The organism is Pseudoclavibacter terrae (assembly GCF_008831075.1).
GTDB lineage: Bacteria > Actinomycetota > Actinomycetes > Actinomycetales > Microbacteriaceae > Pseudoclavibacter > Pseudoclavibacter terrae.
The window spans coordinates 563,389-619,492 of sequence record NZ_WBJX01000002.1 but is presented as its reverse complement, the minus strand read 5'-3'; the positions used below and the strand labels follow the sequence as shown (position 1 = coordinate 619,492).

Annotated in this window: 52 protein-coding genes, 4 tRNA genes and 1 pseudogene (2 of these 57 running past the window's edge); 31 read left to right on the top strand and 26 right to left on the bottom strand. The window is 67.7% G+C overall.

What is annotated here, in order from left to right; translation table 11 throughout:
• Positions 1–1,674: the 5' portion of a DNA gyrase/topoisomerase IV subunit A gene (locus F8O03_RS09115; RefSeq protein ID WP_151423557.1), read on the bottom strand. Its footprint begins 873 nt before the window's first position; only the first 1,674 of its 2,547 coding nucleotides appear in the window; its start codon is at positions 1,672–1,674; its stop codon lies off the left edge, out of view.
• 53 nt (positions 1,675–1,727) lie between these two features.
• Here F8O03_RS09115 and F8O03_RS09110 point away from each other — a divergent pair, with 53 nt between their 5' ends.
• The gene (locus tag F8O03_RS09110; RefSeq protein ID WP_151423556.1) at positions 1,728–2,876 is read left to right on the top strand and encodes an alkaline phosphatase family protein; all 1,149 of its coding nucleotides are present in this window, start codon (positions 1,728–1,730) and stop codon (positions 2,874–2,876) included.
• A 27-nt stretch (positions 2,877–2,903) separates the two neighbouring features.
• Here the strand turns inward: F8O03_RS09110 and sepH are convergent, their stop codons facing one another.
• A complete protein-coding gene (gene sepH / locus F8O03_RS09105) occupies positions 2,904–4,010 on the bottom strand; it encodes a septation protein SepH (protein ID WP_167516527.1) in 1,107 nt (368 codons plus the stop codon).
• Between the two features lie 214 nt (positions 4,011–4,224).
• Between sepH and F8O03_RS09100 the strand changes: the two genes are divergently transcribed.
• Complete coding sequence (locus tag F8O03_RS09100) at positions 4,225–4,521, top strand: DUF4193 domain-containing protein (RefSeq protein WP_104253327.1); 297 nt, start codon at positions 4,225–4,227, stop codon at positions 4,519–4,521.
• Between the two features lie 84 nt (positions 4,522–4,605).
• Here F8O03_RS09100 and F8O03_RS09095 read toward each other — a convergent pair whose 3' ends face one another.
• On the bottom strand, positions 4,606–5,070 hold the full coding sequence (locus F8O03_RS09095; protein WP_151423554.1) for a DUF3093 domain-containing protein: 465 nt from the start codon (positions 5,068–5,070) through the stop codon (positions 4,606–4,608).
• Positions 5,071–5,157: 87 nt separating this feature from the next.
• Here F8O03_RS09095 and dut point away from each other — a divergent pair, with 87 nt between their 5' ends.
• The 5 genes from dut to F8O03_RS09070 all read left to right on the top strand — a co-directional run bounded on the left by dut (position 5,158) and on the right by F8O03_RS09070 (position 11,343).
• Entirely contained in the window at positions 5,158–5,607 is a 450-nt protein-coding gene (gene dut, locus F8O03_RS09090) for a dUTP diphosphatase (protein WP_151423653.1), read from the top strand.
• Positions 5,594–6,349: a DUF3710 domain-containing protein gene (locus F8O03_RS09085; protein ID WP_151423553.1), complete on the top strand. Its 756-nt coding sequence runs from the start codon at positions 5,594–5,596 to the stop codon at positions 6,347–6,349. Before dut ends, F8O03_RS09085 begins: the two co-directional genes overlap by 14 nt.
• Complete coding sequence (locus tag F8O03_RS09080; protein WP_151423552.1) at positions 6,346–7,095, top strand: DUF3159 domain-containing protein; 750 nt, start codon at positions 6,346–6,348, stop codon at positions 7,093–7,095. Before F8O03_RS09085 ends, F8O03_RS09080 begins: the two co-directional genes overlap by 4 nt.
• Before the next feature lie 119 nt (positions 7,096–7,214).
• Positions 7,215–10,031 (top strand): aconitate hydratase AcnA, encoded by a 2,817-nt coding sequence (gene acnA, locus F8O03_RS09075; protein ID WP_151423551.1) that lies wholly within the window; start codon positions 7,215–7,217, stop codon positions 10,029–10,031.
• 160 nt (positions 10,032–10,191) lie between these two features.
• Positions 10,192–11,343 carry a glycerol dehydrogenase gene (locus F8O03_RS09070; RefSeq protein WP_151423550.1) on the top strand — a complete coding sequence of 384 codons (1,152 nt, stop codon included), beginning with the start codon at positions 10,192–10,194 and terminating at the stop codon, positions 11,341–11,343.
• A 69-nt stretch (positions 11,344–11,412) separates the two neighbouring features.
• Here F8O03_RS09070 and F8O03_RS09065 read toward each other — a convergent pair whose 3' ends face one another.
• The 4 genes from F8O03_RS09065 to F8O03_RS09050 all read right to left on the bottom strand — a co-directional run bounded on the left by F8O03_RS09065 (position 11,413) and on the right by F8O03_RS09050 (position 16,683).
• The gene (locus tag F8O03_RS09065; protein WP_151423549.1) at positions 11,413–13,554 is read right to left on the bottom strand and encodes a 3-hydroxyacyl-CoA dehydrogenase NAD-binding domain-containing protein; all 2,142 of its coding nucleotides are present in this window, start codon (positions 13,552–13,554) and stop codon (positions 11,413–11,415) included.
• A gap of 5 nt (positions 13,555–13,559) precedes the next feature.
• Positions 13,560–14,786 carry a thiolase family protein gene (locus F8O03_RS09060; RefSeq protein ID WP_280115572.1) on the bottom strand — a complete coding sequence of 409 codons (1,227 nt, stop codon included), beginning with the start codon at positions 14,784–14,786 and terminating at the stop codon, positions 13,560–13,562.
• 75 nt (positions 14,787–14,861) lie between these two features.
• On the bottom strand, positions 14,862–16,046 hold the full coding sequence (locus tag F8O03_RS09055) for a ribonuclease D (protein WP_244296103.1): 1,185 nt from the start codon (positions 16,044–16,046) through the stop codon (positions 14,862–14,864).
• A gap of 31 nt (positions 16,047–16,077) precedes the next feature.
• The gene (locus F8O03_RS09050; RefSeq protein WP_104253318.1) at positions 16,078–16,683 is read right to left on the bottom strand and encodes a DUF3000 domain-containing protein; all 606 of its coding nucleotides are present in this window, start codon (positions 16,681–16,683) and stop codon (positions 16,078–16,080) included.
• A gap of 105 nt (positions 16,684–16,788) precedes the next feature.
• Between F8O03_RS09050 and F8O03_RS09045 the strand changes: the two genes are divergently transcribed.
• Entirely contained in the window at positions 16,789–17,970 is a 1,182-nt protein-coding gene (locus F8O03_RS09045; RefSeq protein ID WP_151423546.1) for an alpha/beta hydrolase family protein, read from the top strand.
• A 15-nt stretch (positions 17,971–17,985) separates the two neighbouring features.
• Here F8O03_RS09045 and F8O03_RS09040 read toward each other — a convergent pair whose 3' ends face one another.
• Positions 17,986–18,429 (bottom strand): SufE family protein, encoded by a 444-nt coding sequence (locus F8O03_RS09040; protein WP_151423545.1) that lies wholly within the window; start codon positions 18,427–18,429, stop codon positions 17,986–17,988.
• A 167-nt stretch (positions 18,430–18,596) separates the two neighbouring features.
• Here F8O03_RS09040 and zapE point away from each other — a divergent pair, with 167 nt between their 5' ends.
• From zapE to F8O03_RS09020, 4 genes are all read left to right on the top strand, one after another.
• Positions 18,597–19,583 (top strand): cell division protein ZapE, encoded by a 987-nt coding sequence (gene zapE / locus F8O03_RS09035; RefSeq protein WP_151423650.1) that lies wholly within the window; start codon positions 18,597–18,599, stop codon positions 19,581–19,583.
• Positions 19,584–19,774: 191 nt separating this feature from the next.
• Positions 19,775–21,007, top strand: a complete 1,233-nt coding sequence (locus tag F8O03_RS09030) for an ammonium transporter (protein WP_104253315.1) — start codon at positions 19,775–19,777, stop codon at positions 21,005–21,007.
• Between the two features lie 110 nt (positions 21,008–21,117).
• A complete protein-coding gene (locus F8O03_RS09025; protein WP_151423544.1) occupies positions 21,118–21,618 on the top strand; it encodes a DUF456 domain-containing protein in 501 nt (166 codons plus the stop codon).
• Positions 21,619–21,728: 110 nt separating this feature from the next.
• The gene (locus F8O03_RS09020; protein ID WP_151423543.1) at positions 21,729–22,607 is read left to right on the top strand and encodes a superantigen-like protein SSL4; all 879 of its coding nucleotides are present in this window, start codon (positions 21,729–21,731) and stop codon (positions 22,605–22,607) included.
• Positions 22,608–22,713: 106 nt separating this feature from the next.
• Here the strand turns inward: F8O03_RS09020 and F8O03_RS09015 are convergent, their stop codons facing one another.
• Both F8O03_RS09015 and ku read right to left on the bottom strand, forming a co-directional pair.
• Entirely contained in the window at positions 22,714–25,572 is a 2,859-nt protein-coding gene (locus F8O03_RS09015) for an ExeM/NucH family extracellular endonuclease (protein ID WP_167516526.1), read from the bottom strand.
• A gap of 106 nt (positions 25,573–25,678) precedes the next feature.
• On the bottom strand, positions 25,679–26,737 hold the full coding sequence (gene ku, locus F8O03_RS09010; protein ID WP_151423541.1) for a non-homologous end joining protein Ku: 1,059 nt from the start codon (positions 26,735–26,737) through the stop codon (positions 25,679–25,681).
• Between the two features lie 93 nt (positions 26,738–26,830).
• On the opposite strand from ku, the gene F8O03_RS09005 reads away from it, so the two are divergent.
• Positions 26,831–29,227 carry an ATP-dependent DNA ligase gene (locus F8O03_RS09005; RefSeq protein WP_151423540.1) on the top strand — a complete coding sequence of 799 codons (2,397 nt, stop codon included), beginning with the start codon at positions 26,831–26,833 and terminating at the stop codon, positions 29,225–29,227.
• Positions 29,228–29,309: 82 nt separating this feature from the next.
• Here F8O03_RS09005 and F8O03_RS09000 read toward each other — a convergent pair whose 3' ends face one another.
• Positions 29,310–29,513: a hypothetical protein gene (locus F8O03_RS09000; RefSeq protein ID WP_151423539.1), complete on the bottom strand. Its 204-nt coding sequence runs from the start codon at positions 29,511–29,513 to the stop codon at positions 29,310–29,312.
• Positions 29,514–29,719: 206 nt separating this feature from the next.
• Here F8O03_RS09000 and F8O03_RS08995 point away from each other — a divergent pair, with 206 nt between their 5' ends.
• Both F8O03_RS08995 and F8O03_RS08990 read left to right on the top strand, forming a co-directional pair.
• The gene (locus tag F8O03_RS08995; protein WP_151423538.1) at positions 29,720–30,214 is read left to right on the top strand and encodes a hypothetical protein; all 495 of its coding nucleotides are present in this window, start codon (positions 29,720–29,722) and stop codon (positions 30,212–30,214) included.
• Between the two features lie 83 nt (positions 30,215–30,297).
• The gene (locus tag F8O03_RS08990; RefSeq protein WP_104253308.1) at positions 30,298–30,516 is read left to right on the top strand and encodes a DUF3263 domain-containing protein; all 219 of its coding nucleotides are present in this window, start codon (positions 30,298–30,300) and stop codon (positions 30,514–30,516) included.
• Between the two features lie 18 nt (positions 30,517–30,534).
• On the opposite strand, the gene F8O03_RS08985 is transcribed toward F8O03_RS08990, so the two are convergent.
• The 3 genes from F8O03_RS08985 to F8O03_RS08975 form a co-directional block, all read right to left on the bottom strand.
• A complete protein-coding gene (locus tag F8O03_RS08985) occupies positions 30,535–31,425 on the bottom strand; it encodes a DUF5996 family protein (protein ID WP_151423537.1) in 891 nt (296 codons plus the stop codon).
• Positions 31,426–31,533: 108 nt separating this feature from the next.
• Positions 31,534–31,842 carry a hypothetical protein gene (locus F8O03_RS08980; RefSeq protein WP_151423536.1) on the bottom strand — a complete coding sequence of 103 codons (309 nt, stop codon included), beginning with the start codon at positions 31,840–31,842 and terminating at the stop codon, positions 31,534–31,536.
• A gap of 92 nt (positions 31,843–31,934) precedes the next feature.
• Entirely contained in the window at positions 31,935–32,270 is a 336-nt protein-coding gene (locus tag F8O03_RS08975) for a DUF7882 family protein (protein ID WP_146079137.1), read from the bottom strand.
• A 274-nt stretch (positions 32,271–32,544) separates the two neighbouring features.
• Between F8O03_RS08975 and F8O03_RS08970 the strand changes: the two genes are divergently transcribed.
• A complete protein-coding gene (locus tag F8O03_RS08970) occupies positions 32,545–34,011 on the top strand; it encodes an amino acid permease (RefSeq protein ID WP_151423535.1) in 1,467 nt (488 codons plus the stop codon).
• 82 nt (positions 34,012–34,093) lie between these two features.
• Positions 34,094–34,369, top strand: coding sequence for a hypothetical protein (locus F8O03_RS08965; protein ID WP_151423534.1), 276 nt, complete (start codon positions 34,094–34,096; stop codon positions 34,367–34,369).
• 22 nt (positions 34,370–34,391) lie between these two features.
• On the opposite strand, the gene F8O03_RS08960 is transcribed toward F8O03_RS08965, so the two are convergent.
• From F8O03_RS08960 to F8O03_RS18645, 4 genes and pseudogenes are all read right to left on the bottom strand, one after another.
• A complete protein-coding gene (locus tag F8O03_RS08960) occupies positions 34,392–35,810 on the bottom strand; it encodes a TY-Chap domain-containing protein (RefSeq protein ID WP_151423533.1) in 1,419 nt (472 codons plus the stop codon).
• Between the two features lie 42 nt (positions 35,811–35,852).
• The gene (locus F8O03_RS08955; RefSeq protein WP_244296101.1) at positions 35,853–36,398 is read right to left on the bottom strand and encodes a hypothetical protein; all 546 of its coding nucleotides are present in this window, start codon (positions 36,396–36,398) and stop codon (positions 35,853–35,855) included.
• Positions 36,399–36,535: 137 nt separating this feature from the next.
• Entirely contained in the window at positions 36,536–37,369 is an 834-nt protein-coding gene (locus F8O03_RS08950) for a hypothetical protein (RefSeq protein WP_151423531.1), read from the bottom strand.
• A 228-nt stretch (positions 37,370–37,597) separates the two neighbouring features.
• A pseudogene (locus F8O03_RS18645) lies at positions 37,598–37,759 on the bottom strand (variant leucine-rich repeat-containing protein); the annotation flags it as partial.
• 140 nt (positions 37,760–37,899) lie between these two features.
• On the opposite strand from F8O03_RS18645, the gene F8O03_RS08945 reads away from it, so the two are divergent.
• Positions 37,900–38,424, top strand: coding sequence for a hypothetical protein (locus tag F8O03_RS08945; protein ID WP_151423530.1), 525 nt, complete (start codon positions 37,900–37,902; stop codon positions 38,422–38,424).
• A 162-nt stretch (positions 38,425–38,586) separates the two neighbouring features.
• Here F8O03_RS08945 and F8O03_RS08940 read toward each other — a convergent pair whose 3' ends face one another.
• Both F8O03_RS08940 and F8O03_RS08935 read right to left on the bottom strand, forming a co-directional pair.
• Positions 38,587–39,207, bottom strand: coding sequence for a hypothetical protein (locus F8O03_RS08940; protein ID WP_151423529.1), 621 nt, complete (start codon positions 39,205–39,207; stop codon positions 38,587–38,589).
• A 177-nt stretch (positions 39,208–39,384) separates the two neighbouring features.
• A tRNA-Val gene (locus F8O03_RS08935) sits at positions 39,385–39,457 on the bottom strand.
• A gap of 330 nt (positions 39,458–39,787) precedes the next feature.
• Here F8O03_RS08935 and F8O03_RS08930 point away from each other — a divergent pair.
• The 4 genes from F8O03_RS08930 (at position 39,788) to F8O03_RS08915 (ending at position 41,057) form a co-directional block, all read left to right on the top strand.
• Positions 39,788–39,859 (top strand) — tRNA-Gly (locus tag F8O03_RS08930).
• A gap of 64 nt (positions 39,860–39,923) precedes the next feature.
• A tRNA-Cys gene (locus tag F8O03_RS08925) sits at positions 39,924–39,994 on the top strand.
• A 6-nt stretch (positions 39,995–40,000) separates the two neighbouring features.
• Positions 40,001–40,075 (top strand) — tRNA-Val (locus F8O03_RS08920).
• A 76-nt stretch (positions 40,076–40,151) separates the two neighbouring features.
• On the top strand, positions 40,152–41,057 hold the full coding sequence (locus tag F8O03_RS08915) for a class I SAM-dependent methyltransferase (RefSeq protein WP_151423528.1): 906 nt from the start codon (positions 40,152–40,154) through the stop codon (positions 41,055–41,057).
• A gap of 51 nt (positions 41,058–41,108) precedes the next feature.
• Here F8O03_RS08915 and F8O03_RS08910 read toward each other — a convergent pair whose 3' ends face one another.
• The 6 genes from F8O03_RS08910 to F8O03_RS08885 form a co-directional block, all read right to left on the bottom strand.
• Complete coding sequence (locus F8O03_RS08910; RefSeq protein ID WP_151423527.1) at positions 41,109–42,770, bottom strand: alpha-amylase family protein; 1,662 nt, start codon at positions 42,768–42,770, stop codon at positions 41,109–41,111.
• A complete protein-coding gene (locus F8O03_RS08905) occupies positions 42,767–43,741 on the bottom strand; it encodes an LLM class flavin-dependent oxidoreductase (RefSeq protein ID WP_151423526.1) in 975 nt (324 codons plus the stop codon). The genes F8O03_RS08910 and F8O03_RS08905 overlap by 4 nt, the downstream gene beginning before the upstream one ends.
• Positions 43,742–43,807: 66 nt before the next feature.
• Positions 43,808–44,437 carry an NUDIX hydrolase gene (locus F8O03_RS08900; RefSeq protein ID WP_151423525.1) on the bottom strand — a complete coding sequence of 210 codons (630 nt, stop codon included), beginning with the start codon at positions 44,435–44,437 and terminating at the stop codon, positions 43,808–43,810.
• Positions 44,434–45,915 (bottom strand): nicotinate phosphoribosyltransferase, encoded by a 1,482-nt coding sequence (locus F8O03_RS08895; protein WP_244296099.1) that lies wholly within the window; start codon positions 45,913–45,915, stop codon positions 44,434–44,436. The genes F8O03_RS08900 and F8O03_RS08895 overlap by 4 nt, the downstream gene beginning before the upstream one ends.
• Before the next feature lie 45 nt (positions 45,916–45,960).
• Entirely contained in the window at positions 45,961–46,803 is an 843-nt protein-coding gene (locus F8O03_RS08890) for a ribose-phosphate diphosphokinase (protein ID WP_151423523.1), read from the bottom strand.
• 121 nt (positions 46,804–46,924) lie between these two features.
• Positions 46,925–47,935, bottom strand: coding sequence for a fatty acid desaturase family protein (locus tag F8O03_RS08885; RefSeq protein WP_244296097.1), 1,011 nt, complete (start codon positions 47,933–47,935; stop codon positions 46,925–46,927).
• Positions 47,936–48,264: 329 nt separating this feature from the next.
• Here F8O03_RS08885 and F8O03_RS08880 point away from each other — a divergent pair, with 329 nt between their 5' ends.
• The 9 genes from F8O03_RS08880 to ruvA form a co-directional block, all read left to right on the top strand.
• Entirely contained in the window at positions 48,265–48,681 is a 417-nt protein-coding gene (locus F8O03_RS08880; protein ID WP_151423522.1) for a hypothetical protein, read from the top strand.
• 198 nt (positions 48,682–48,879) lie between these two features.
• Complete coding sequence (thrS, locus tag F8O03_RS08875) at positions 48,880–50,802, top strand: threonine--tRNA ligase (RefSeq protein WP_151423647.1); 1,923 nt, start codon at positions 48,880–48,882, stop codon at positions 50,800–50,802.
• Positions 50,799–51,371 (top strand): HIT family protein, encoded by a 573-nt coding sequence (locus tag F8O03_RS08870; RefSeq protein ID WP_151423521.1) that lies wholly within the window; start codon positions 50,799–50,801, stop codon positions 51,369–51,371. The genes thrS and F8O03_RS08870 overlap by 4 nt, the downstream gene beginning before the upstream one ends.
• A gap of 119 nt (positions 51,372–51,490) precedes the next feature.
• Positions 51,491–52,408: a pyridoxal 5'-phosphate synthase lyase subunit PdxS gene (gene pdxS, locus F8O03_RS08865; RefSeq protein WP_151423520.1), complete on the top strand. Its 918-nt coding sequence runs from the start codon at positions 51,491–51,493 to the stop codon at positions 52,406–52,408.
• A gap of 7 nt (positions 52,409–52,415) precedes the next feature.
• Positions 52,416–53,012 carry a pyridoxal 5'-phosphate synthase glutaminase subunit PdxT gene (pdxT, locus tag F8O03_RS08860; RefSeq protein WP_151423519.1) on the top strand — a complete coding sequence of 199 codons (597 nt, stop codon included), beginning with the start codon at positions 52,416–52,418 and terminating at the stop codon, positions 53,010–53,012.
• A 45-nt stretch (positions 53,013–53,057) separates the two neighbouring features.
• On the top strand, positions 53,058–54,362 hold the full coding sequence (locus F8O03_RS08855) for a M18 family aminopeptidase (protein ID WP_151423518.1): 1,305 nt from the start codon (positions 53,058–53,060) through the stop codon (positions 54,360–54,362).
• A 168-nt stretch (positions 54,363–54,530) separates the two neighbouring features.
• Complete coding sequence (locus tag F8O03_RS08850; protein WP_104311984.1) at positions 54,531–55,295, top strand: YebC/PmpR family DNA-binding transcriptional regulator; 765 nt, start codon at positions 54,531–54,533, stop codon at positions 55,293–55,295.
• A gap of 5 nt (positions 55,296–55,300) precedes the next feature.
• Positions 55,301–55,930: a crossover junction endodeoxyribonuclease RuvC gene (gene ruvC, locus F8O03_RS08845; RefSeq protein WP_151423517.1), complete on the top strand. Its 630-nt coding sequence runs from the start codon at positions 55,301–55,303 to the stop codon at positions 55,928–55,930.
• A gap of 4 nt (positions 55,931–55,934) precedes the next feature.
• Positions 55,935–56,104 carry the 5' portion of a Holliday junction branch migration protein RuvA gene (gene ruvA, locus F8O03_RS08840; RefSeq protein WP_151423516.1) on the top strand. 454 nt of this gene lie beyond the right edge of the window, so only the first 170 of its 624 coding nucleotides appear in the window; its start codon is at positions 55,935–55,937; its stop codon lies off the right edge, out of view.

The window sequence follows — 56,104 nt, the reverse complement described above, 5'->3', positions numbered from 1 at the left end:
GTGCGACCGAACGGCGTCATGCTTGCTGCGCCTCGGCGGCTGCTGCAGGCGTGCATCCGCCTCGACCGTGTCGATGCGGAGCAGGCGGCCCGTCGTGGAGAGCAGCACCTGGGTCGGGGAGTCTGCGAGCTGCAGCTGGGTCGTCTCGATCGCCTTCCCGCGCTTCGGGGGAGTGCCGACTCCCTCGGTCAGCAGCGTCCGGCGTGGCGTCGCGAACCGGTCGCTGGTCTCCCGGAGCTCCGCGCCGACACGAGCACGGAGCAGGATCTCGTCGCCGAGGAGCCGCTCGAGCTCGGCGATCTCCTGCCGCAGCTGGTCGCGCTCCGCCTCGAGCTCGATGCGCGAGAACTTCGTGAGGCGGCGGAGCCGGAGCTCGAGGATGTACTCCGACTGGAGCTCTGAGAGGTCGAAGACGATGCGCAGGCGCTCGCCGGCGGCCGATGCGTCGTCGCTCGAGCGAATGATCTGGATGACCTCGTCGATGTCGAGGATCGCGACGAGGAGGCCCTCGACGAGATGGAGCCGTTCGAGCTTGCGCGCAAGACGGAAGGCGCTTCGCCTGCGCACCACCTGGATGCGGTGGTCGAGGTACACGCGGAGCAGCTCGATGAGGCCGAGCGTCTGCGGCCCTCCGTCGACGAGCGCCACGTTGTTGATGTGGAACATGTCCTCGAGCGGGGTGTGCCGGTACAGCTGCTCGAGCACGGCTTCCGGATCGAAGCCCGTCTTGATCTCGATGACGAGCCGGAGGCCGTGCTTGCGGTCCGTGAGGTCGGCGACGTCGCTGATGCCAGCCAGCTTCTTGGCCTGCACCCCGTCCTTGATCTTCTCGATGACCTTCTCGGGCCCGACCATGTAGGGGAGCTCGGTGACGACGATGCCGGATTTGCGCGCCGTGACGCGCTCGACGCTGGCCGTCGCGCGCGTCCGGAACGAGCCCCGCCCGCCCGCGTACGCATCCCGGATGCCGTCGAGGCCCGTGATGCGAGCGCCCGAGGGCAGGTCCGGCCCGGGGATGAACTGCATGATCTCCTCGAGCGTCGCGCCCGGGTTCTCCAGCAGATGCAGGGCTCCAGCGATCACCTCGCCGAGATTGTGCGGCGCCATGTTGGTCGCCATGCCGACGGCGATGCCGCTGGCACCGTTCACGAGCAGGTGCGGCCAGGCGGCCGGGAGCACTTCGGGCTGCGTCGTCGAGTTGTCGTAGTTGGGAACGAAGTCGACGACGTCCTCGTCGAGCTCAGCCGTGAGCGCCAGTGCGGCTGCGTCGAGCCTCGCCTCCGTGTAGCGGGGAGCCGCGGGACCGTCGTCGAGCGACCCGAAGTTGCCGTGGCCGTCGATCGTCGGCACCCGCTGCACGAACCCCTGAGCCATGCGGACGAGCGCGTCGTAGATGGCGGTGTCGCCGTGCGGGTGCAGGCGCCCCATCACCTCGCCGACGACACGAGCCGACTTCACGTGCCCACGATCCGGCCGGAGCCCCATCTCCGCCATCTGGTAGAGGATGCGTCGCTGCACGGGCTTGAGCCCGTCGCGTGCGTCAGGGAGAGCCCTGGCGTAGATGACCGAGTAGGCGTACTCGAGGAAGGAGGACTGCATCTCGGTGGAGACGTCGATGTCCTCGATGCGCTGCTCGCTCATCGCTGAGGAGTCGTCGTTGCGTGTTGTGCTCATGTCACCTGTCGGAAGGGAGGTTGCCGCGGCGCCCCTGTGGGAGACTGGGACGGATGTCGTCCATGCTATTCAGCGCGGCGAGCGGTCGCCCGACGCTCTCCGACGTGTTGCCGAATTCGCTTGCCTCTCTGCGTGGTGAACGTGGTGCGCTCGGTCTCCCCGAGGCCCGATCCACGGTCGTCATGCTCGTCGACGGGCTCGGTGCGGCGATGCTCCGTTCCCGAGCCGGCCACGCGCGGCGGCTGAGCGCCGGTTGGCGCAAGAAGGACACCGCCTTCTCGTTCCCCTCGACGACCGTCGCTGGGATCACTTCCCTCACGACGGCCACCCGCGCGGGCGAGCACGGGCTGCTCGGCTACTCGCTCTACGACCGCGACTCCGGGGTCATCCGCAACCAGTTGTCCGGCTGGGGCGACGGCATGGACCCGGCCACCTGGCAGCTGCAGCGGACGATCTTCGAGCAGCTGCGCGACGCCTCGTCCGAGGTGCAGAGCATCGTGGTCGGCATGCCGCAGTACCGGGATTCCGGGCTCACGCACGCGTCGCTCCGAGGCGCCCTCTACCTCGAAGGCGAGTCCATGCAGGAGAGGGTCGAGGTGACGCTCGCCGCGCTCGACACGCACCCCCGTGCGCTCATCTACCTCTACAACGCCGAGCTGGATCAGGCTGGTCACGCGCACGGCTGGGAGTCTGATGCCTGGCTGGCGCGGCTCGAGGAGCTCGACGCGGCGTTCGACTCGCTTGCTCGCGGGGTGGATGCCGGAACCGGCATCCTCGTGACCGCAGACCACGGCATGATCGACATCCCGCGACACCGGCAGATCGACATCGACGACGACGACCCGCTCTTCGACGGGGTCATCGCGATGGCGGGTGAGCCCAGGCTTCGGCACCTGTACCTGGCACCGGGCGCGGATGCTTCGGCGGCCCAGGAGCTTCGGAACCGGTGGCACGAGTCGCAGAGCTCGCGCGCCACCGTCCTCACGCGCGCGGCGGCGATCTCCGAGGGCTGGTACGGGCCCGTCGTCGCCCCAGAGGCGGCAGCACGCATCGGGGATGTCATCGTCGCGGCGACCAAGGGCGTGACCTATTACCCCTCGTCGGTGCAGTCAGGTGCGAGGCTCGTCGTCGGACAGCACGGATCGATCACCCCCGAGGAGACCATCGTTCCCCTCATCCGTGCCGGCGCCTACGCGCACTGACCTGCAGCGCGCGCCGAACGTCGGGGCCTACTCGTCGCTGCGAGTGCCGAAGACGATCTCGTCCCAGCTCGGCATCGCCGCGCGCCCTGAGCGCTTCGGCGAGTGCTTGGACTGGGACGGCCCCTCGGCATCACGTGCGGGCTCGTCCAGCCCGTCGAGCGGCACATCGACGGCTCGCACGCCTGCTGCACCGAGATCGCTCGGCTCGATGGTCTCCGTCTCGAAACGATCCTCGTCGCGGGCGCGAGGAGCGAAGAGCTTCACCGGAGTCCGCTCTGGCGAGGGCGATCCGGTCTCGTCGAGCGGACCCTCGGCGCTCGACTCGTCCTCATCCGCACCGTCTTCGTCGTCGTCGAACGACTGGGGGACTCGCTCACCACGGCGTCTGCGGAGCGCCTCCAGCAGATCGGCCGTCTCGTGATGCTGCTGCTCGGTGGCACGCTCCAGGCGAGATGCCGCGGCGCCGATCCACGAGACCGGCTCCTTCGCGGAGGGCTCGGCACTCACTGCCGGTGCTACCTCGCGCTGGGGGGCCTCGACGACCGCCCGCAACCGGGGGCTGCCGAGCGCAGGTGCCTCTCCCTGCTGCGAGAGCATCGTCGCCGTCGGGTTGAGCGGGGTCAGGGCCTGCGTCTTCGGCTCGAAGCCCCAGAGCGCCTCTCGAGATATCTCGTCGACGGCGAATGAGAGACCGACCCGCCAGCCCTCCTCGTCATCCTTCCAGGCATCCCAGACGACGGCAGTTGCGACCGACGCCTCGAGGCGGTCATCGATGACCTCGCCGAAGCTCGTTCCGTCTTGTCCGAGCGGGTCTGCGTCGGTCTTCAAGCGCACCGTCACCGCTCGCGCCTGTCGAACCAGGTAGTCGCGCTCGGCCCGCACGGGACCCTCGAAGCGCACCACGTCCTCGCGGGCTGCTCCGGTGAGCTCGATCACCTCGTCGATCGTCTTCCCGGCGCGGATGAGCTGCTGGATGGCCCGTGGCGGCACCTTCGGCGCATCGACGCGCGTCGAGATGCGCGGCCGCAGGGCATCGCGGAGCGCTTCGTCGATCACGACTCGGAAGCGCTGACCGTCATCTCCGGACACGACGAGGGCACCTTCATCCAGGTCGATGAATCTGAGCTCTTGCATGCTCGTACTCCTTGGCGTTGCCGATTCCTGGGGCACAGCATCACACGCCGGGGCGGTGCAAGCGAGGAGCCGAGGGGCGCGCCGTCCAAGTCGGGAGGACATTTGATCTCGCTCCGCGCGAACACCGCTCACCTGGGTTTGAGTTTCACCCCTGAGTCGTGCACAATTGCCGCGCCTGGGGGAGTTCCCCTCGTTTGAAGAGATTTGGATAGGTATGGCGACCGACTACGACGCACCTCGCAAGACCGACGATGACGCAGAGTCCATCGAGGCGCTGAAGGAGCGAGTGCCGGATCGTCTCTCCGGCAGCGTTGACGCCGAGGACGCTGACAACCCCGGCAGCTTCGACCTCTCGGCTGCGGACCTCGCAGACGTCGAGCTCGAGACCGTGGTGATCCCGCCGCAGGCCGACGAGTTCACCTGCGTCGAGTGCTTCCTCGTCAAGCACCGTTCCCAGCTCGAGAAGAACTCGGCACTCGGACCCGTGTGCCACGACTGCGCGACGGCCTGACCGCCCGCACGACTCACGACCGAAGCCGCATCTCACCGGATGCGGCTTCGGTCTTTCTGGTTGCACGAGAGGGCAGCTGGCGGTTCAGCCAGCTTGTCGTGGCGCCCGCGAGCGAGCTTCCGTGATCGCCGAGGCGAGCTCGGTCGGCCTGCGCGTCGACACCAGCCAGTACGGGACCGGGTCCGCCTCATCCGTGATCTCGATCGTGAGCGAGGTCGGAATCCATCCTCTGATGCACAGCCACGCGCGCAGATCGAGCTCCGGACCTGCCGCCAGACGGGCCTTCTCCCTGGTGGTGTGGGGGATGCACTGTCCGGTGAAGTTCAGCGGGACGTGCGCCCCGGCGACGCGCACCTGAGTCGCAGTGACCTCGATGATGGGGGAGTACGCCAGGATCAGCGTCAGGAAGGCCGCGTACAGCGTCACCGCGATGGCGGCGCCGATCAAGAAGTTGATGGGCGTGAAGACGAGGATGACGGCAGGCACCATGAGGAAGCCGACGGCGTAGACCCAGGCGGCGGGCCACAGGCGCTCGTGGAAAACTGGCATGCCGATATTGGATCACGCTTTGCCGGGCATCGCTGTCAGATCACGATCCGGTCACGCCTCAGCTAGGCTCGTACGGTGAGCTTTGTCATAGATGTGCCCGTCTCGGGCGTCCTCCCCGCGTTCGCCCAGCCTGGCGACGCCGGTGCCGACCTGACCGCCACCGAGCCGGTCACCCTGGCCCCCGGCCAGCGAGCTGTCGTCGGCACGGGTGTTCGGCTCGCGCTGCCTGACGGGACCGTCGGCTTCGTCATGCCGCGGTCGGGGCTCGCAGCCAAGCACGGCATCACCCTCGTGAACGCCCCTGGCACGATCGACTCCGGGTACCGCGGAGAGATCAAGGTCATCATTCTCAACACCGACTCGACCGAGACGTACGCCATCGCCGCGGGCGACCGCATCGCCCAGCTCGTGGTGATGCAGCTGGCACCGGTGAACTTCATCCAGACCGAGCAGCTCTCCGCCTCACAGCGCGGCGAGGGCGGTTTCGGCTCCACCGGCTACGCATCTGACCAGGAGGCTCACCATGGGACTGTTTGATTTCCTCAAGAAGGAAGAAGAGAAGCCGGAGAAGGCCGACAAGCTGACCGTCGACGACGAGCTGCTCGACGAAGCGGAGCTCGAGGGCGAGCTCGACGACGACGACCAGGACGACGACGAGGCGAAGTCCGCTCCCATCGATCGCGAGACTCGGGGACCGTTCGACATCAGCGAGGCCAGCCCGGCGAAGCGATACGTCGACCTGGGTGCGCTGCGGATCCCCGCCCGCGAGGGGCTCGGTCTCCGACTCGAGGTCGAGGAGAAGACCAAGCGACTCGTCGCGGTCGCCCTCGACTACAAGGAATCGACGATGCAGATCCAGGCGTTCGCGGCTCCGCGATCGACCGGTCTGTGGCATTCGATCATGGCTCAGCTCGCCGAGCAGGTGCGCAAGCAGGGCGGTACTGCAGAAGAGGTCGACGGCATCCTGGGCCCGGTGCTCGACACGAAGATCCCCGTCGTCGTGAAGGGCGCGGCATCGTCCCAGACGCGCTCTGCGCGCTTCTTCGGCGTGGATGGGCCTCGCTGGTTCCTCCGTGGCGTGCTCACGGGGAAGGCGCTCCGTGATGAGGCCACGCGAGTCGAGCTGGTCGAGCTCTTCCGGAGCGTCGTCGTCGTGCGCGGAGACGCCCCGCTGCCACCGCGAGAGCTCCTGACGCTCGTCGTGCCGAAGGCTATGGCAGACCCCACATCGAAGACAGCCACGGAAGATGCCGCATCCGGAGCGGCCGAGAAGGCATGACGCAGCCGGACGGTGATAGGGCGGACGCCGCGCAGTCGCCCGCTGATGCGCCGAACATGCGCAAGCTCGAGGAGGTGGCGAAGTCGTCCTCGCTCGGGCGGCTCACCGAAGGCGGTATCAGCGGCGCGTCCCTGCTCGCTGCCATGGGCGGTGTCCGGGGACTCATCGAGACCCTGCTGCCAGGCATCGTGTTCCTCGTCCTCTTCACGCTCGGAACCGAGCTGTGGGTCGCGGTCATCGCGCCTGCGGCACTCGGTCTGCTGTTCATCCTCGTCCGGGCCCTGCAGAAGGAGCCGGTCGTCCCGGCCATCTCGGGCCTCGTCGCGCTGCTGATCTCGGGCGTCCTCGCCATGACCACCGGTCGGGGTGAGAACTTCTACCTCGTGGGCTTCTACACCAACGCGGCGTACGGGGCTGCCCTGCTGGTCTCGGTTCTCGTCCGCTGGCCGGTGATCGGCCTCGTCACCGGCCTCATCACCGGCCAGGGCTCGAGCTGGCGTCAAGACCGTTCGATGCTGCGGTGGATGTCCATCATCACGCTCGTCTGGGTCGGGTTCTTCGCGCTGCGCCTCGTCGTGCAGCTGCCGCTCTACTTCGCTGGCAACGTCGAGGCGCTGGGGCTCGCGCGGCTGCTCATGGGAACCCCCATGTACGCGGTGGTCCTCGTCGTCACGGTGCTCTTCGTGCGAGCCTTGCTGAGCGCGTCGCGGTCTCGTGCGCAGAGTGAAGCAGGTAAAGTATCTTGATGTCAAGATAAAAGCGTCTCGATCAACTCAGGATCACCTTCGAGGCAAGCCACGGCGAGACGCGAGATGATTGCTGGGCGCGGGCCGCGCACCCAGAGTTGCAAAGAAGGAGCCGAGACGTGACCGCAGTCAACAGCTTCGGGGCCAAGGACACGCTCAGTGTCGACGGCACCGAGTACGAGATCTTCCGCATCGACAAGGTTGAGGGCTTCGAGAAGCTCCCCTTCAGCCTCAAGGTTCTCCTCGAGAACCTCCTCCGCACCGAAGACGGTGCGAACGTGACCGCAGAGCAGATCCAGAAGCTCGGTTCGTGGGTGCCGACGGCAGACCCAGACACCGAGATCCAGTTCTCGCCCGCCCGAGTCGTCCTCCAGGACTTCACCGGCGTTCCCTGCATCGTCGACCTCGCCACCATGCGCGAGGCCGTCACCCAGCTCGGCGGCGACCCCGAGAAGGTCAACCCGCTTGCTCCTGCTGAGCTCGTCATCGACCACTCGGTCATCGCCGACCTCTTCGGCCAGGCGGATGCGCTCGAGCGCAACGTCGAGATCGAGTACCAGCGCAACGGCGAGCGCTACCAGTTCCTTCGCTGGGGCCAGACGGCCTTCGAGGACTTCAAGGTCGTCCCCCCGGGAACCGGCATCGTCCACCAGGTCAACATCGAGTACCTGGCGCGCGTCACCTTCGTCCGCGAGGTCGGCGGCGTCCTGCAGGCCTACCCGGACACGCTGGTCGGCACCGACTCGCACACGACGATGGTCAACGGCCTCGGCGTGCTCGGCTGGGGAGTCGGCGGCATCGAGGCAGAGGCGGCCATGCTCGGCCAGCCCGTGTCGATGCTCATCCCCAAGGTCGTCGGCTTCAAGCTCAAGGGCCAGATCCCCATGGGCGTGACGGCGACCGACGTCGTCCTCACGATCACCGACCTGCTGCGCAAGCACGGCGTCGTCGGCAAGTTCGTCGAGTTCTACGGCGAGGGTGTCGGGGCAGTGCCGCTCGCCAACCGCGCCACCATCGGCAACATGAGCCCCGAGTTCGGTTCGACGGCCGCGATGTTCCCGATCGACGACGAGACCCTCAACTACCTGCGGCTCACGGGCCGCAGCGAGGAGCAGGTCAAGCTCGTCGAGGCGTACGCGAAGGAACAGCACCTCTGGCACGACCCGAGCAAGGAGCTCTCCTACTCGGAGTACCTGGAGCTCGACCTCTCGACGGTCGTTCCATCGATCGCCGGCCCGCGTCGCCCGCAGGACCGCATCGAGCTCTCGAAGGCCAAGGGCCAGTTCGGCGCCGACCTGACCGACTACACCGCCGAGGACTTCGGTCTCGTCGATGTCGCCGGCGAGGACAGCTTCCCGGCATCCGACCCTGCCAAGCTCACGCCGGGCTCCGACGACTCGGATGTCCGCGAGCGGCACACCGCCCCGACCTTCTCGCACGAGCGCAAGCCCGTGCAGGTGCAGGGCTCCGACGGCCAGAACTACACGATCGACCACGGCTCCGTGGCCATCGCCGCCATCACGAGCTGCACGAACACCTCGAACCCCTCGGTCATGCTCGCAGCCGGTCTCCTCGCGAAGAAGGCGAGCGAACGCGGACTCAAGGCGAAGCCATGGGTCAAGACCACGCTCGCTCCCGGCTCCAAGGTCGTGACGAACTACTACGAGAAGGCCGGTCTGACCGACTCGCTCGAGGCGCTCGGCTTCTACACCGTGGGCTACGGCTGCACGACCTGCATCGGCAACTCGGGACCGCTGAACGAGGAGATCTCCGAAGCGATCAACGACAACGATCTCGCCGTCACGGCGGTCCTCTCCGGAAACCGCAACTTCGAGGGGCGCATCAACCCCGACGTGAAGATGAACTACCTGGCCTCCCCGCCGCTCGTCATCGCGTACGCGCTGGCAGGCACCATGGACTTCGACTTCGAGACCCAGCCACTCGGCACGGACTCCGACGGCAAGGACGTCTTCCTCAGCGAGATCTGGCCGTCCGCTGACGAGGTGCAGTCGACGATCGACACGTCGATCGACACGGACATGTTCACGCGCGAGTACGGTGCCGTGTTCGATGGCGACGAGCGCTGGCGCTCGCTGCCGACTCCGACCGGCGCCACGTTCGAATGGGACGACCAGTCGACGTACGTGCGCAAGCCCCCGTACTTCGACGGCATGGTCATGGAGCTGACGCCGGTCACCGACATCAAGGGTGCCCGCGTGCTCGCGAAGCTCGGCGACTCGGTCACGACCGACCACATCAGCCCAGCTGGCTCGATCAAGGCGGACAGCCCCGCTGGCCGCTATCTCTCCGAGCACGGCGTCGACCGCAAGGACTTCAACTCCTACGGCTCGCGTCGCGGCAACCACGAGATCATGATCCGCGGCACGTTCGCGAACATCCGCCTCAAGAACCAGCTCCTCGACGGCGTCGAGGGCGGGTACACCCGCGACTTCACCCAGGCAGACGGACCGCAGTCGTTCATCTACGACGCAGCCCAGAACTACGCGGAAGCCGGCACACCGCTGGTCGTCCTCGGAGGCAAGGAGTACGGCTCCGGCTCGTCTCGCGACTGGGCCGCCAAGGGCACGAGCCTCCTCGGCGTCCGCGCCGTGATCGTCGAGAGCTTCGAGCGCATCCACCGCTCGAACCTCATCGGCATGGGAGTCGTTCCGCTGCAGTTCCCCGTTGGCGAGACCTGGGCATCGCTCGGTCTCGACGGCACGGAGTCGATCTCCATCCAGGGCATCGAGCAGCTCAACGAGGGCTTCACGCCCAAGACGGTGCACGTCATCGCCGAGCCCACGTCCGACTCGCCTGAGGGCAAGCAGACGATCGAGTTCGACGCCGTCGTCCGCATCGACACCCCTGGTGAGGCCGACTACTACCGCAACGGTGGAATCCTGCAGTACGTGCTCCGCCAGCTCGCCGCGGCGTAGCCAGCAGCAGCACTGGAGGACCGAAGGGCGGAGCCGCGAGGCTCCGCCCTTCGGCGTTCGCCTACACGCTCTCGGTTCTCCGTCGCTGAGAACAGCTGTGGTCTGCACCCATCTGCGCTGGTTAGCGTTGGGGCGATTTCCGATCACGAAGGAGTTCCCCATGACGAATGAGACCCCCATCCGCACAGTCCTCAGCCCTGGCCGATACGTGCAGGGCAAGGGCGCGCTGGCGCGCCTCGGCGAGTTCGTCGAGCAGATCGGCCAGACACCGCTGCTCCTGACCGACGACTTCGTCTGGGACCTGCTCGGCGAACGCCTGACGACCTCCTTCACCGGTGGGGGCGCCGAGGTGCCTCGCGAACGGTTCAACGGTGTCGCCTCGTCCGGTGAGATCGACCGGATCGTTGACGTGATCACGCAGAGCGGCAGCGACGTCATCGTCGCCGTCGGTGGCGGCAGCACGATCGACGCGGCGAAGGCGGCGGGCTTCCTGGCTGGAATCCGGTGGGTGAGCGTGCCGACCGTCGCGTCCACCGACGCGCCGACCTCCGCGCTCGCCGTGGTCTACACCGAGTCAGGCGAGTTCGAGGAGTACCGCTTCTTCCCTCGCAACCCCGACCTCGTGCTGATCGACTCGCAGCTCGTCGCTGACGCTCCCGCCCGGTTCCTCGTCGCGGGCTTCGGCGATGCCCTCGCCACCTGGCTCGAAGCGCGCGCCACGAGCCGCTCGAACTCCAAGACGATGGCAGGCGGACTCCCGACACAGACCGGCACGGCGCTGGCGAAGCTCAGCTGGGACGTGCTCTGGGAGAACGCACCGACCGCGCTCGACGCGGTGGAGGACGGCGTCGTGACACCAGCGCTCGACCGTGCCATCGAGGCGAACACCCTGCTCTCGGGGCTCGGCTTCGAGTCAGGCGGCCTCGCCGCCGCGCACGCGATCCACAACGGACTGACGGCGGCCCCGCAGACACACGGCCTCCAGCACGGGGAGAAGGTCAACATCGGGTCCATCGCACAGCTCATCCTCGAGGGCGCGCCGGAGGAGGAGATCCGCGACTTCATCGTCTTCACCACGAAGCTCGGGCTGCCGACGACCCTCACCGAGATCGGGCTCTCGACCGACGACAAGCACGAGCTCAGGCTCATCGCCGAGGCCGCGACGGTGCCGGGGGAGACCATCCACAACATGCCGTTCGCGGTGACCGCCGACGACGTGATCGCGGCCCTGACCTCGCTCGAGCGGCTCTCGCGGCGCATCCGTGCCGAGGCCGGCCTGCCGGAACCGGTCAAGTACCACGCCGCGCACTAGCCTCGATCGACGAAGGCGCCTCCCCACCCGTGTCGGGCAGGGAGGCGCCTTCGGTGTTCGCGCCCCAGATCAGCGCGAGGCCGCCCCACGGATGGGCGGCGTGTGGAAGGTGCCGCCGAACGCCTTCTCTGAGGCTCCGATCCGGTCGAGGTACGGTGTGATGCCGCCGGCCTGGAATGGGTAGCCTGCGCCCAGGATGAGGCACAGATCGATGTCCTCAGGAGCCGCGACGACCTGCTCGTCGAGCATTCGCTTGATCTCGTCGGCGAGGCCGACCTCGACCCGCTCCGCGAACGACTCCGCGGTCATCGGCGTCTTGCCGCCCGCGACGATCTGCACGGCCTTCTTGTCGAAGCCCTTCTTCTTGCCCTTCCCGTCGCGGTCGTAGAGCTTGCCGTAATCCGCGAGCCTGTGCAGGTTCTCCGACTCGAAGAATCGGTCGGGGAACGCGGCGTGGTGGGTGTCGAGGACGTGTGCTCCCACCTTCAGGCCGACGAGCTCGAGGAGCTCGAACGGCGTCATGGGCAGGCCGATGCGGTCGAGCGCGTGGTCGACCGTCTCGAACGAGGTTCCGGTATCGACGGCGTTCATCGCCTCGCCGAGCACCTTCGCGAGGACGCGGTTCACGACGAAGCCGGGCGCGTCCCTCGTGATGACGGCGGTCTTCTTGAGGTTCTTGGCCGTCGCCATCGCCGTGGCGAGTGTCGCGTCGTCGGTGCTCTGCGTCCTCACCACCTCGATGAGGGGCATCTGCGCGACCGGGTTGAAGAAGTGGAAGCCGACCAGGCGCTCCGGATGCTCGAGCTGGGCGCCGATCTGCGCGACCGACAACGACGAGGTGTTCGTGGCCAGGATGGCCTCGGGTCCCACGATCTTCTCGAAGTCCGAGAAGACCTGCTGCTTCACGCCGAGCTCCTCGAAGACCGCCTCGATGACCCAGTCGCAGTCGGCGAACTGGCTCCTGTCGGTGGTCCCGTGCACGAGCCCGGTGAGGCGTCCGTACTCGTCGCCATCGATCCGGCCCTTCTCGTGCAGCTTCTCGAGTTCGCGACGCACGGCGGCGACACCCGAGTCGACCCGCGCCTGGTCGAGGTCGGTGATGACCACCGGCACCTTCAATCGTCGGACGAAGAGCGTCGCGAACTGTGTGGCCATGAGCCCGGCGCCGATGACGCCGACCTTGTTGACCGGGCGTGCCAGTGCCTTGTCCGGCGCCCCTGCTGGACGCTTGGCGCGCTTCTGGACGAGGTTGAACGCGTAGATCGACGCCACGAACTGGTCGCCGGAGATGAGGTCGGCAAGCGCCTCGTCTTCAGCCGCGAATCCCTTTGCGCGGTCATCGCCCTTCGCCAGCTTGAGGAGGTCGAGGGCCCGGTAGGGTGCGAGCGCGACCGTGCCGAGCTTCTCCTCCAGTGTCCTCCGCGCGACCCCGAGTGCGAGGTCCCACTTCGCGAGTCGCTCGAGACGCCCCGGGGCGTGCGGGCGCTTGACCTCGATGTCCCCGCCGATGACCTTGTCCGCCCAGGCGAGGGAGTCCTCGAGGAAGTTGAGGCTGGGGAAGATCGCATCCGCGATGCCGAGCTCGGCGACCTGTGGGCCTTTGAGCATCCGGTTCTGCTTGAGGGGGTTCTCGATGATGACCTTGAGCGCGTTCTCGATGCCGATGAGATTCGGCAGGATGCTGGCGCCTCCCCACCCGGGGACGAGGCCGAGGAACGTCTCCGGCAGGGCGAACGCCGGAACGGTGGCATCGACGGTGCGGTAGTCGGAGTTCAGGCCGATCTCCACGCCGCCGCCGAGCGCGAGTCCGTTGTAGAAGGTGAAGCTGGGCACGCCGAGCCTGCCGAGCGAGCCGAGCACCTCGTGGCCGAGCTGCGCGAGCTGCAGTGCGACGTCGCGGTTGGGGATCGAGCCGACGTTGGAGAGGTCTGCGCCCGCCGCGAAGTTGAAGCGCTTGCCGGTGATGGCGACCGCGTCGATGTCATGGGACGACGCTCGGGCGCGCAGGCGCGAGAGCACCTCGCCGAGCTCGGCGAGGGTCTCCGGGCCGAGCGTATTCGGCCGCGTGTAGTCGTGGCCGTTGTCGAGCGTGATGAGCGCCAGTGTCCGACCGCTCGGCAGAGTGACGTCGCGGACAAGCGAGTGCGTCACGACCTCGTCGGTGCTCATGGCGAGCAGGGGAGCGTAGCGTGCTCGGAGATCGGTTGCCATGGTGATCAGCGTCCCTTCTTGCCGAAGCCTCGGCGTGCGTGCGACTTGCCGTTCCAGTTCGGGTTCTCCCAGATGACGGTGCCGCCCTGTCCGAGGCCGACGCACATGGCAGTCAGGCCGAAGCGGACCTCGGGGTGCTCCTCGAACTGCTTCGCGAGCTGGGTCATCAGGCGGACGCCGGATGAGGCCAGCGGGTGGCCGATCGCGATGGCACCGCCGTACGGGTTCACGGATGGGTCGTCGTCGTCGATGCCGTAGTGGTCGAGGAAGGACAGCACCTGGACGGCGAATGCCTCGTTCAACTCGAAGAGGCCGATGTCGTCGATGGTCATGCCGGCCCGTGCGAGGGCCTTCTCGGTCGAGGGCACGGGGCCGAGGCCCATGACCTCGGGCTGGACGCCGGCGAACGCGAATGTGACCATGCGCATCTTGGGCTGCAGGCCGAACTCCTTGGCGGCGGCACTCGAGGCGATGATCGCGGCAGTCGCGCCGTCGTTCAGCCCGCTGGCGTTCCCTGCGGTGACTCGACCGTGCGGGCGGAAGGGCGTCTTCAGCGTGGAGAGCGTCTCCATGTTCGTCTCGGGCCGCAGCGTCTCGTCTCGCGTCGCGAGTCCCCAGCCAGCCTCTGACTCGATGGCGACGGGGATGAGGTCGGGCTGCAGCTGGTCGTTGTCGTACGCGGCGGCAGCCTTCTGCTGGCTGCGCATGGCGTAGCGGTCGCTGCGCTCGCGCGTGAGCTGCGGGAAGCGGTCGTGCAGGCGCTCGGCGGTCTTGCCCATGTTGAGGGCGTCACCGCTCACGAGCTGCTCGGCGACGAACCTCGGGTTCGGGTCTGCGCCGATGCCGAGCGGGTGCCGACCCATGTGCTCGACTCCGCCAGCGATCGTGACGTCGTACGCGCCGAACCCGACGCCGGAGCCCATGGTCGTGACCGCCGTCATCGCGCCGGCGCACATCCGGTCGATCGCGAGACCCGGGACCGTGTTCGGGAGACCGGCGAGGATGGCAGTCGAGCGGCCGAGGGTCAGGCCCTGGTCACCCTGCTGCGTGGTCGCGGCGATGGCGACGTCGTCGTAGCGGTCGTGCGGGATCTGCGGGTTCCGGTCGAGGAGACCCTTGATCGCCTTGACCGCGAGGTCGTCCGCACGGGTCTTCCAGTACATGCCCTTCTCGCCAGCACGTCCGAAGGGGGTCCGAACGCCGTCGATGAACAACACTTCTCGATTGGCCACACTGCCTCCAAGCATCTATTGACTCGGTCATCCTATGGATGCCCGCCTGATGGGAAGCCAATGCCTCGTGCGAAGCTACGAAGCCTCTCCGTCCGGAGTGGAAGTCAATTGGTCAGCTTCTACAAAAGCGGCGGCGATTCCCTGTGCAACCTCGCTGGTCTGCCACGGTCGAGCGCCGAGGTCACGCAGGTGCTCGGCGACCGTCTCTGCCGAGACCGGCTGGTGCGGGCTCCACGCCGCACGCCTGAGGAGCTCGGGTGTCAGCAGGTTCTCGACCGGCATGTGGAGCTCCTCGGCATGGGCCACGAGGAACTCGCGAGCGAGCTTCAGGCGGCGGTCTGCTTCAGGAGCCCGCTGCTCCCACTGGCGGTGGTGCGGCATGCGGTCGGGGTCACGCGGCGCCTGCGGCGGCATCTCGTCCGTCGTCAGCCCGCGCTCCACGGCACCCCACCAGCGATCGAGTTGGGTTCTGGATGCCCGCCCCGTGAACTCCTTCAGTCGCGCCAGCTCGCCACGCGTCCGGGGCATCGCCGTCGCAACTGCCGCAAGTGCGCGATCCGGGAAGAGGCGCCCAGGCGCGGTGTCGGAGCTTCTCGCCATCTCATCGCGCGAGAGCCAGAGCTCTTTGGCGACGGCAAGCGCACGAGGGCTGCGGAGCCTGCTGATGCCGCCGATCCGACGCCAGGCGTCTGGCTTCTTGACCCCCAGCTCACGCGTCAGGATGTCGGCGAACTCTTCTCGAGCAGCTTCCAGCTTCCCGGCCTCCACCAGTTCCTGGTGCAGCTGGTCGCGGACGTCGATGAGCAGTTCCACGTCGAGGGCCGCGTAGGCGAGCCACGACTCCGGGAGCGGTCTCGTCGACCAGTCTGCCGCGGAGTGCGCCTTCTCGAGCGAGATGCCGAGCAGGCGCTCGATGACGGCGCCGAGGCCCACGCGCTCGTACCCGAGCAGCCGCGCGGCGAGCTCGGTATCGAAGATGAGGGTCGGGTTCAGCTCGAGTTCGCGCAGGCATGGCAGGTCCTGGGTGGCCGCGTGGAAGATCCACTCCTCCTCGCCGATGATCTCCTGCAGGCGAGCAAGCGACCCCGTCGCGATCGGATCGATCAGCAGCGTGCCGCTTCCGCGACGGAACAGCTGAACGAGGTAGGCGCGTTCCGAGTACCGATAGCCGGATGCGCGTTCGGCGTCCACGGCGACGGGCCCAGTTCCAGCGGCGAGCCTGTCCAGCCCCGCCCTGAGCTGGTCTTCAGTTTCGATCACGTCGAGTCCGCCTTCCTTCAGGCGGTCTGCGTCAAGCCCCATCTTTTGCCTTTCGGAGGTGCCGCAGCACCTGGACGCCGTCGTCTGCCTCAGCTTCGGGCGGCATGCCTGCCAGGAGGCACAGCAGCTCCCCCCAGGCCTCTGCGTGAGCGGCGAGGTCGGTCTCGCGAGGCGTCCAGGATGCGCGCAGCTCGATCTGCGCGCCCTCTCCCTGCTCTTCGAGCTCACCGAAACCACGACCGTTGATGGTCGTCGCCGTTCCGGAGGGATGCTCGAAGGCGGCCCCCCTGGACTCGAGTGCATCCATGAGCCAGGACCACGCGACGGGCGCGAGGAAGGGGTCGACGCCGATCTCGGGCTCAAGGGGAGCTTGCGCGAAGCAGACGACGCGGAACGCTCCGCGCCACGCCTCCGGCTCGCTCTCGTCATGGAGCAAGATGAACCTGCCGGTGCCGAGCTCTGAGTCGCTGGCGTGGGCAGTTGGTCGCACGTCTCCGGAGAGCGCGAGCGATTCGGGGGCCAGGTTCGCTGGGGGACGGATCTCGCTCACCGTGAGGGCAGAGCGGAACTCGGCCGCACGGACCGCCTCTACGGCGGCCTCGAACTCCGGGGCAGATCGATGCAACGGGACAACCACGCGACGAGACTAGGCCTGGCCTTCTGCAACGCAGATCAGGCGCGCCGTAAGCGGCGCGCCAGCCGTTCGGCGTGTTCACGGGCACTATGCGCGATCATCGTCGTGATGTGTGCCGCCAAACGTGTCTCGGCTGAGTCGACCGCGCCTGCTGCGAAGCTCGCCGCGGCGACCCTCGGCGCAGTCGTCGTCGGCCTCGTCGCCATCTCCGGCACGGCGGCCACCATGGTTGCGCGCGCCGTCGTCACGCCTCCACGGCGCCGCAAGGACCCGGTGCGCCTGCTCCGGGTTGACAGGCAGGCGGGCACGGTCACCCTCGCCCGCACCCCTGAGACGGCGGCACCCGGCCACTACAGTCTGGTCTTCGCGGCGGAGACGGGCAGGGCCAACGTCGGAGCCGTCGTCGACGAGTCGGAGCGCACGGTGACCAGGCGCTACTGGGGCGAGCAGGGCGCGCAGCTCGAGCGCGTCCGATCCGTTCGCCTTGCGTCGGCTCCACAGCTCTGGGTGCGGGACCTCGATCTGCCGTGGCGCTGGGTCGACGTGCAGACCCCGCTCGGGGCGATGCCCGCCTGGCTGATCCCGGCGGCGCATGCCAGCGATTCGTGGGCGATCCACGTGCACGGTCGGGGCGCCGTCATGACCGAGCCCCTGCGCGCAGTCCCGCTGTTTCGAGGTCGAGGCTGGAACTCGCTGGTGGTGAGCTACCGGAATGACGCGCTCGCACCTCCATCGCCCGACGGGAAGTTCGGTCTCGGTGCGACGGAGTGGCGCGACGTGGAGTCCGCGATGGACTGGGCCGCGGAGCGCGGCGCCAAGCGGATCATCCTGGTCGGATGGTCCATGGGGGGCGGAACCGTTGTGCAGGCGTCGCTCAATGCGCGGCACCGCGAGCTCGTCGCAGGCATCTTCCTGGAGTCGCCCGCCTTGAGCTGGCGTTCGATACTCCGGTACCAGGGTCGAGCCATGCGGCTTCCCAGAGCGGTGACGGCGCTCGGCGTCTGGCTCATCGGGAGTCCCCTCGCGCGCCCTCTGCTCGGCCTCGAGGCGCCGATCCCGCTCGCTGAGCTCGAGATCCCGAACCGGCTCGAGGAGCTTCGCGTGCCCATCCTCCTCTTCCACTCCAGCGCGGACACCGTCGTGCCGGTCGACGCGAGTAGAGAGGTGGCACGCCGCCGGCCCGACCTTGTCACGTACCGCGAATTCGAGCGCGCACTGCACACGCGCCTCTGGAACGTCGACAGCGGGCGCTGGGAGCGGTCGCTGGACGAATGGCTCGCGACGTTCTGAGACGCGAGACGGTCCCTACGCGCGCTCGTCGGCGGCGATGCGCTCGAGCAGCTGCCTCTTCGCGCGCGCCTGCAGAGCGACCATCCCGCTGCGGCGGAGCGGTGAGACGAGGTCGCCCAGGCCGAGGACGCTCGGCAGGTCCTCAGGGAGTCCGAGGAGCGCAGCTGGCTCATGACCGTCGACGCCCTGTACGAGAGCCGCCGCGAAGCCGCGCGTCATGGGCGCGCCCGGCGGGACCGAGATACGCAGCCGGACGCGTGCGTCGCGGCCCAGCGAGACGTCGAGGTACACCGGTGACTGGCATTCAATGACGCGCTCGAACGTCTCGGCCTCGGCGGGTTCGACTGCTGGAAGCTCGGCGCCGATCTCGGCGAGGAGCTCGAGGCGATCGCGGGGTGACACATCGAGAAGCTCTTCGCGGAGCAGCTCGAGCGGTTCTGGCAGCGTGACGTCGTGCATGTGACCACGGTACCGGCCCATCGATTTGGGACGACCGGGGGAGCGGGTGACGGTAGGATTTGTTGGGCCCGCATCGGGCACCTGTCACTGGAAAGTACGAGGACTCCGTGGGCGAAGGCCGCTTGCTGCACCTGACCGAACTCTCACCGACCGTCACGGCGGCAGAGATGGTGAAGGACCTCGTGCCTCCCCGGCAGTTCGACGGGGCTCAGTTCTCCACGTATCGACCGGACCCCGAGTACCCCTCGCAGGCAGCCGCCGTCGAGGCGGGCGAGCGTTTCGCCGGGGTCAAGGCCGCCGCGAACTCCGGGAGCAAGGGGCTCTTCGGGTTCCTCAAGAAGGCACCGCCCGTCAAGCCGGGCATCTACCTCGACGGCGGGTTCGGTGTCGGCAAGACGCATCTCCTCGCCTCCATCTGGCACGCCCACCCCGGGCGCAAGTACTTCGGCACGTTCATCGAGTACACGGCGCTCGTCGGAGCCCTCGGCTACGCAGAAGCCGTCCGCTCGCTCAAGGGCACGAGCCTCATCGCCATCGACGAGTTCGAGCTCGACGACCCGGGCGACACGATGGTCATGTCCCGGCTCCTCGGGGAGCTCGTGGACTCCGGCACGAGCGTCGCCGCGACGAGCAACACCCCGCCGAACGCGCTCGGCGAGGGACGCTTCGCGGCATCAGACTTCCTGCGCGAGATCACGAAGCTCGCCGGCGTGTTCGACACGCTGCGCATCGATGGCACCGACTACCGACGGCGCGACATGTCGGGCCACGCGGCCGTCACTCCAGCCGAACGGCTGGACGTGCTCGTCGATGAAGCGGTCGCCGACGGGAAGAGCGTCGCCTACGACAGCTTCGACGAGCTCGTCCAGCACCTTGCGACCGTCCACCCCTCGAAGTACGTGCGCCTCGTCGAGAACGTCGACCTCCTCGCACTCCGAGACGTGCACGAGCTCACCGATCAGGCCGAGGCGCTGCGCTTCGTCGCCTTCATCGACCGCGTCTACGACGCCCAGATCCCGATCGCCGCTTCCGGTCTCGCGCTCGACCAGATCTTCGGGGGTGGGATGCTCGACGGCGGCTACCGAAAGAAGTACCTGCGCTGCGTCTCGCGCCTCATCGCCTCGACGGCTCAGGAGCAGGCCGCCTCCGTCTGAGTTCCGGTCGCGCCGATCCGATTCCGTTCCCGACACAGACTCGTAACATGCAGGGTCGCTCGGAAACATGATCGAAACGACACCGCCCCACCAGCGACACGAGCCCCCAGCAGACTCGAAGCATCTCCCCACACCGTGTCACGACGACGCGTCCTCCAGGCCGCAGCACGGGTGGCGAAAGCGAGGATGCAATGGATACCGGTGGAACCGCGTGGCTGATGATCAGCGCAGCGCTTGTGCTCTTCATGACACCAGGACTCGCCCTCTTCTACGGCGGCATGGTCAAGGAGAAGAGCGTCGTCAGCATGATGATGCTCTCGTTCGGGGCGCTCGGCCTCGTCGCCGTGCTGTGGATCCTGTACGGCTACAACATGTCGTCCGTGTCTGGCGACTCCTTCTTCCAGTTCGCTGGGGACCCCTTCTCTGACTTCGCGCTGACCAACCTCATCCAGGACAGCAATGCGACCGCTGGTGCCGCGTACGGTGGCACGTTCGCAATCATCACGACCGCGCTGATCTCCGGGGCCATCGCGGACCGCGCGAAGTTCGGTTCCTGGATGCTCTTCGCCGGCATCTTCGCCACGTTCGTCTACTTCCCAGTCGCCGCCTGGGTCTGGGGTGGCGGCTGGATCATGCAACTCGGCACCCAGCTCGGCTTCGAGGGCATCGAGGTCATCGACTACGCAGGTGGAACGGCCGTGCACATCAACGCAGGCGCGGCAGCACTCGCACTCGCGTTGGTCCTCGGCAAGCGCGTCGGCTTCGCGAAGGGCATCACACAGCCCCACAACGTGCCGCTCGTGCTCCTGGGTACCGCGATCCTGTGGTTCGGCTGGTTCGGCTTCAACGTCGGTGCCGCATGGGGCGACCTCGGCGGCTCGGAGTTCCCCGGCCCCGGACTGCTCTTCATCAACACCATCGCCGCTCCTGCTGCGGGCATCCTCGGCTGGATCATGGTCGAGAAGCTGCGCAACGGCAAGGCGACGTCGATCGGCGCCGCATCCGGTGCGATCGCGGGTCTCGTCGCTATCACGCCGGCGTGCGCCGTGCTGACGCCGGGCTGGGCGCTCCTCCTCGGCCTCGTCTCGGGCGGCCTCTGCGCGTTCGCCATCGAGCTGAAGTTCAAGCTCGGCTTCGATGACTCGCTCGACGTCGTCGGCCTCCACCTCGTCGGCGGTCTCGTCGGGTCCATCTGGCCTGGACTCTTCGCCTTCGACACCGGGCTCTTCACCGGTGGCGGGGTCGAGCAGCTCATCGTCCAGCTCATCGCATCGCTCGGCGTCCTCCTGTACTCCTTCGGAGTGAGCTTCCTCGTGGCCTGGGCCATCCAGAAGACCATCGGCTTCCGGGTGCGTCACGAGGATGAAGTGGCCGGGGTCGACGTGGTCGTGCACGGCGAGACCGGTTACGCGCTGTCCCGCTGATCACGCGGACGGCCTTCGGGGGCCGTGCATCCACGTTCGTGTGGATGCACGGCCCCCGTTCTCGTCTGCAGCTACCCAGGGGTGCGTTCGGGAACCGATACGGTTGAGTCATGAATGCCCCCGTGATCGCAGCCATCGTCGCCGTGGTCCTCGCGATCGTCGGCGTCATCGGCATCATCGTGCCCGTGCTGCCCGGCAGCATCACCATCGTCATCGGCTTCCTCGTGTGGGCGATCTTCGCGGGCAGCTGGCCCGTCTGGGTGGCGTTCGGGGTCGGAGCCGCGCTGCTCATCACGGGCATGATCATCGGCTGGGTGCTCACGGGGCGTGGGCTCAAGAAGAAGCAGGTCCCGAACCGATCAGTGCTCATCGGCCTCGCAGCCGGCATCGTCGGCCTGTTCGTGCTCCCGGCGTTCGGACTTCCGATCGGCTTCGCGGCCGGTCTCGTGGCCTCTGAGTACGCGCGAGTGCGTGAATTCCGCGCGGCCCTTGACTCGAGCTGGACTGCGGTCAAGGCGCTCGGTCTCGGCATGGTCATCGAGCTCATGTGCGCGCTGGTCGCCACCACCATCCTCGCGCTGTCGATCTTCCTCCACTTCATCTGGCTCTGAGTTTCCTGAGCGACGCGGGCAGTTCTGACTTCGACTTTCGGCGCGATCGTCTTACTCTTAGGGAAGCTGTGCGCGGAATGCGCGCCGCTAGAACGTCTTGGAGGAGCCGGATGTCGAACGGGGAGACCTCGAACGCCATAGTGGCGTTCGTCAAGAAGCGCCCGGGTGAGCTCGCGGCCGCGACGATGAGCGTCATCGCGGTCGGCGCGGTCGTCGCTGCCCTGACCGTCACGAACGGCCAGGGAGGCGATGTCGCAGCGCCCGTCGAGACCGTGGCCGTCCCCGCGACGGCGAGTGCCGCCGTGGCGAGCGCCAGCTCCAGTGACGTCGTCAACCTGCACATGCTCGCTCAGCCGCTCGCCAGCCTCCCGTCGGAGCGGGTCGGGACGGCCGAGAAGGTCGCGCTCGAAGACGCCCTCGGTCAGGTCAAGGATGCGCTGAGTTCGACGTCGTCGGAGTCGAACGCGCTGCAGACCTCGTACACCGCACTGCAGAACGCCGTCGGTGGCATGGCGACGAGCACGCTCGCCCTGGGACGAGAGCACCGGCTGCAGGTCACGCTCGCTTCCGCGGACATCCTGACCGCGTACGACGCAGCGCTCATCGAGCTCGCGGATGCAGCGGATGATCGCGCGCGCACGACCGGGATCTCGTCGGTCGTGCGGCAGGCGACGGCAGCCCAGAGCTCGCACAGCGCGGCGGTCGACACGCAACAGGGTGAGGACACGAGCGTTCCGGAGGAGCCCATCGACGACTCGGGCGTCGACGCCCCCACGCAGGCACCCGCACCCTCGGAGCCGGCCACGCCGACCCTGACGTCGCAGCCGGTTCCGGACGGATCCGGAGGCGGCACGACGCCACCCGCGCCGGTCGAGACGCCAGAGCCGACTCAGCCGCCGGCCCCTGATCCCACCGATGAGCCTGTCGATCCGCAGCCGACCGGTGAGCCCACGCCCTCCGAGCAGTCGGGGAGCGACTCGGGACCGTGATCCCGCACTGCGCGTTCTGACTCCTGACGACAGGCCGTGAAGCGAGTGCGCTCCACGGCCTATCGTCTCCCTCGAGGCGAGTCAGCACTCACCCCAGGCCATCAGGTCAGGCGCGGTCCACGCGGCGCCTCAGCAGGAATGCAAGTGCGCCCGCGAGCAGCGTGGCGCCGGCCGTGATGGGCAGGATGGTGCCGAGCTCGACGCCGGTGGTGGCCAGCTGCTGTCCGTCCGACCCTGGGTTCCCTGGGGCAGTCGGCTGGCTGGGCGTCGGCCCGCCAGCCGCCGGCGGGATCGCGCTCGCCGAGGGCGACACTCCTGGCACGGTCCCGTCGGTCTGCGTGGGCTCAGGAGCCACCGTCTCGGTCGGCGCCGGGCCTGCCGTCTCGGTGGGTGCCGGGCCTACGGTCTCGGTCGGCGTCGGCGCGACGGAGAAGTCGAGGCCGATCAGGAACGGGTTGTGGTCGGACGACCGGTAGACGTCATCCGAGTAGAGCTGGGTGACGTTGGAGTTGAAGCGGCTGTACTCGGTGCCGACCTGCTCGTACGCGTTGATCGTCCACACATCTGCTCCCGTCACTGCTCCGGCCGCTGCGTCGCTCGCCAGGATGTGATCGAGTGAGCCGACGGTGCCGCCGAAGCTGTACGAGTACTCGGTGCCCGTCGAGCCGGGCTCGCCAGCGGTCCTGTTGCGCAGGTCTCCGAGGTTCTCGTAGCCGGCGTCCTCGAGCACTCGCAGGGGGTCCTCCTGCGAGTAGCTGTTGAAGTCACCGGTGAGGAACAGGAGGTCCGTGCCGTGCTCGGCGCGTTGCGCCTCCGCGAAGCCGGCAAGCGCCTGAGCCTGCCGCGTCCGGTCCCCGTTCCACCCGCCGACGGCTCCGGCGGGCCCGACGATGTCGTCCTCGTCCGCGTTGTCGCCCTCGCCAGAGCCGCCCTTCGACTTGAAGTGGTTGGCGACGACGATGAAGTCGGTGTCCGTCGCGGGATCCGAGAACGTCTGTGCGAGCGGAGCGCGTCCGTTGACGAACGCCGGGTCGTCGAGGATGCTCGAGGACCCGCTCAGCTCGACCGTCGCGGGCTGGTAGATGAAGGCGGTTCGGATGACGTCGTCACCCGTCGCAGGAATGTCCGCGGGGGAGGGCACGTGCGCCCACCGGTCTGCGCCGGCCGCGGTGTTGAGGGCATCCACGATATCCACGAGCGCCGCATCGCGATCCTTGCCGAAGTCCGAGGAGTCCTCGATCTCCTCGAGCGCGACGATGTCGGCGTCGAGCTGGTTGATCGCGGCGACGATCTTCGACTCCTGCCGCTCCAGGTTCTCCGCGTCCCAGGCACCGCGCGGAAGGCATCCGTTGGCGCTGATGGGGTTGCCCTCACGGTCGGTGTAGCTCTGGCTCGGGTCGCAGGAGTCGACACCGAGGCTCGTGAAGTAGTTGAGCACGTTGAACGTGCCGAGCTGCAGACTGCCGCCGACCGAATCAGGGCCGGCCTCTCGCGCGTCGGAGAAGGTGACGGGTGCATCCTCGGTGCCCGTCAGCGTCGTCGTCGGCTGGAAGCGGTAGCTGTCGAAGGAGTAGTGAACGACGACAGGCTGGCTGAAGGTCGCCGTCGCACCGACGGTGACGGGGGTCTCGATACTCAGGTAGGGAAGGGGGATGGCCGCGTTGACCATGCTGCCGCTCTCCCGTCTCAGGAAGTCCGTCGAGGCACCGTCGTCGAGGATGACGCTGTGCGCGGCGTTGTACTCGGCCTGCGCGACTGCCTCGGCGCTGCCGGGAGCCCCGACCTCGGTCGGCGTCACGAGCAGCCGCTCCCCGACGGAGAGCCCCACCTCGCCGTACTGGTTCAGCGCATAGTTCTCCGAGACCCGGTAGGTGCCAGACGGTGCGAGCAGCATCCCCTCGTAGCGTTCCCGCTCCTCGTCGGTCTCCGGCCACTCGATCGCGACGGGCTCGACGACGTCCTCCTGGCGGACTTCGAGCTGCTCGACACCGCTCGCACTGATCTGGGTCGACTCGAACCGCTCACCGACTCGTCCGGTGACCGCGACTCGATCGCCGATGCTGACCGTGGCGGCAGCGGCTGGGCCGTACACGAAGACCCCGGTCGAGGCGATGTGGGTCGTGGGGTCTGAGACACCTGGCGTCTGGATATTGAAGCCGCCGAGCCCACCTTCGGCGTAGACCGCCGTCACGACGCCCTCGGTGGTGACCGTCTGGTCGACGAACGGTGAGGCGGCGGCGGTGCCCTGGATCTCCGCGATCGATACGAGCTCCGCCTCCGGCGGGACGGTCGGAACCGCAGTCGTCGTCGGCGCTGGGGTCGTCGTCGAGCCGCCCGCGGAGTTCTCCGGCGTCGGTGCTGCCGCGACGAAGTCGGCCGAGTTCTCGTCGGTGTCGACTCCCGTAGCTGAGCGCTGGGCACTGAGCGCATTGCCGAGTTCCGGCGCCGGGGCGGCTCCCTCGAAGGCACTCGCGCTGCCGTAGCCGACGAGGTCGACGACTCCGAGAGCATCCGCGGCCGTCCCCGCGGGGAGCGTGAGCGCGTCGGTCGTGTCTGCCAGGGCGACGATGCCTCCGCGCGCGCCCATGGCGATCTCCCCGCTCGCATCCGGCGCCGGGAGCTCGCCGGTCTGCGAGGTGCCGGCCGACAGCGCGACGAGATAGTGCGAGGCCGGGGCGACGGTGCCGGAGAGCTCCGCCACACCGCCGAGGTTCCCGCCCGCGGAGAAGTACTGGACCGACCACCCGTCGACGCTGATCGCCGCGGGGCCCGGGTTATAGAGCTCCACGAAGTCGTTCGAGTACAGCGAACCGGAATTGCCACCGCCCCCGTATGCCTCGTTGATGACGAGCTCTGTTCCACCGGGCGCTGCGAAGGTCGGGGGAGCGGCTGCGACGAGCAGGCCGCCTCCGGTGAGCGTCGTCGCGGCTCCCACCGCGAGGAGCTTCTGCCAAGGTCGTGTCACGTGGGTCCTCCTGGGGCGTTCGTCTGACGAGATCGCCGTCACCGTACCCGCCCCGTGTCGCATGGGGACTTCTCGTGCGTGAACGCCCGGTGAACTGGAGGACGTCTCAGGCGCTCTTCCGCTCCTTCGCAGGCGTTGCCTTGCGGGGCGTTGCCTTCTTGCCTGCGGCCTTCTTCGTGGCCGGCTTCGCCGTGCTGCTCGCGGCCTTCCGGTGAGCGCTCTTCGTCGCCTCGCTCTTCGTCGAGGAGGTCTTCTTCGACGTGCTCTTCTTCGACGTGCTCTTCTTCGACGCAGTCTTCTTCGTGGAGGTCTTGCTTGCGCCCGCCTTTGCCTCCTTCGTGTCGCCCTCCTCCTCTCCGGCCCGGTCGGATGGCGTCCTCCGCCCCTTGTCGATGCTCCGTCGAAGCGCGTCCATGAGGTCGATGACCTCCCCACCCGACTCGTCGTCATCCTCGGTCTCGCCGAAGGTGGCAGCGGTATCGAGGGCGTCGCCCTCCGCAAGCTTCGCGTCGATGAGCTGCTGCAGCTGCTCCTGGTAGTCGTCGGTGAACCGGTCGGGTGCGAAGTCGGCCGCGAAGGAGTCGACGAGGGATGCAGACATCTTCAGCTCCTTCGCCGAGATCCTCACCCGTTCGTCGAGCGACGCGAAGTTCGCCTCCCGGACCTCGTCGTCCCAGAGGAGCGATTGCAGCATGAGCACGTCGCCGCGTGTCCGGAGCGCGCCGAGCCGGGACTTCTGCCGGAGCGAGAAGTGCACGATCGCGGTTCTGTCCGTCTTCTCGAGAGTCTTCCGCAGCAGCACGTAGGCCTTCGCCGACTTCGAGTCTGGCTCCAGGAAGTAGCTGCGATCGAACATGATCGGGTCGAGCTGGTCGCTCGGCACGAACTCGACGACGTCGATCTCGCGGCTTCGCTCTTCTGGCAGCGAGCTGAGGTCGTCCTCGGTGAGCACGACCGTCCGGTCCTCGTCGGCGTACGCCTTGTCGATGTGCTCGTAGTCGACCACCTTCCCGCAGATCTCGCAGCGTCGCTGATAGCGGATGCGCCCACCGTCCTTGTCGTGCACCTGGTGCAGGTGCACGTCATGGTCCTCCGTCGCGCTGTACAGCTTCACTGGGACATTGACGAGGCCGAATGCGATGGAGCCTTTCCAGATGGATCTCATGCTCCAAGTACAGCGGACGCGGTGGCTCGGGAGCCGAGCCGACGCTGAGTGTTCACCGGTGATCGCCTCAGGCTCGGGGTGCATCCTGGGCCGATGGCGACCCCGAAGCAGACCGTGACGGTCGACGGCCACCGTGTGACGCTCACGAATCTCGACAAGGTGCTCTACCCGGAGACCGGCACCACGAAAGCCGAGGTCCTCGCCTACTACGCGGAGATCGCGCCGTTCCTGCTGCCGCACGTCCGGGAGCGTCCCGTGACTCGCAAGCGCTGGGTCGACGGCGTCGGGACCGCGGAGCACCCCGGCAAGGTGTTCTTCCAGAAGAACCTCGAGGCGAGCGCCCCTGCGTGGGTGCCAAAGGAGGGGATCGAGCATCGGGACCACCGCAACGAGTACCCCATCGTGCGGGATGTCGCGACGCTCACCTGGCTCGCGCAGGTCGCCGCCCTCGAGCTGCACGTGCCTCAGTGGCGTTTCGGTCCGGGCGGAACGCCGCTGAACCCCGACCGCCTGGTCCTGGACCTCGACCCGGGCGAGGGTGCCGGCCTCCCCGAATGCGCCGAGGTGGCGAGACTTGCTCGTCGGATCCTGCAGGGCATGGACCTCGACCCCGTCCCCGTGACCAGCGGCAGCAAAGGCATCCACCTGTACGCCGCCCTCGACGGGGCCCACACCTCGGATGAAGTCTCGCAGGTTGCCCACGAGCTCGCGAGGTCGCTGGAGGCCGACCATCCGGACCTGATCGTGAGCGACATAAAGAAGACCCTGCGGGCCGGCAAGGTGCTCGTCGACTGGAGCCAGAACAACGCATCGAAGACGACCATCGCCCCGTACTCCCTCCGCGGGCGCGCGCGGCCGACCGTGGCCGTCCCACGTACCTGGCGCGAGCTGGCCTCCCCGCAGCTGCGCCACCTCGAGTTCGGCGAGGTGCTGGCACGGATGCGCACCAGGTCCGACCCGCTCGCTCCCGTCGCCGAGGCCGCCAGGCAAGACCGGCTGGAGCGCTACCGGTCGATGCGCGACGCGTCGAAGACGAACGAACCGGTGCCGGCGGATGCCCCGCCTTCCTCATCCGGGCGGAGCTTCGTCATCCAGGAGCACCACGCGAGACGGCTTCACTACGACTTCCGGCTCGAGCGCGACGGCGTGCTGGTCTCCTGGGCTGTGCCGAAGGGCATTCCAACCGACACCAAGAAGAACCACCTGGCGGTGCAGACCGAAGACCACCCCCTGGAGTACGGCACCTTCGAGGGCACGATCCCGAAGGGCGAGTACGGGGCAGGCGAGGTGTACATCTGGGATTCGGGAACCTACGAGCTCGAGAAATGGCGCGAGGGTGAGGAGGTCATCGTCACGTTGCACGGGGAGGCAGCTGGCGGGCTCGGGGAGCCGACGCGGGTTGCGCTCATCCACACGCGGGGGAGCGGTGATGACAAGAGCAACTGGCTGCTGCACCGGATGTCAGCCGAGAAGTCGCCGAGGACGGGTGCGACAGCGTCGCACCGCACCACGAGGCGGACCGAGCGCTCCAAGCCCTCGATCCCACCCATGCTCGCGACCTCGCGTGACACGAGCGTCTTCGACGACGAGGGTGACTGGGCGTTCGAGATGAAATGGGACGGCATCCGCATCGTGGCATCCGTCGAGCCCGACGGGCCACGGCTGCTGACGAGGAACGGCAATGACGTGACGGCTGCGTACCCGGAGGTCGCCGATGCACTGCGCGCGAGCCTGAGCGGGCGGGTGGCGGTTCTGGACGGCGAGGTCGTAGCGTTGGACCGCCGGGGACGCCCTGACTTCGGCCGACTCCAGTCGAGGATGGGCTTGCGCGCACCGCGCGACGTCGAGCGGGCGGCCGCGGAGGTGCCGGTGCACTACTTCGTCTTCGACCTGCTCGAGGCTGACGGCGAGAGCCTGATCGATCGACCGTACGAGGAGCGGCGCGACCTGCTTGTCGAGGACGTGCGCGAGCATCGCGGGCTCCGTGTTCCTCCGGTGGTCGAAGGCGACGCGAAGCTGGCGCTGACGAGCAGTGCTGAGCTCGGGCTGGAGGGCATCGTGGCGAAGCGGCGCGACAGCCCCTACCGTCCGGGCCGGAGGTCCGAGAGCTGGGTCAAGGTCAAGCACCACAGGTCCCAGGAAGTTGTCGTCGGGGGATGGCGTCCCGGACGGGGACGACGTGCCGACAGCATCGGCTCGCTGCTGCTCGGCGTCCCCGGTCCGGACGGACTCCGCTACGTGGGCCGTGTCGGCACAGGATTCACCGACCGACAGCTCGAACGGACCGCCCAGGAGCTGGCGTCCCGCGAGCGTGACACCCCGCCGTTCATCGACATCCCGGCGGCGGATGCGCGGGGCGCGGTCTGGGTGGAACCGGAACTGGTCGGGGAGGTCGAGTTCGCAGAATGGACCGCCGGTGGCCGGCTCAGGCAGCCGAGCTGGCGCGGATGGCGCCCCGACAAGTCTCCAGCGGAGGTCAGCCTCGAGTGAGCCCGACGAGGCTTGCGTCCCAAGCGCGCCGCGCGCGGTGGAAGCCGGGTCACCAGCGCGACCCGGCCTCCGATACTGCGGTTCAGCCGTTGACACCTGCGGGCGGGACGGTGTCGTCACGGTGCTGCGCCGCGTCATCGCGGACCTGCGTGGGCGGCTGGTCCGGCCGTTCCCGGTTGGGCTCACCCGTGCCGAGGCCCTGGATCGATTCTGCTTCGAGCCGCTCGTTGGTCTCGTCGAGGGTGGCGTCGTCTTCGTGGTCGGGGGTCGCGTGCTGTTCTGTCATGCTCCGACCGTACGCACGCCAGCCGAGACGAAGGTGAGTGCCGGCCGCTTCCACGCTCACGTGCACGCATCCGTTCACACGCAGCGCATAAGGTGCTGTTGCAGAATCTGACGCGTCTGACCACGAGGAGACCTCTGCCTATGACGAGCACCCGGCCTGCGCCGCCAGCCCACGCCCGATCGGCGTCTCCACGCCGACGGCGGTCGGTGGGGAACGTGGTCCTCGGGGTGCTCGGGACGACACTCGTCCTCGCCGGGGCTGTGATCCTGGCGATGTCGCTCTTGGTGCCGACGACCGTGGAACGCGGGTACGGGCAGGTGAAAGCCGCGGTGAACGACGTCGCCGCGGAGGTGCAGCTGCCCGCGGTTCGGCTCGGGGTCGAGGGCGGTCAGGAGGAACTCGACGTGTGCGACGGATCGTTCATCGAGATGACCAGCTATCGCAACACCGTCGGGGTTCCGGCCGTGTACGCGGCGCACAACAACTGCGGGGGCGACATCGTCCTGAACTGGGTGGTCGGGACGCAGTTCGAAGTCGAGGGCCAGCCGGGCACGTTCGAGGTCGTCGACGTGCGGCACACGGCGAAGCACTGGGAGACGACGGAATCACTGATCGGACTGCAGGGGGACTTCGCATTGCAGTCGTGCTTCTACGGCGAGGATCGCATGCAGTTCGTCGGCATCAGACCGGTGGCCGGTTGACGTCACCCGCCTAGGCCCTACAGAGGTGACGGCTGAAAAGCAAGAGCGGGTCATCTCGTTATGTCCTGACCTACTCTTCAAACATGATCACCGCACGAGCAAGGGCGCTCCTGGAGTTCGAGGCAGCTCACCCTGGCCGCGACCGTCCGAAGCTCGACAAGATCCGGCAGCTCGGCCTCACTCCGGAGGGGTATGAGGCCAGGCTCGAGGTGCTCGTCGCCGACGTCGACGTCATGGCCGAATACCCCGAGCTCGTCTATCGCTACTGGAACCAGCGCCGCGATCGCGCGTCCCGCCCCTGAGGTCAGGTCCCGGATGCGCTAGGCGCTTGTGGTGACGCTCGCCCAGTCTGCCAGGTCGGCCTCTGCTCGATAGGTCGCTGTTAGGAAGTCCTGGACCAGACCGTCGGGGTCGGCTGCCTCCCGAACCACCTCGTACGGCAGGAGGTACTCGCCGAGGGCCTCGTCCCAGTAAGCCCCCTCCGGCACGCGCGCATCCGCGAACCCGACGGGAGCGGGGTAGGCGTACGAGTAGTAGGCGCCCTCGCGCCCGCCACCGGGCCAGAATCCGGCGCTCGAGATCTCATGCGAGTACCCCTCGATCATGACCTCGTTGGGGCAGTTCGGGGCCCCGCCCGGGTGACGGGGCGCTTCGCGGCCGGAGAAGCGGGTCACGGCGAGATCCATGGCTCCCCAGAAGAAGTGCACGGGGCTCGCCTTGCCGGTGAATGCTGCGCGGAACCGCGAGAGCGCCCGGTCCGCGTCGACGAGCTGTCGCCAGAACGCGTGAGCCGCGTCACGGTCGTAGCTGGCGTGCCGTGTGTCCTCGGCGAAGGGAATCGCCAGCTCCACCTCGTTCGGGGCGCCGTGGATGCGCGGGTGGAGGTTGAGCTCGCTGAGCAGAGCGAAGAGGCGCGAAGAGAAGTCGGCGACGGACATCGGCTCGAGATGCAGCATTCGCTTCCCGCCGTCGCTGTGGCGGATGACAAGGCGGTGTTCCACGAAGTCGAACTCGATGTCGAAGATCCCGTCGCCGTGCGATTGCGTGCCAGTCGCGAGCCCGCGAGGGGTGACGTGCAGCGTCACGTTCCACCAGTGGTTGACGTGCGGCGTGCTGACCATACGGATCTTGCCCACGATCTGCAGCCAGCGGTGCAGGGTGTCGCGGGTGTCGGTCCAGCTGTCCACGGCGAGGATGGGTCGAGTCGTCACATCCCGACGATAGCGGAACGGACGTCGAGGGTCACGGACCCGGCGGGCAGCTCGTCGCGTTCGACTCCAGGCGAGCCGCAGCGCGATCGGAGGGGTCATCCCGGACGTCTAGAGATCTGGCCCCGCGGGGTCATCCACCGCGTCGTCTCCCCAGGCGATGCAGCTGTCCGGCTCGAATTGCGGCAGCGACGCCGGGTCGAGCGCGCGCGAGGCTGCGTCGCCCTCATTCACGGCGAAGGCGCTCGTCAGGACCTGTGAGAACGGCGTCACCAGCACATGCGCGAGTCCGCTGTCGGTACGGAGATCCACGAAGGCGCCACCCGTGCGGACCGCCGCCAGGATGCGCTCCTGGACGGCGGCGATCTCGGAGTCCTGGACAAGAAAGGCGTCTCCGGCGATGACGAGCTGGTACGTCATGGGGCACCCTCCTTCGCGAGGCTGGTCTCAACGCTAGCTGTCACGATTCCCAAGCACACGAGGGTTGACGTCACGGTGAAGGCGGGGGAGAGCTACCCCTTGGGCAGCTGCGGCGACATCTGCTCGCCGAGGACGACCTCGCCGCCCGCATCCCTGACGACGAGTCCCGCGGCGCTGTCAGCGGACCGCTGGAGCGCGGTGAGCCACTCCGGGTCGAGCTTGTGCGCGGGCTTCTCGATGTGGAAGTGCGCGGGAAACGACGGCGTCATCCAGACCGTGCTCCGACCATCCCCGCTGGTGTCCGTGTTCCGCCACGAGACGATGAACGACTCCTGGTTCCTGAACTTCTTCAGCACGATGACCTGAAGGTGGGCCAGTGTGCGGTCGTCGAAGCGGACTTGAATCCCGTCGTACGTCATGATGCCCATGCAGAAGGCCCTTCCCCTGCTTCTCGCGCGTGACCGATCGATGATCGACACCATCCATGCGGTGAAGCGATGCTCGTCAGACGATGATGCCACGGCGTGCGTTCCGGAGTCTGGCGCGGAAGCCCCTGAACGCTCGGGCCCGAAGTCCTCAGCGAGCTTGACGAGTACTCGTCAGCACCGCCCACTCGTCCGAAGCCGTCCGACGCCGCATACTGAGCGTGCGGAATGGATCTTCACAGAGCTGTGGAGATCGCGCACTGAACGAGGAGCACCGATGAGCACACGAGGTTCGTCCCAGTCGATCATGCGGCGGAAGCCGATCGAGGACATGGAAGAGGACAACAAGAGCAGCGGCCTCTTCAAGTCGCTCGGGCTCTGGCAGCTCACGGCGATCGGCGTGGGCGGCATCATCGGTGTCGGCATCTTCTCGCTCGCCGGACTCGTCGCCGCGGGCAGCGAGGGGACGCCGGGAGCTGGGCCAGCTGTCCTCATCTCGTTCCTCATCGCGGGCCTCGCCTCGGCGGCCGCCGCGCTCTCGTACGCGGAGTTCGCCGGCATGATCCCGAGGGCAGGGTCGGCCTATACGTACGGGTACGTCGCCCTCGGGGAGGTCATCGGCTGGTTCATCGGCTGGGACCTCCTGCTGGAGTACATCGCCATCGTGGCTGTCGTCGCCATCGGCATCTCCGGCTACTTCGACGCCTTCCTGTCGGGCCTGGGCATTCACATGCCGGTCTGGATGACCTCCACCGTCGACGAGGGCAAGGGCGGGGTCGTCAACATCCCGGCCATCGCAGTCTGCCTCCTCGTGACCTGGATCCTGTCTCGCGGCACGAAGGCCTTCGGGCGGTTCGAGCTCGTCGCGGTCGCCATCAAGGTGATCCTGATCCTGTTCATCATCGGCCTCGGCGTCTTCTACATCGACGCGAACAACTACAACCCGTTCATGCCGAGCGGCTTCGGCCCGGTGCTCGCCGGCTCAGCCACCGTGTTCTTCGCCGTCTTCGGCTACGACGCCATGAGCACCGCGGCTGAGGAAGCCAAGGACGGCAAGAAGCACATGCCGAAGGCCATCATCCTGTCGCTCATCATCGCGATGCTGCTCTACGTGGCGGCGACGCTTGTGCTGACGGGGATGCAGAACTGGGAGGAGATCGACCCGACGGCCGGCTTCGCCTCCGCGTTCAACAGCGTCGGCCTGCCCGTGATCGCGACGATCATCTCCGTCTTCGCCGTGCTGTCCATCCTCACCGTGATGCTGACGTTCCTGCTCGGCGTCACCCGTGTCTGGTTCTCGATGAGCCGCGATGGGCTGCTGCCGGGCTGGTTCGCGAAGACGGACCGCAACGGGACCCCGCAGCGCGTCACGTGGATCGCTGGCGTCGCGTCAGCCCTCCTTGCGGGTGTGTTCCCGATCAAGGCCGTCGCGGACCTCACGAACATCGGCATCCTCGCCGCGTTCGTCGTGGTCTGCCTCTCGGTCATCATCTTCCGCTACAAGCGCCCGGATGCTCCCCGAACGTTCAGGCTGCCGCTCATGCCCCTGGTGCCCGCGTTCGGCATGCTCGCCTCAGGCTTCCTGATGCTGCAGCTGCACTGGGAGACCTGGCTGCGGTTCGGTGGGTGGCTCGTCATCGGCCTGATCATCTACTTCGCGTACGGTCGCAGGCACTCGCTCATGAACCCGAACAGCCCGCGGCACAAGGCGCTGAGCGACGGCATGGGAAACCAGCGCGACTAGGCCGGTGCTGAAGCGGGCAGGCGTCATGCGGCCCGGCCTCGGTCCCGCCGCGGGTGTTCCGGGGTTCGGGTAGCGTCAGGGGATGGACCCCGACCAGGACGGACCGCCAGCCGCCTCTGAGCCACCGGAGCCGCCACGAGCGGAACCGGGCCTCGCGCTCAACGGGCGGCGGAGCGGACCGTACATCGGCGCCGCGCTCGCGACGGTCCTCGGGTGCATCTTCCTCCTGCCGCTGGTCGAGAGCTGGTGGCTCAAGGTCGCGGTCTTCTGCGTGTGCATCCTGCCGATCGTGATCGCTGTGTGGATCACCCGGAGAGCTCTCCGCCGCGAGACGAACAGGCGGGCCGGGGAGCGCTGATCGGCGACCGTGCGCGTGGTCGTCAGCGTCGAGGGAGACGGAGGGCGGGGATCTCAAACGCTGCCGTCCCGAGGTCGCGTGCCTCCCACTCCTCGGCCGTGTAGCTCGCCCCGTCAGGGAACACCTGCGGATCCCGCCACGCGGTGTAGGTGAGCAGCCGCGGACTCCCGACGCTATACCCGTCACGAAGAGCGGCGACCGACATCTCGGCAAGCGCCTGCAAGGCACGACGTTCGTCGCGGCGGCGGGCGCTCGTCGACCAGTTCGGCTGTCCCGGCCGTGGCGGTGTCCAGCCCGCATCCCGGAGTGCGCGTTCATCGGCGGCTGCGACGACGTCACGCCCCGGAGCCTCCGCGTCCAGCACGGTCGGGCCTCCGGCGAACTGCACGTACCGTCGCGCGTCGCCCACCCCCGAGACGACGAGGAAGACCCGGTCAGTGACCGCCTCACAGGCCGACGCGAGTGCTCCGGCGAAGTCACTCCACGTCGTGGCCACTCCAGGTTCCAGGCGCGCTTGCCCGTTCCGCAGCCAAGGCGGGGCTGACGCCTCCCGCGTCGTCGCGACCTGCAGGTCGACGTCATCGAGTTCCACCGACCGCACATACTCCTGGATCTCAGGCCGCTCGAAGCCGAACTGGAGGAACCCGGAGTCCAGCGACCGTCGGTCGCGGGTCGAGAGCTGGACGGTGTGCGCGGAAGCGGGCCTGACCTGAACAGAAAGCCCCCGGTACGTTCCGGAATGGTTGATCGTGACGTACTCGAGAGGGTCCTCAGGACCGATCGTCCGGAGCTGCTCTCCCTGCTGCGGGGCGAAGCCGGACCGCGGTTCCGGGGAGGCCAGCGCCCATCCGGAGTCTCGCCGCACGACCGGATACTCGACGCCATCCAGCACCGCATACAGACCAGGAGCCCGGAGCTGCGGGGACGCCGGAGGCAGCTGAGCGGTACCGTCCTGCTTGCCGGGAGAGACGCGTCCGCCCGACCGCGAACGCGCCCGGGGAGGCAGGACCTCCTCTGGGTGCCCCTCCCACGGGGCCGGCTTCCGCACCCTGGTGCTCGTGACGTCGAGGTCAGGATCCGGGTTGCTCACGGTCTTGCGCCAGTCGAGGCCGCCACGACGAAGCTGCTCAGCCGCGAATCCCAGCTCAACGGACGACCGGTCGGTCGAGATGAGGAGCAGCTCGGCACCGCCAGGAAGCGGGGCCACATCCACCGGCAACCCCCGGTAGACGCCGGCGTGCTCAAAGCTGAAGCACTCGACCTCATCGTCGATGGCGATCGGGCGGATGAACACCTCGCGATCGACCACGAAGCCCCGCACGGGGCTGGTCGAGCGGAACGCCCACCTGCCGTCGTGCACTCGCAGCGGGTACACCACGCCGTCGTGGGTGGCGTAGAGCCCGGGCCCCGGAACCAGGTTCGATGCGGTGTGGTTCATCATGTCCTCTTCCTGCTTGTCAGCGCCTGCTGAGCATGCCGAACGTCAATGATCCCGGAGGCGACGCGCCTCCCGGTCGCAGGCTCTGGCGTCGAAGTACTCGTCGGATGCGAGCATGACCGGTTCCGAGTCAATCCAGACGGCGTTCCCATCGACCCGGAGAATGCCGATGATCAGGACACGGTCGCGCTCCGACGACCAGATCGTCAGCAGGCGGTCGTCACCGTTCGCCTGCTGCGCTGACGCAAGTGCCTCGACCGCCGGCTGGCGACGAGTGCTTCCCTGCTCCAGGGCACCGACGACGTCGTCGAGGGGGAAGCCGTGCCGCACCCCAAGGATGACTGCGTTCTTGAGTACACCACCGCCGCGTACTCGCCACCGGCGGGCGACGAGGAACGTCAGGACGATGCAGGCGGCGAAGGCCAGCGGGGGGAGGACAAACGCACCGGCAACCGCCTGACCGCTCCGCACTCGCCCGCCCAGCAATTCGACGGTGGCTGTCGGGTTGAGGTACACGAGCAGCGCGACGAGGCCGGCGGCGACAGCTGAGACCAGCCAGAACACCGTCTTGCGCGGCGATCTCTCAGACACGAACAGCTCCGGTCGCGTCGCGAACCAGACCGACAAGTCGCGCGACCTCGAGCGAAGCGGTTGGAACCCCATGACCCCACCCTACGGAACGACGAGCGCATGCCTCCGAGTGCTGATGCCCGCAGCGCGCACCGACGTCACCCGACTGGTGCGTTCATGCCGGCTGCCCAGTCGCGGATCGCCTGGCGCTCGGTGTCGCCGCAGACGTAGCCATAGCCGGTCTCCTTGACGCCGTCGCTCAGCGTCCACTCGTTGAGATACGTCAAGGCGTAGCAGTCGGCCATGACCTCCTCGCTGCCCTGGAACAGCCCCTGCGCGAGGAGGGCCTGGTAGCCGCCGTCGTCGTCCGGGTACCTGACGTCGTCTGCGCGCTGGTACACGTGCGCGAGCTCGTGGACGGTGGTCATCTTGGCGTGCCACTCGGTGCGTTCGGCATCGGGGAGGAGGTGCACGGTGAGGGGGCTGCCGCCCTTGACGCATCCGACAGTCTGGTAGCCCTGGTCTGCGTTCTCATTGGTGCCGCAAGCGGTGGCCGCGTCGTACTGGACGTCGATGAACCCGTTCCCGGCGGCGTCGATGAGGCCTTCGCTCACGGACCCGCTCGCGTTCGTGCGGCGCGTCTGGGCGTCGGTGATGCTCTGTTCGAGGTCCGCGCGGAAGGTGCTCATCTGGTCGGCGAGGAGTTCCGCCGAGTACGCGGTGAGGTTCGGGTCCGTCATCTTGGCGTCCTGGTCCTCCATCCAGTCGAAGAGCGCCACGAGCGGTTTGGCCGGGTTGCCGTCGAGTGCGACGGACAGCTCATCGATCTTCGTCCGCTCCTGCTCGTACAACGCGATGTGCGCGTCGAGGTCATCGGCGCCGGTGTCGACCGGTGCGGCTTCGACAGAGGGGCTCGGGGTCGTTGCCGTATCACTCAAGCCCAGGATCGCGCCAAGGCCGGCGAACGCGAACAGGCCCATGAACGCGACCACGACCAGGCAGCCGCAGCCGGCGAGCCAGCCTCCCGCTGTCCCCTTCCTGCGCGGCGGATCTGGGCTCCGGCCAGGGGCATAGGGGGTAGCGGCCAGCCCCGGGCGTGGCGGGGGAGGCCCGTACGAGGGACGTGTCTGCGGCGGCTGAAGAGGTCGCGGCTGCTGCGGCCGCGACCACTGAAGGTTGGGTTGCGGTCGCGGGTGCGACTGAAGATTGCCTGGCCGACTGACACCGTTCATCCAACGGATCAGCTCGGGTGTGGCAGCAGGGTTCGCGGCGATGTCCCCGCGCAGATCAGGCCGGCGCATGGCGATGTCCGTCAACACGTGCGGGGGCGTACCCGCAGCTCGCGCAGCTGCTCGGTCCCGATCCCATCCCGCGTTCGCCATTGCTCTCCTCATCGTCGATCCTGCAGGCGAGTTTAGGTCTGCCCGGACGCCCCGGCACCGCGGTGGTGCGCCTCACAGCGCCTGTCGCGTCTGCCACCGGCCCGAGGGCGCTCGAGTCCGCCTCCGCCTAGCATGAGGACGTGACCCACCCCAATCCCTTCCCTCACTCAACCTTCTCGGGTGCACTCGGAGTCGGCGGCGGGTACGTGCCCGCGAACGCTGAGATCGCTGACGGCTGGATGACCCTGTGGGCTCTCGCTCCCGAAGGCTGGGCCGTCGTCTTCCGCGCACCTGTCCCCGAAATTACGGTGACGTCGCGGGCGCAGAGCATCCACCTCGCCGTCGGGGGAGCGAAGTACCCGATGCTCGCCGACCCAGGGGCCGTCAACCGCGCGCTCGGGTACACAACTGCCGGCACGGTCGCAGCGATCCTCGACCGTCCGATGGCCGGCGCCGCAGCGGATGTGGGTGCCCTCCGGAACCAGATCTCGGCCGCCTCCTCCTGGAGCGCGGGCGGCGGACCGCAGTTCCTCGACGCGGCACGCCGATCCGGCGCACGCGTCTCCCGCCTCGGCTACGGCGCAATCGCCGCCATCGGCTGCGGCACCGGTATCGCCGTGGTGATCATCGTCACGGTGCTCACCGTCCTCGTGGTCAACCTCTGAGGAGGACCGGGCAGCAGCAGCTCCCGATAGGCAGGACGAGTGCGCGGAGGCCCGCCTGCCCGCTCGGTGTCTCCGTTCATGTGCTCGGGGAGCTGCGCTCCTCGGCCGCGCGCCGACTCTGCGCAACGAAGTAGCCGAAAGGGCCCGCGGCTTCCCGAGTCGTCAGCTGCGCGTGTCCGAGGTGCATGTGCTCGTGCGCCTTGTCAGCGGCGAACGGCAGGCCCAGTGTTCCTGGCGGTGCGGAGCGCAGCCACGCCGGGTCGAACCGGGGCGCTTCGCCCTCCAGCAGCGCGGCGATGGCGTTGAGCTGAGCGACGCCAGTCTGTTCGGAACCCCCATCTTCGAGGGGAACAGCATCGATGCGCCCACCAGGAGGAACGTGAGCGCGCTGGTCACCCCGACGACGACTGCGGTCACCGACGCGTCGACGGGCGGCTGATTGCGTGGGCCACCTCCCGCGGCGATCAGGACGCCGGCAAGCGTCGTTGCGGCTGACAGGAACCCCAGGATACGGAGCGAGTTTCGCCAGGGGGCAGGCGAGATGAGGTCTCGACGCTCCGGGTCCTCCGCGAGGAGCCGTGCCGTGTCGGCGTCGAAGAGGCGCTGCGCTTCTGGACGGATGCTCGCGCTGATCGAACTCACCTCTGCCCTGTAGGCAGGTTGCCAGGGAAGCACCGCAGCGTCGAGCATCGCCTCCAGCGGCGTGTACGCCGTCGCCCCCATCTTCCTAACGAAATCCCGTCCAGCATCGGCAGGCACGCTCGAATCCGATCGTCTCGGCATCTGCACCTCCTCCATCGGACGAGTCTCGGTGATCATCGGAGCACGCAGCGGCGCAGCATATGCCCAGGCACGCACTCGCTTCAGTCCTCGAGATCGGATCCGGCGCCGGAACCGCACGGCAAGCAGAAACCCCCGGATCAGGGAAAGATGATGTTCCTGACCGGGGGTTTCTCGCGGTGGGTGATGCGGGACTCGAACCCACGACCTCTTCCGTGTGAAGGAAGCGCGCTACCAACTGCGCCAATCACCCGCGACGAGGACTAATCATGCCACAGAATCCGGCGGGGGATGAGCACGCGGCGCTGACGTGCCGAACCGTGTCGCCGTGGCGCCCAGGTGAACGAGTCGGTGGAGCACGTCGCGGCACCGCGGACCTGCATCCAGCCTCGGAACTGCGCACTTCAGCCCCTGTTCCCACCGGGTTCTCGTGCACAACTCCCGATACGCCCACCGCGGCTTGCCGTTCTGACCAGGGCTTTCGGCGAATTACACCGGTGGATTTTGTATCGCGGCTCGAGTTCCTATAGAGTCATTCTCGCGCTGGTCAAGCCGGAACGGAAGTTCCCAAGACAAGCGCGATGCGGATGTGGCGCAGTGGTAGCGCATCACCTTGCCAAGGTGAGGGTCGCGAGTTCGAATCTCGTCATCCGCTCGAGTGTGACTCAGTCTGGTGGTAAACACCAAACGGAGGTTGCACGGGTTTCAACCCACAACACGGTGACGTGGCCGAGAGGCGAGGCAGCGGCCTGCAAAGCCGTCCACACGGGTTCGAATCCCGTCGTCACCTCGCAATGGGCGATTGGCGCAGCGGTAGCGCGCTTCCCTGACACGGAAGAGGTCACTGGTTCGATCCCAGTATCGCCCACCATTGAGAAGAAGGCCCCTGAATTTCAGGGGCCTTCTTCGTGTGTGCAACCAAGGCCGGACAAGCGGAGGATCCCAGCATGACGTCCGCGACTCACACGTCAGGTTCCGCAGCCACGGACAGTCAGCGCCCGAGGCTCGAGGAACGCTACTTCCGGCGCATGGCGGCCGCCGCCGACGAGAAGACCCAGCTCACCGACTGGCTGCGCGGTGGACGGATTCTCGACATCGGCGCCGGCGGGGGAGACCTGGCGGCGCGGATAGCGACGCTCCCCGACGTCGAGGAGGTCATCGCGCTCGACGACTCCGTCGACGCGGTCGCCCACCTGAACGCGATCCACGGCATCACCGTGCGATTCGGCACCGCCGACCAGCTCGCAGAGCTGGGCCTCCGCGACCTCGACGGCATCGTCATGAGCTCTGTGCTGCACGAGATCGCCTCGTACAACCCGCGGGGACCCGAGCACGGTCGACAGGCCGCGCTGGCGAACCTCGCCGTCATCGGGCGAGCGCTCCGCCCCGGAGGGGTGCTGGTCATCCGCGACTTCGTCACGCCCAGCAACCCAGACCGCACGCTGACGCTCATCACGCCGGGACGAGACGGGGACGCTCTGCTCAGCGCCTACCGGGAACAGGTTCCAGTGCCCGAGCTCGCAGACTTCACCGCACGCGGCCCGCACACGTTCACGGCGACGGCCCGAGCCGTCACGGAGGCCCTCCTCACGGTCAACTGGGGCGTGGAGTCGCTGCAGCGGGAGGCCCAGGAGCAGTACTGCCAGCTCCAGCTCGAGGAGCTTGTCCACGAGGTCGAGGCGCTGCAGGTCGGCCTGTCGCCACTCCACCACAAAGCGTGGGTCCAGTCCGGTTACCGTGAGCACCTCGCCGACTGGACTGTGCTCGAGCAGGACGGCACCCCGTGGTTTCCCGAGACGAAGGCGATCTGGGTCTTCGAGAAGCGCATCCCGCCGGACTCTGCGACCTCCTGAGACGCGGATGCCCGGGGAGCCGGCGGAATCGGGTCGGCCCAGCCGGCCTCGTCAGCGCAGTCTCCCGTCGCCCGGCCGCGAGACCCGGAAGCGGCGCGCGCCGTAAGGCAGCAGGTCGAAGGCGACGCGTCCCTCCACCAGGTCGATCTTGGTCCCGTCCGCGAGGTCGGTCAGCACGCTCCCCTCGGGCTCACCCACGATGCTCACCTGAACCGTCACTGCCTCGTCGGAGAAGCTGTGGAGCGCGACGAATCGTCGACTGGCGGTGGCGCAGGAATGTGCGAGCACCGACGGCGCGTCGCAGTCGAGCGCTTCGAATGCTCCCCAGCCGATCTCCGCGGACTGCCGGTAAGTGCGCGCCAGCATCGCGACGAACGAAAAGAGAGAGTCCTCGTCGAAGAGCTGGTCCTCGACGTTCACGTGCCTGGGTGACCAGGGGCCCTCGGCGAGGGGGAGCGGGAACCGACGCGGTCTGGCCGTGGAGAACCCGGCTCTGAACTCATCGCCGTCCCACTGCATGGGGGTGCGCACCGCGTCGCGCTCATCGATGTCGAGATGCTCGCCCATGCCGATCTCCTCCCCGTAGAAGAGCACCGGGGTGCCCGGCAGCGAGAAGAGCAGGCTGTAGACCATCCGAACCCACCTTGGGTCGCCGCCGAGCATGGGCGGCAGTCGACGGCGAATGCCGCGATCGAAGACGCGCTGGTGCTCGTCGGGCGCGAACGCCTCGAACACCTCCTGTCGCTCGGCGTCTGAGAGCTGATCGAGGGTCAGCTCGTCGTGGTTGCGGATGAAGTTCGCCCACTGTGACTGCACGTCGACTTCGGGGCGGCGCCCGAGCATATGCCGCAACGCCGACGGATCCCGCCTCGCGAGCGCCAGGTACAACGCCTGATTTCCCGGGAAGTCGAACTGCATGTGCAGCTCTCCCTCACCCGCCTCCCCGAAGTACTCGACCTGCTCCTCGTACGGCAGGTTGACTTCGCCGATCAGCGCAGCATCGCTTGAGCGACGCTGCGCGAACTCGCGCAGCGAACGCAGCACGTCGTGGTCGCGTTTCGGGTCCCGACGCAGCGGCGACGAGACGAGCGACGGAACTGCGTCGACGCGGAATCCCGAGACCCCCAGCTGCAGCCAAAAGCCCATGACCTTCGAGAGCTCCTCCTGCACGCGCGGGTTGCCAGCGTTCAGGTCGGGCTGGTGCCGGTAGAAGCTGTGGAGGTAGTACTGCTCGGTCCGCTCGTCCCATTCCCAGACCCCGTCCTCCTGGTCGGGGAACATGCTTTCTCGCGAGTCCTCCGGCGGCTCGTCGCGCCAGACGTAGAAGTCCCGGAAGGGCGAGTCCTTGCTCCTCCGCGCAGACTTGAACCACGGATGCTGATCTGAGGTGTGGTTGACCACCAGGTCGACGATCACCCGGATACCCCGGTCCTCGGCAGTTCGGATGAGCTCCACGACATCGCCGTGCGTGCCGAGCTTCGGGTCGATGCCGTAGAAGTCGGCGACGTCGTAGCCGTTGTCCTGCTTGGGGGACGTGTAGATGGGCATGAGCCAGAGGCAGCTGACGCCGAGCTCGGCAAGGTAGTCGAGCCGCCGAGAGAGCCCGGAGAGATCACCCGTGCCGTCGCCATCGTCGTCGAGGTACTTCGCAACATCGACGCAGTAGATGACGGCGTTCTTCCACCACAGATCGCTGGTGTCGACCAGTCTCATGCAGCACCCCCGAACCGTAGCCGCAGCGCGGCCAGGAGCGGTCCGGCTCGCTCCTCCAGGAACGAGTCCTGGTCCTGGGAGATCTCGTGCAGGTACACCCTGTCGAAGCCGCCTGCGATGTCCGCGATTCGGTCGGCGAGCACGTCGATGTCCGAGGCGACAAGCACATGCTGCTGGAGCTCGTCGTCGCTTGGCGCCCCTGCCAGGCGCTCGAACTCCTCTGGCTTGGCGATATCCCAGGCCTCCGGCGGGGTCACGACACCGTGCAGCCACTGCTCCCGCACGAGAGCCACCGCGGCGGGGAGGTCCGGTTCGAGTGCGAAATGTACCTGCACGGCGGAATCTCCGACCCCGCCAGCGGCACGGTACGCGTCGAGCACGGCTGCGACTTCCTCACTCTCCGTGCCGACGGTGACGATCCCGTCGGCCCACGCGGCGGCCCACGTGGCGGTCGCCGTGCTCGTCGCCGTCGCCCGCAGCGCTGGGACAGCCGGCGGCAGCGACCAGAGCCGCGCACGGTCGACGACGATCCGCCCTTCCTGCGTCACCTCCTCGCCCCTGAGCAGTCGAGACATGACGTCGACGCACTCGCCGAGGCGAGCCGTCCGCTCATCCTTCTCCGGCCAATCTCCGCCGATGACGTGCTCGTTGAGCAGTTCCCCGCTGCCGAGCGCCGGCGCGTAGCGACCGGGGAACATCTCTGCGAGCGTCGCCACAGCGTGCGCCGCGATCACCGGGTGGTAGCGGTACCCAGGCGTCAGCACCGCCTCGATGGGGAAGCTGGTCCGGGCGAGGGCCGCGCCCAGCCAGGCGATCGTGTTGCCCGAGTGTCCCTGGCGCCGGGTCCAGGGTTCGAGGTGGTCTGCGCTGAATGCACCGTCGAAGCCGACTCGCTCGGCGTTCACGACGGCATCGAGCAGAGCACTCGGGGGAAGCTGTTCATGGGAGGCGTGATATCCGATGAAGACCATGCGGTTCATCCTCTCCGCGCTGCCTGGCAGACTCCGCAAGACGCGGTGCAGCCGACGGCCGAGAACTCAGTCGCTCCACTCCCACACGGTCGTGCGGCCCCTCAGCTTGACGCCCGTCGTGTCGGTGGTGACCCGCACGACACCGGTTCCCTCGAGCCAGCGTCGGAAGTTCGGGCGATCGTACGGCTCCGACTCCAGCGCTGCACCGAGCGCGAGGGCCGTGCCGGAGGTGAATTTCTCGCCGAGCAGTGCTCGCGTGATCTCCCAGTCCCGCCAGACGATCTCACCGAGCCGCACACGCGCCGCCTCGACGATCACCGTGTGGTCGAAGGGCAGGCGCGGCACGTCGTCGAGCGGATGCCAGACCAGTTCGCCGGCCCGGGCACCCGGTTCGAGGAACACGAGACTCGCGAGGGAGATCGTCGCGCTGCGCGGGTCGCGCATGGTGCCGTCGAACCAGCCGAGCTGGCGGGTGAACCGCACCTCCGGTTCCGGGATACCGGCTTTCGTGCGCATCGCACGCAGCACTGGGCCCGGCCCGTGCTCGCCCGCGAGGAGGAGCACCCCCGGAAGGGCCTCGACGCCGGCATGCGGGTCGTACTGTCGCACCGCCAGACCGAACTCCAGCCGTTCGTCGCGATAGCGCACGGGCAGTGCATCCATCGCGACGAGCGGCTGATCGTATGCTCTGCTCAACGCAGCACCGTCTGCTGGGCGAGCACCGCGCGGACTTCAGAGAACGTCTGACGGCGAACGAACGCGCCGTCCTCCCACACGGTCTGCAGCAGGGACTCAGCCTCCTCCACGGGCGTGGCGCGCTCGATGAGGCGCATCCGAGCTTCTGCGTCTCGAACGACGGCGAGTCGCCCCGTCGCGCTCTTCTTCGTTCCGCTGTCGGTCACTGGGTCCTTCCGGATGTCGACACCGCGACCATCGACTCGAATCCACGTCGCCTTGATCGCGGACATGAACGTGTCCCTGGTCTGGTACTGGTACCCGAAGCTTCCCATGCCGAACACGACGTTTCCAGACGCGAAGCCCTTCGCAGCGAGTCGCTCCGTGATGCGCACAGCCCGCTCGCGGGTGATGGAGTCGCCGTAGATGGCGCCGATGTGGGGGTCGAGCTCCCGGAAGCCCGCGGCGTTCACGGTGCCGCCGAACGTGTCCCAGAGGAGCTCGATGACCCCCTTCCGCTCGGCCGTGCTGACGTCCCGGCCCTCGTCCTCGATACCGCAGAGGATGTCAACGGGATCGCCGGAATCCGGCCGGACGACGAGCTTTCCGTCACGCGCGAGCACCTCCTGCTTGAGGGCGGGCAGGTACTCGGTGAGGACGCGCCAGAGGTCAAACGTGTCGGAGACCACGGAGACGATGCCGCTCGGGTACAGGTGGAGGAGCCGCTCGAACAGCTCCCGCTCGCCGACCGTGGCGATGCCGGCGCACATCACGGAGTGCTCGGTCGCCGGGACGCTCCCCGCGACGAACTCGCCGCCGTAGTGCCGCTCGATCCAGTCGATGGACACGAGAGAGTCGGTTCCCGTGAAGCTCAGCAGGTGCGCTGCGCCGCTCATCGCCGCAGTCTCGTTGGAGGACATCCCGCGGTAGGAGAAGTCGTGTCCCTGCCAGTCGACGGCCGCCGCCGGCGTGCCCGTCCTGGTCGCCGCGACCTCGAGCGTCTCGCGCATCGCCCTGGCGAGGGTCGCGGTCGTGGAGGCCTGCCAGATCTCCGCGCTCAGCACCGTCTCGACGTAGTTGGTCAGCCAGAAGAAGTCGGGGTGCGTGTTCTCGATGGTGAAGCTCGGAATGCGCAGCGGCACCGCCGTGCCTTCTGGGACCGCGCAGAAGCGCAGGGGCAGGAAGCCGAGACGGTGCAGTGCGCGGATATGCGCGCTCCCGATCGTGTTCGGGCCGAGGATGCGCGCGAGTCGCGTCTCGTAGGCCGCGCAGACCTCGTCCTCATCCGCGTCGAAGAACACTCGGAAGGACTCCGTGTAGCGCTCGAGGAACGCCTGGAGCCCGAAGTGCACGACGGCCCCGATGTCCGCGATGCGGGATCCGCGGTTCGTGTAGTTGGAGTAGACGCCCATGACGTTCCCCGCGAGTCCGTACTGCTGCAGGTGGCCGAGCTTGTACGCGTCCGTCTGGAAGAGGGGAGCGATTGCCGTGAAGTTCATGGTCATGCCTTTCTGATGGCGAGGTCCAGGTCGTCGTTGCGCGGTTCAGCGCTCGACGAAGGGGGCGAGGATGTTGCGGATGGAGAGCACCTTGGTGGCCACGCCCTCGCGGGAGGCGCCCGGGTGCGAGTCAGTCGTGATGATCTCCGCGAAGTGCTCGCGGAGCGCTGGCGCGTCGCCGGAGAAGACGCCGTGGCTCACGAACAGGGCGAGGCGCTCTCGCGTCAGGCCAGTGGCCTCCGCGAGGCCCCTGAAGGTGCCGCCTCCGTCGCAGATGTCGTCGACGACCAGCAGGCGCCCTTCTGCCGGCAGCTGCTCGCAGCTGAATCCGGAGAGGCGGCCTGTCGCGAAGTCGCGGTGCTTCTCGGCGCGGTACAGCGGGAGGTGCAGCGCAGTCGCCGCAGCCTGTGCGCGGCGGACCGCGCCCGCATCCGGGGCGACGACGCCGACGAAGTCGTGGGTGCCACCGACGCGACCGATCGTGGCGCGACGGACGTACGGTGCCGAGCCGACGACCTTGACGTTGTCGATCATCGCGGGCGCGACCTGGGAGTGCGGGTCGAAGACGATCACCTGGTCGAGTCGGAAGCTGTTGATGAGCTCGGCGTAGACCTTCGCACCGAACGGCACGCCGCGGTCGGCCCGGGCCGCGGGCAGGTAGGGGAGGAGGGCGACGGCGCGGTGCCCGAGACCGTGGGCGTAGTCGGCCCACATGCCGAGGGCAACGAGATCAGCCGGGTCTGCACCTGTGACGGTGGCGTAGGCGGGCACCTCGTCGAGGGCGTCGGGGACGACGAGGGAGACCTCGCCACCTGGGAAGCGCATGGTGCGGATGGCGCTCGTGGCCTTCCAGCCGGAAGGCATCTGTGCTTGGAAGTGGATGCTCATGACTCGAGCATACGCCTCTATTCGTAGATTTACGAATAGATATCAGGTGCTGACTAGGAGGAGCGACGACGAAGGCCCACCCGGATCACCCGGGTGGGCCTTCGACGTGCGTGTGCTCAGATCAGACGCGACGGAACTGGTTGACGAGCGGGCAGTCGAACGGGTCGCGTGCCTGCAGTCCGACGCGGTTCAAGTACTCGATCACGATGCCGTACGACTTGATGAGCGTCGTCTCGGTGTACGGAACGTCGAGGTTCTGGCAGTGCTCGCGGATGATCTCGCGGGCCCGAGCGAGGTGCGGACGAGGCATGCTCGGGAAGAGGTGGTGCTCGACCTGGTAGTTGAGGCCACCCATGAGTGCGCTCGCCCACCAGCCGCCGCTGACGTTGCGGGACGTGAGCACCTGCTTGCTGAAGAAGTCCATCTTGACATCGGCCGGGATGATCGGCATGCCCTTGTGATTGGGCGCGAACGAGGCGCCCATGTACACACCGAAGACGGCCATCTGCACGGCCACGAACGCGAAGGCCATACCGAGGGGGAGGAGCCAGAAGATGGCACCGAAGTAGATCGCGAAGCGCACGGCGATCATCGTGAACTCGACCCAGCGACCCTTGATCGGCTGGCGCGTGAAGAGCGACTTGATCGAGCGGAAGTGCAGGTTGTAGCCCTCGAACGTGAGCAGCGGGAAGAAGAGGTAACCCTGCTTGCGCGTGATGAGCGCGAGAAGCCCGGTCTGCTTCCTGGCGTCCTCCTCCGTGAAGGAGATCGTGTCGAAGTCGATGTCAGGGTCTTTGCCCATCTTGTTCGGGTTCACGTGGTGCTTCGTGTGCTTCGTCATCCACCAGCTGTAGCTCATGCCGACGACGCCAGCCGCGAGGAAGCGACCGAGGCGGTCATTGCCAGGGCCGGACTCGAGCACCTGTCGATGCGAGGCCTCGTGGGCGATGAATGCGAACTGCGTGAAGATGATGCCGAGAGCCGCGGCGATGAGCAGCTGGAACCAGCTGTCGCCGAGCAGGATGAAGCCGGTGATCGCGCCACCCAGTGCGACGAGGAGGCCCGCAGCCAGCATTCCGTAGAACCAGCGAGTGCGCTTGAGGAGGCCCATCTCACGGATGACCTTCGACACTGCGCTGTAGCTCTGCGTGACGGACTTCGCTCCCGGTGTGCGGGGCTTCGTGGTTCGGACGCGGCCGAGACCCTGAAGCGGGCCTGAGGCCTGGGGGAGCGCGGAAGATGAAGTCGTAATGTGAGGGTCCCCTCGATCAGCAACCTTTGGTTGTCCGTTCGCCAAAGGCAGTCCGCCGATCGCTGACTTCAGGCTAGCCGGATGTGCCGCTCTCTTGGCTGTGTATCTGCACGCGTCGCGTCACCCAGCGTCTTCACACGCGATGTATCTCGATCCGGCGTATCTTGTTGCCATCACGGATCGCGCCGACTGGCGCACTTGGAGGAAGCATGTCTTCGACGGGCAACAGCGCAGGTGCGAACGCAGGGGCGCCGAAGGGCGGCCGGGTGCGCGATTCCGCGAACTCGGGGGCGCGCGTGCAGGCCGTGCACACGGGACTCAAGAAGGTCGTCACCGGTCGCGAGAGCGTCATCAAGGAGCAGGCGGTGAAGCTGGCCGAGAAGCTCGACGTGAAGACGGACGGGCGACACCATCAGAAGATCCGACTCGCGCTACTCGCACTGAACAGCCTCGTGGACACGCTCGGCAGGGACGGCACGGCCGCCTCAGAGAAGAAGAGCTCCGCTCGTGCCGAGGGCACGGACCCTGCCGGGAACTCGGAGCGGCCCACGACGACGTCGGCGAGTTCGGACGAGCCCGAGGACATCGGTACCTTCACCGCCAAGGGAAACCGTCCCGCGAAGTAGGGGAACTCGTTCGTCACGCGTCGACCGGTGCTCGGCGTGAGCCGGTGCCGCGATAAAGTGGTCGCTTGTTCATGCCTAACGACAAGGAGCATCGTGACCAGCGATCCCGTTGACCTCGAGACCGAACCCCGCCAGAGCGATGCCGGCGGCGCGACGACCACCGGATTCGAGCTCTTCACCGACCGCTCCGTCGTCGCGATGAAGCTGGACGGGGAACTCGTGGACCTCGCCCGCGAGGTACCGGACGGCGCAGTCGCAGAGCCGGTCACGATCGACAGCGAAGAGGGGCTGAGCATCCTCCGCCACTCCGCCGCGCACGTCATCGCGCAGGCCGTGCAGAAGATCAACCCTGACGCCAGGCTCGGTATCGGTCCGCCCATCACCGATGGCTTCTACTACGACTTCGACGTCGAGACCCCGTTCACCCCTGAGGACCTCAAGGCCATCGAGAAGGAGGCCCAGCGCATCCAGCGTCAGGGGCAGCGCTTCGTACGTCGCGTCGTCACCGATGACGAGGCTCGAGCGGAACTCGCGAACGAGCCGTACAAGCTCGAGCTCATCAACATCAAGGGCACCGGCGCGAACGCGGACAACGAGTCCGTCGAGGTCGGGGCGGGCGAGCTCACCATCTACGACAACGTCGACCCGAAGACCGGCGAGGTCTACTGGAAGGACCTCTGCCGAGGCCCGCACGTGCCGTCGACTCGCATGCTCAGCAACGGCTTCGCCATCCTCCGCTCTGCTGCCGCCTACTGGCGCGGGTCAGAGAAGAACCCTCAGCTGCAGCGCATCTACGGCACCGCCTGGCCGACGAAAGACGAGCTGCGCGCGTACAAGGAGCGCATCGAGGAGGCCATGAAGCGCGACCACCGTCGCCTCGGTCGTGAGCTCGACCTGTTCAGCTTCCCGGACGAGCTCGGCTCCGGTCTTCCGGTCTTCCACCCCAAGGGCGGCATCATTAAGCTCGAGATGGAGGAGCACTCCCGCAAGCGCCACGTGCAGGAGGGGTACAGCTTCGTGTCGACCCCGCACATCACGAAGGGGCGACTCTACGAGATCTCGGGCCACCTCGACTGGTATCGCGACGGAATGTACCCCCCGATGCGCATCGACGAGGAAGTCGACGAGGTGGGCAACGTCACGAAGCAGGGCCAGGACTACTACCTGAAGCCCATGAACTGCCCCATGCACAACCTGATCTACAACCAGGGCGCGCACTCGTACCGCGAGCTGCCGCTGCGCATGTTCGAGTTCGGCACCGTCTACCGCATGGAGAAGTCCGGGGTCGTGCACGGGCTGACTCGTGCGCGCGGCTTCACGCAGGACGATGCGCACATCTACTGCACCCGTGAGCAGATGCGGGATGAGCTGTCGAGGACTCTCAAGTTCGTGCTCTCGCTCCTCAAGGACTACGGTCTCGACGACTTCTACCTCGAGCTGTCGACGAAGAACCCGGAGAAGTTCGTCGGAGACGACGCCACCTGGGAGGAAGCGACTCGCACGCTCGAGGAGGTCGCGACCGCGTCAGGACTCGACCTGGTGCCGGATCCGGGCGGAGCAGCGTTCTACGGGCCCAAGATCTCCGTGCAGGCGCGAGACGCCATCGGTCGCACGTGGCAGATGTCGACCATCCAGCTCGACTTCAATCTGCCCGAGCTCTTCGACATGGAGTACGCGGCCCCAGACGGCACCCGTCAGCGGCCCGTCATGATCCACCGTGCGCTCTTCGGCTCGATCGAGCGCTTCTTCGGCGTGCTCGTCGAGCACTACGCCGGTGCGTTCCCGGTCTGGCTCTCGCCGGTCCAGCTCGTGGCCATCCCCGTCGCCGAGCAGTACGGGGACTACCTGCAGACCATCGTCGACGAGCTGCGTTCGCACGGCGTTCGCGCCGAGCTCGATGCCTCAGACGACCGCATGCCCAAGAAGATCCGCAACCACACCAAGGCGAAGGTGCCGTTCCAGCTCATCGCCGGCGAGGACGACCGCGCGGCCAAGACGGTCTCGTTCCGGTTCCGCGACGGCACGCAGCGCAACGGCGTCCCGATCGAGGACGCGATCCGTCTCGTCCGGGGGGCCGTCGACGAGCACCTGCTCGTCAACACGGCAGAAGACCTGGCATGAGCGCCCTCGGGTTCCCGGAAGGCGAACTGGACGGTCTCGAGATCGAGCCCTCCACCGACTTCGCTGGGGTGCCCGACTCATTCCAGCGTCTCTGGACGCCGCACCGGATGGCGTACATCCAGGACGGACAGGACCCGGCCGCGGACGCCTGCCCGTTCTGCGTCGGGCCCACGATGGATGACGAGAAGTCGCTCATCGTGGCCAGGGGCGAGCACGCGTTCGTGGTCATGAACCTGTACCCGTACAACTCGGGACACCTGCTCGTCTGCCCCTACCGCCACGTCGCGATGTACGACGAGGCCACGGAGGACGAGGTGCTCGAGATCGCGCACCTCACGCAGACCGCGATGCGCGTGCTGCGTGAGGTCTCGAACGTGGACGGCTTCAACATCGGCATGAACCAGGGCCGACTGGCCGGTGCTGGGATCGCTGGCCACCTGCACCAGCACATCGTGCCGCGGTGGCAGTTCGACGCCAACTTCTTCCCGATCATCGCGAAGACGAAGGCGTTCCCATCCCTCCTCGGAGAGACGAGGCAGGCGCTGGCGGATGCTTGGCCGCGGGCCTGACATCCAGCGTTTTCATTGGGCACTCGCCCAACCATGCGGGGGCTGCGCCGCGTCTACACTTGAGCACACTTCACACCCGAACCGCCTCGCACTGACTGCACGCGGAGACTAAGGACATCATGAGCGAACGCACTGCCACCCCTGTCGGGGCCGACGGAACCGTCGGCTCGAACCGCGTCAAGCGCGGACTCGCCGAGATGCTCAAGGGCGGCGTGATCATGGACGTCGTCACGGCCGAGCAGGCCCGCATCGCCGAGGACGCGGGTGCCGTCGCCGTCATGGCCCTCGAGCGCGTACCCGCCGACATCCGCGCGCAGGGCGGCGTCGCGCGCATGAGCGACCCGGACCTCATCGAGAGCATCATCGCCGAGGTCTCCATCCCGGTCATGGCGAAGGCCCGCATCGGGCACTTCGTCGAGGCTCAGGTGCTGCAGGCCCTCGACGTCGACTACATCGACGAGTCCGAGGTGCTGAGCCCTGCCGACTACGTGAACCACATCGACAAGTGGCAGTTCACGACGCCATTCGTCTGCGGCGCCACGAACCTCGGTGAGGCCCTTCGTCGCATCAACGAGGGCGCCGCGATGATCCGCTCCAAGGGCGAGGCCGGTACGGGCGACGTCTCCGAGGCGACCAAGCACATCCGAAAGATCCGCGGCGAGGTCGCGGCCCTCACCTCCATGACCCGCGACGAGCTCTACGTCGCCGCGAAGGAGCTGCAGGCGCCGTACGAGCTGGTGCGCGAGATCGCTGAGACCGGCAAGCTGCCCGTCGTGCTCTTCACCGCCGGAGGCGTCGCGACGCCCGCCGACGCGGCCATGATGATGCAGCTCGGTGCCGACGGCGTCTTCGTCGGCTCCGGCATCTTCAAGTCCGGCAACCCAGCCCAGCGTGCCGCCGCGATCGTGAAGGCGACCACCGCGTTCGACGACCCGGCCGTCATCGCGGCCGCCTCGCGCGGGCTCGGCGAGGCCATGGTCGGCATCAACGTCTCCGACCTGGCTGCCCCCCACCGCCTCGCAGAGCGCGGCTGGTAGCAGGTCGTTGGCAGCTCCCACGGTCGGCGTCCTGGCGCTGCAAGGCGACGTCCGTGAGCACCAGCAGGTGCTCACGGACCTCGGCGCCGAGGTCGTGCTTGTCCGCACTCCGGCGCAGCTCGAAACCGTCGCCGGACTCGTCATCCCCGGTGGGGAATCGAGCGTCATCGACAAGCTCTCGCGGATCTTCGACATCGCCGAGCCCATCAAGAAGCGAATCTCGTCCGGGATGCCGGTGCTCGGCACCTGCGCCGGGCTCATCATGCTCGCAGACACCGTGCTGGACGCGATCGACGGGCAGCGGAGCTTCGGCGGGCTCGACGTCACCGTCCGCAGGAACGCCTTCGGATCGCAGAACCAGTCGTTCGAGACCGAGCTCGACGTTCCCGAGCTGGGCGAGCCAGCGGTGCACGCCACCTTCATCCGCGGCCCGGTCGTGGACGCGGTCGGCGACCGAGCCCGGGTGATGGCTGCCCTGCCTGACGGCCGTGTGGTGGCGGTGTCGCAGGGGAACCTGCTCGGAACCTCATTCCACCCGGAGATGAACGGCGAAACACGGTTTCACAGGTACTTCCTGGATCGCGTCACCGATCACGCCGCCTGACCACACCTATTCACGCATCGACTCGAGAGAAGCCAGGAGACGAATATGGCGAGACGCCGACCGAGCAGAGCCGCGCGAAGCAAGCAGGTCAGCGATTCGCTCGCCGCCTTCATCCGCGACGCACCGTCGTCCTTCCATGCGGCGGCTGAGGTGGCCAGGCGGCTCGAGGACGCGGGCTTCACCTCCCTCGACGAGCGTGAGGAATGGCCGCAGGAAGCAGGTGGGTACGTCGTCGTGCGTGACGGCGCCGTCATCGCCTGGCGCGTCCCAGAATCCACCACTCCGACGACACCGTTCGCGATCGTGGGAGCGCACACTGACTCGCCGGGGTTCAAGGTCAAGCCGACCCCCGAGTCGTCGGCGCACGGCTGGCAGCGCCTCGAGGTCGAGGTCTACGGCGGTCCGCTGCTCAACTCCTGGCTCGACCGCGAGCTGCGCGCCGCGGGACGTCTCGCGCTTGCCGATGGCACGACGGTGCTCGCCGCCTCTGGTCCCATCGCGCGCATCCCGCAGCTCGCCATCCACCTCGACAGGGGAGTGAATGAGCGAGGTCTTGCCCTCGACCCGCAGCGCCACACGCATCCCGTGCTCGGGCTCGAGGCGGCAGGCGGCGTCGTCACCGCTCTCGCGGAAGCTGCAGGCGTGGATCCGGAGACGATCGCAGGGTACGACCTCTTCCTCGCCGACGCGCAGGACGCTCAGCTCTTCGGTCACGGCGACGCACTCTTCGCCGGCGCACGCCTCGACAACCTCGTCAGCGTCCACGCGGCCACGACCGCACTCGTCGAGACGGTCCCGAACGGCGTCATCCCCGTCATCGCGGCGTTCGACCACGAAGAAGTCGGGTCCGCGAGCCGCTCCGGAGCTGCAGGCCCCTTCCTCGGCGACGTCCTCGCACGCATCCAGGAGGGACTCGGTGCGGGTCCCGCGCAGCAGCGGCGCGCGCTCGCAGCCTCGTGGCTCGTCTCCAGCGACCTCGGCCACAGCGTGCACCCGAACTACCCGGAGAAGCACGACGACGAATCCCGACCGATCGCGGGACGGGGCACGCTCCTCAAGCTGAACGCCAACCAGCGGTACGCGACCGATGCCAGGGGAAGCGCGCTCTGGCACGGCGTCTGCCAGAACGCGGGCGTCGCCGTGCAGCCGTTCGTCTCGAACAACGCGCTGCCGTGCGGCTCGACCATCGGCCCGATTTCAGCCACCAGGCTGGGCATCTCGACCGTCGACGTCGGCATCCCAATCCTCTCCATGCACTCGGCACGCGAGCTGGCGGCCATCGCCGACATCGAAGCCCTCGAACGCGCACTCGCGGTCTTCCTGGCCGGCGCCTGGCCAGAGCACGCGTAAGCCGGCCGCCTCGAGCAGGCACAGCCCAGGAGCACGAGTAAACTGGGGACAGACCGCGCGCCGACGACGACCGGTTGTGTCCCGATTCCTGGGCAACGGTGTCGGCGCGCACACGATCAGAAGCAGGCGCCCGCCTTCGGCGAGACGCGCGAGAACAACGGAGAACACATGTCCGGACACTCCAAGTGGGCGACGACGAAGCACAAGAAGGCCATCATCGACTCGCGCCGCGCGAAGTCGTTCGCCAAGCTCATCAAGAACATCGAGGTCGCCGCCAAGATCGGCGGCGCTGACGTCGCAGGAAACCCAACGCTCGCCGACGCGATCCAGAAGGCGAAGAAGACCAGCGTCCCGATCGACAACATCAACCGCGCCGTCAAGCGTGGGGCGGGCCTCACCGGCGAATCGATCGACTACACGACCATCATGTACGAGGGCTACGGCCCCGGAGGCATCGCGCTCCTCATCGAGTGCCTGACCGACAACAAGAACCGGGCAGCCGCCGAGGTGCGCACCGCCATGAGCCGCAACGGCGGGAACATGGCAGACCCGGGCTCGGTCGCCTTCAACTTCGAGCGCAAGGGCGTCATCGTCGTCCCGCACGAGGAGACGCCCACCGAGGACGACATCCTCGAGGTCGTCCTCGACGCTGGCGCAGAAGAGGTCATCGACCACGGACACGTGTTCGAGATCCGGACCGAGGCGAGCGAGATGGTCGGCGCCCGCGCGGCACTGCAGGCCGCCGGCATCGACTACGACTCCGCGGACGCCGAGTTCGTCCCGAACGTCAAGGTCGAGGCCGACGCCGAGACCGCGCGCAAGGTCTTCCGCCTCGTCGACGCCCTCGAGGACAGCGACGACGTGCAGAACATCTTCACCAACATCGACGTGTCGCCAGAGGTGCAGCAGCAGCTCTCGGAAGACGACGAGTAGTCCGAGTGCCGCGGCGCATCCTGGGCATCGATCCGGGTCTCACCCGCTGCGGCCTCGGCATCGTCGACGCGCACGGGCGACAGCGGGTCGAGTTCGTGCACGTCTCGGTGGTCACGTCATCACCCGCTGACGAGCTCCCACGGCGCCTCCGGATCCTCGCCGACGGCATCGAGGCGATCCTCGACGAGTACACGCCAGATGCCATCGCGCTCGAGCGCGTCTTCGCCCAGCAGAACCTCCCGAGCGTCATGGGTGTCGCCCAGATCTCCGGGGTCGTGCTCGTCTCCGCCGAGCGCCGGGGCATCACGGCCGCCCTGCACACTCCCTCGGAAGTGAAGGCCGCCGTCACCGGCTACGGATCCGCCGAGAAGAAGCAGGTCGGCACGATGGTGCAGCGCATCCTGCGCCTGGACGAGATCCCCAAGCCCGCAGACGCGGCCGACGCCCTGGCCCTCGCCATCTGCTCGGCCTGGAAGACCCCACTGGGAACCGCCGCGGGCAGCGCTGCCGAGGCGGCCCCGCTCCGGCGAGCCCCAGCGGCTGCCGGGCGCACGCCCGAGGCGCCGACGGCGGCGCAGAGCGCGTGGCTCGCCGCCGAGCGTGCCGCGAAAACTCGCGGCCGCCGCGTACGGTAGACCGGTGATTGCTTCCCTCCGCGGCCAGGTGCTGTACCGAACCGCCACCACGGTCACGATCGAGGCCGCCGGTGTCGGCTACCAGGTCTTCGTGACTCCGGCCCATGCGCTCCAGCTGCGCCTGGACGCCGAGGTGCTGGTGCGCACGCACCTCGTCGTGCGCGAGGACGCGTG

What these genes read in the sequence shown, in the direction of transcription:
- F8O03_RS09065 (WP_151423549.1), bottom strand. Translation starts at nt 13,554, where the DNA reads ATGGCAACCGATCTCCGAGCACGCTACGCTCCCCTGCTCGCCATGAGC.
- F8O03_RS09110 (WP_151423556.1), top strand. Translation starts at nt 1,728, where the DNA reads ATGTCGTCCATGCTATTCAGCGCGGCGAGCGGTCGCCCGACGCTCTCC.
- F8O03_RS08940 (WP_151423529.1), bottom strand. Translation starts at nt 39,207, where the DNA reads ATGCCGAGACGATCGGATTCGAGCGTGCCTGCCGATGCTGGACGGGAT.
- F8O03_RS08910 (WP_151423527.1), bottom strand. Translation starts at nt 42,770, where the DNA reads ATGAGACTGGTCGACACCAGCGATCTGTGGTGGAAGAACGCCGTCATC.
- F8O03_RS09095 (WP_151423554.1), bottom strand. Translation starts at nt 5,070, where the DNA reads ATGCCAGTTTTCCACGAGCGCCTGTGGCCCGCCGCCTGGGTCTACGCC.
- F8O03_RS09045 (WP_151423546.1), top strand. Translation starts at nt 16,789, where the DNA reads ATGTGTGCCGCCAAACGTGTCTCGGCTGAGTCGACCGCGCCTGCTGCG.
- F8O03_RS09005 (WP_151423540.1), top strand. Translation starts at nt 26,831, where the DNA reads ATGGCGACCCCGAAGCAGACCGTGACGGTCGACGGCCACCGTGTGACG.
- zapE (WP_151423650.1), top strand. Translation starts at nt 18,597, where the DNA reads ATGGTGAAGGACCTCGTGCCTCCCCGGCAGTTCGACGGGGCTCAGTTC.
- F8O03_RS08990 (WP_104253308.1), top strand. Translation starts at nt 30,298, where the DNA reads ATGATCACCGCACGAGCAAGGGCGCTCCTGGAGTTCGAGGCAGCTCAC.
- F8O03_RS08975 (WP_146079137.1), bottom strand. Translation starts at nt 32,270, where the DNA reads ATGGGCATCATGACGTACGACGGGATTCAAGTCCGCTTCGACGACCGC.
- F8O03_RS08880 (WP_151423522.1), top strand. Translation starts at nt 48,265, where the DNA reads ATGTCTTCGACGGGCAACAGCGCAGGTGCGAACGCAGGGGCGCCGAAG.
- F8O03_RS08905 (WP_151423526.1), bottom strand. Translation starts at nt 43,741, where the DNA reads ATGGTCTTCATCGGATATCACGCCTCCCATGAACAGCTTCCCCCGAGT.
- pdxS (WP_151423520.1), top strand. Translation starts at nt 51,491, where the DNA reads ATGAGCGAACGCACTGCCACCCCTGTCGGGGCCGACGGAACCGTCGGC.
- F8O03_RS08980 (WP_151423536.1), bottom strand. Translation starts at nt 31,842, where the DNA reads ATGACGTACCAGCTCGTCATCGCCGGAGACGCCTTTCTTGTCCAGGAC.
- ku (WP_151423541.1), bottom strand. Translation starts at nt 26,737, where the DNA reads ATGAGATCCATCTGGAAAGGCTCCATCGCATTCGGCCTCGTCAATGTC.
- F8O03_RS09100 (WP_104253327.1), top strand. Translation starts at nt 4,225, where the DNA reads ATGGCGACCGACTACGACGCACCTCGCAAGACCGACGATGACGCAGAG.
- F8O03_RS09020 (WP_151423543.1), top strand. Translation starts at nt 21,729, where the DNA reads ATGTCGAACGGGGAGACCTCGAACGCCATAGTGGCGTTCGTCAAGAAG.
- F8O03_RS09070 (WP_151423550.1), top strand. Translation starts at nt 10,192, where the DNA reads ATGACGAATGAGACCCCCATCCGCACAGTCCTCAGCCCTGGCCGATAC.
- F8O03_RS08850 (WP_104311984.1), top strand. Translation starts at nt 54,531, where the DNA reads ATGTCCGGACACTCCAAGTGGGCGACGACGAAGCACAAGAAGGCCATC.
- F8O03_RS08965 (WP_151423534.1), top strand. Translation starts at nt 34,094, where the DNA reads ATGGACCCCGACCAGGACGGACCGCCAGCCGCCTCTGAGCCACCGGAG.
- F8O03_RS08870 (WP_151423521.1), top strand. Translation starts at nt 50,799, where the DNA reads ATGAGCGCCCTCGGGTTCCCGGAAGGCGAACTGGACGGTCTCGAGATC.
- F8O03_RS09000 (WP_151423539.1), bottom strand. Translation starts at nt 29,513, where the DNA reads ATGACAGAACAGCACGCGACCCCCGACCACGAAGACGACGCCACCCTC.
- F8O03_RS09080 (WP_151423552.1), top strand. Translation starts at nt 6,346, where the DNA reads ATGACGCAGCCGGACGGTGATAGGGCGGACGCCGCGCAGTCGCCCGCT.
- F8O03_RS09025 (WP_151423544.1), top strand. Translation starts at nt 21,118, where the DNA reads ATGAATGCCCCCGTGATCGCAGCCATCGTCGCCGTGGTCCTCGCGATC.
- F8O03_RS08890 (WP_151423523.1), bottom strand. Translation starts at nt 46,803, where the DNA reads ATGAGCATCCACTTCCAAGCACAGATGCCTTCCGGCTGGAAGGCCACG.
- thrS (WP_151423647.1), top strand. Translation starts at nt 48,880, where the DNA reads ATGAAGCTGGACGGGGAACTCGTGGACCTCGCCCGCGAGGTACCGGAC.
- F8O03_RS08970 (WP_151423535.1), top strand. Translation starts at nt 32,545, where the DNA reads ATGAGCACACGAGGTTCGTCCCAGTCGATCATGCGGCGGAAGCCGATC.
- sepH (WP_167516527.1), bottom strand. Translation starts at nt 4,010, where the DNA reads ATGCAAGAGCTCAGATTCATCGACCTGGATGAAGGTGCCCTCGTCGTG.
- F8O03_RS09030 (WP_104253315.1), top strand. Translation starts at nt 19,775, where the DNA reads ATGGATACCGGTGGAACCGCGTGGCTGATGATCAGCGCAGCGCTTGTG.
- F8O03_RS08895 (WP_244296099.1), bottom strand. Translation starts at nt 45,915, where the DNA reads ATGAACTTCACGGCAATCGCTCCCCTCTTCCAGACGGACGCGTACAAG.
- F8O03_RS08960 (WP_151423533.1), bottom strand. Translation starts at nt 35,810, where the DNA reads ATGATGAACCACACCGCATCGAACCTGGTTCCGGGGCCCGGGCTCTAC.
- F8O03_RS09085 (WP_151423553.1), top strand. Translation starts at nt 5,594, where the DNA reads ATGGGACTGTTTGATTTCCTCAAGAAGGAAGAAGAGAAGCCGGAGAAG.
- F8O03_RS08915 (WP_151423528.1), top strand. Translation starts at nt 40,152, where the DNA reads ATGACGTCCGCGACTCACACGTCAGGTTCCGCAGCCACGGACAGTCAG.
- F8O03_RS09040 (WP_151423545.1), bottom strand. Translation starts at nt 18,429, where the DNA reads ATGCACGACGTCACGCTGCCAGAACCGCTCGAGCTGCTCCGCGAAGAG.
- F8O03_RS08855 (WP_151423518.1), top strand. Translation starts at nt 53,058, where the DNA reads ATGGCGAGACGCCGACCGAGCAGAGCCGCGCGAAGCAAGCAGGTCAGC.